A 57,379-nucleotide genomic window follows, 5' to 3' on the forward strand; every position below is an offset into this window, starting at 1 on the left:
CAGCGGCGTCAGCGGCGTCAGCGGCGTCAGCGGCGTCAGCGGCGTCAGCGGCGTCAGCGGCGTCAGCGGCGTCAGCGGCGTCAGCGGCGTCAGCGGCGTCAGCGGCGTCAGTAAAAAAAGCCATCCTCCGGCGGCCTCAGGGCAGCCGGAAAGATGGCTTTTTTTATGGTCCGGCAGGTGTCGCCGGCCGGCAGCGTGAGCCAGGTCAGCTTTAGTGACCGACACCACATTCCGACACATTTGTCAGATTTAACTTATGGAAAAGGTGCCTACCGGAACTCCGCGGTTCCAATATACGGCACCCCGGTTCATTTATTCGGGGAAATCCCTCCGCCGTTCCACCAGAGGCCAAAAAGCATGTCCGCCCATTCCTCGGTCGGCACATTCAGCCAATTCGGCGTATCGATCGCATGGAAAAAAACCGCCGTGATCACCGGAAGAGGAATATCCGCCCGCAGCGCGCCCGCTTCCTGAGCCTTTTGGAACAGTGCGGTCAGCTTTTTTTTCAAATCCGCATGGCCTTCATTTAAAAATTCGAGATCCCGTTTCGCTTTGTCCGAGGCACTTTCATCGATTTTGGGGGCCGCCAGCATCAGCGTATGGAAGTTCGACAGCTCCAGAAAAATAAGCAGCACTTTTTTTATGGCCGCTACCGGTTCGAGATGCTCGATCCCTTCGCAGGCCTCGATTGTCTGCTCCATCGTTCTGCGCATGCAGGCCGCGACTATCTCTTCCTTGTTGGCGTAATATTCGTAGATGGTGCTTCTTGCGCCCGACAGCGTTTCGGACAAGGCTTTCAGGTGAAAACCGTCGTACCCGCGCTCCATCAGTAAGCGCTCGGTCGCGTCCAGCAGCTCCGATTTAGTAAACGCCCGTTGTCTCGCCATAACCCTCTTCCCCTTCCTCCCCCTATCTTATCACCGTGCGGTTAGACAGACAAACCCCGCTGGAAAGCCCGGACGCAGCCATCGAAAAAATCAAAACTGATTTATCAGCAAACAAAAAGACGATCGGCCCCTATCTTAAAGAACCGATCGCCCCGCATGTAACGGCAGGCTGCTCGAAATTATTGTTCCGTTCCAAATACATTGATGCGCCTAAGCAATTTGTGTCCATTGTCATGAATAATAATATTGCCTTGACTGTCTATGGCAAAGTCTACAGGAATAGAATCATCGAAAAATTCCATTTCTAAAGTTCCCACAGCAACCTCCCCACCCGGTCCACGCGGGCCAAACGGAGTATAAGGCAAATCCTCAAAATTAAAGTTACTCGTCGCGAGACGATCGTAGGTTTTGGTTTTAGGCTCATACAAGCCACTATTGTATCGAAGCTCGCTTAATTTCACGTAATCCTCGACTTTACCGGTGACATCGATTTTATAGAATCCCTTTATATCAGCCGCATAAAAAAATTCGCCTTTGGAGGCGGCTGCACCGATCTTCTCCATCTTTATTTTGGCAACCTCGATAAGACGTCCGTCTTCCCGCAGCATATGAATGGTTTTATTTACGTAATCCATTAAATAAATCTTGTTGTCCTTAATGAGCGAAACAAGCTTGGGCTTCTTTTCAGCTGCTATAACCGCTTTTAGAGATCGTTCTTTTCCCGCTTCTACCGAATAAATACTTCCAAAGAATGTATTACTGAAGATTAAGTTTACGCCATCCAACGTTGTCATGATGTCATTTTCTTCGTCGAACAAGGTTTCATCGGCATTATAAGTAATCAATTTTACCTCGGGAAGAACTTCATAAATAACTATTTTAATATCTTTCTTATCTACACTGGCCAACATATACAGTTTGTCGCGCTTCTCATCGTAAAAAATTTTCTCGGGCGCCAGATCTCTATAGGACAGACTTTGAACCTGATTTTTTTTATCCAAATACTCGATATCAAACTTTTCGTTTAAATTCAACACTTGTTCCAACTTTCTGTTATCTCCCGTCTTTTGGTTATACTTGGAGATAACATACTCGTGCTTGATTTGGCGTTTCGCATCGTAGTCAATCATATAAATATCGTCGTTAGAATCGGTCACAAAGCTGGATACAAAGCGTGTTTTGGCACTCTTGCACTCTAAAAATTTAATACATATCTTTGTATAAGATTTCCCTATCTTAAGAGAGAGATTATCGACGGTCGGATGCTCCAGTTTTTTCTTTGGAGCTTCTTTTTCAGGGACTGGAGGAACCGGTTTAGTCTCTTCTTTAGGTACGATAGTGATCACCTTGGAAACATTGTCGTAAGCAACGTTGCGGTTCAAACTCTCGGCGATAAAGCGCAGAGGCACCAGAGTTGTCTCATTTACGATTGCAGCCGGCTGGTCCAGAACCGTCGGAACTCCGTTTACGTCGGCTTCGGGGTGTCCGACCGACAACGTGACGGTGCGATCGTTACCTTTAAGTGTAACCGTCTGTGTGGAATTTTCCCAAGTCACTTCGGCTCCCAGCAGTTCTCCGAGAAACCGAAACGGAACCATGCTGGTATCTTTAATCAATACAGGCGCTGCAGGCATAACAGTTTTCTGCCCGTCAACATCCGCTTGCGGATTCCCAATCGTCAGCGTAATAATCCGGTTCGTCTCCGCAGACTCCGCCGACGCATGACCCTGGTATTGAAAACATATAGTTACTCCAAATAATAATAGGGATAGCTTTAATAACTTTCTTATTAGCATATATTTCCTCCTGATTTGTATTATTATTAGTATAATATTTTTGTTCCTTCCTGTATCTACCTAATTTGAGCTTTATAAGTCTTATTTCACCACAAAAAAACAAGAAAGATCCCGAATCTTATCGGACCTTTCTTGTTTATATTCGCAGCAGCCAAGCTTACACATTCCCCACCGATTCGCCCTTCACCAGCGTAACGTAGATCCGTTCATGCTCGACCGTCTCTCCGGCAATCAGCTTCAAAAGCTGTTCCGCCGCCAGCGCGCCCCACTTGTGCTTGGAATAGTCGATCGTTGCCAGCCTCGGGCTTACGTAAGCCGACAACTCGATATTATCGAAGCCGATAATATGGATGTGCTCGCCGATGCGGTAGTCCGATTCCGCCACGGTGTTATAGATACCGACCGCCATCTCGTCATTGAGACAAAGAACGGCGGCCGGCTCCGTATACTCGTCCATAATGCGCCGTGCGGCTTTCTCCCCCGATTGTTTATCGAAGTTGCCCGACAGCTCGATACAATCCACATCCTTGTAGCGCCCTACGGTTTGCCGGACGGCATGTAAGCGCTTGTCGGAATCGTAAGAATCTTGCGGCCCCGATATTACATACAGCTTACGATGCCCTTTTTCCAGGACGTAATCGGCAGCTAGATTGGCCCCCGCCTTGTTGTCCAGAAGCACCTGATTGATGTTCGGGTGAATCAGCTCGCGGTCGAGCACGACGATTTTATGCCCCCGGTCCGCATGCTGTAGCAGTTCTTCGTTGGTAAAAGCGGCATCCAGAATTATGGCCCCGTCGATCATCCGTTCCGGCAGGAAGCGGTGGGATTGGGTCCCGCTGCAGACGATAAGCTCGTAATCGTGCCCGTTTAAATACTCCTTGATTCCCTGCAAAAGATGTCCGTAGAAAGGTCCGCTGAAATCGGTCAGAAAAACGCCGATAATTTTACTTTCCCGCTTTTTTAGCGTACGGGCTGCCGCATTCGGGGTGTAGTTCAGTTCCTTGGCGATCGCCAAAATCCGGGCGCACGTCTCATCGGTTACCTTGGGGCTGCCGTTCAGCGCGTAAGATACCGTCGAAATGGACACGCCGGCTTTTTTTGCGATATCTTTAATGCTTACCACTATTCTCGCTCCTAACCTTGTCGCATTCGCTGTCTTCTCTGGTCTCGTTTAGCCTGCTCACACTCCGTACTCACGCTTCTATTTATTTACTATACCATTAAATGAACCGGTAAAAGAGATGCAAAAGGGCGATCCGTGAAGATCGCCTTTCGCCCTGCCTCTAGCTATAAATCTCGATCACGTTCGGGTCTTCCGCCGTCAGGCTTTCCAACTGCTCCCCGCTCAGACGGAGTCCCCCCGTCCGGTAACGGTTGTGCAGTCTCTCGGCAGCCGCTTCCCGGCCGTTTATCGTGACGCGGGAAACTTCACGGCCGCTCAGATGGTACACGAAAGTAACCGGCCGTTCCAAAATGCGGAACCGGAAGCAGAGACCGTCCAGCTCCTCGCCCAGAACGGGGTCCACGACGAGACTTCCGGCGTCCATCCGGATGCCGAGACCGTTCGAGATGAGCTGGTTCATGTAAATTCCCGGGCCGCTGGAGTAAATTCTCCAGCCTCCTTTGACCGGCACGCTGCCGTCGCGCAGCTCATTAAAGCGCTCCTGCGCCTCGTAGCGGGTGTGGAACTTCCCGTCGGAGCTGCTGAAGTACGCGTTGCTCTGACGAAGCTCCGCATTCGGTACCACGTCCTGCAGACGGACGGGATTGATCATCTGGAGCCCGCGCCATACTTCGCCGGTCTTGCCCAGCTTCGCCATCGCTTCGACGAAGCGGATATGGGCATGCACGTACTGGAGGCCGACTTCACGGCCGAAGTTCGCGGCCTGTTCCGCACGCTTGAAGTTCGTGCTGACGCCCCCCGCGTAATTCGCGGGCCGGTTCATGAGCCGGACGCCGTCCGGACAGTACATTTCCGCTTTGATAAGGCGGTAATGGGCTTCCGCCTGCTCTGGCGTCAGCAGCTCGCTGATCATGCTGCGCGTCATCGGCAGCAGCCGGTAAGTGATCCCCGTCTTCGTATCTTCCGGATGGAGCATCTTCTCGGCTTTGCCGGGCTCCTCCATGTACAAGAAGCCGGGGATCACGGACGTTTCGGACGGCAGCATATAGCGCATGTAATCGGCCTGGATGCCGTCCGCCATGCCGCGCAGCTCCGCCGCCAGCGCATTGTGGCTGTCCGCCAGTACGGCAGACAGCTGGCGGAAGACCTGGTAGGTCAGCGATACGGTCCAGGAGCTGGCCATAAACTGCTTCAGCTGGGCGTTAGCCGGCTGAAGGGTGTCGTCCCAGTCTCCGTCCCCGTAGGAGGACAGATGGGTGTCGTGCAGGAAATGGCTGCGGATGTAGCCGATTTCCTTGACGGCATGCTCCAGCAGGGAAGCGGTCTCTTCCGTAAAGTTCCCTCCGTGGCGCCGCGTATACGGAAGCTGCTCGTCCAGGACGGAGTAATCCCCGGTGGCGCTCAAATAATCGGCGAGCACCTTCAGAGGCCAGACAATGACGTCCCCGTGACTTTCTTCCTGCTGAATGCGGGAATACCGGTCGAACATGAACCACTGCGGCCAGCTGCCGTCGTCTTCGAATTGATGCGAGAACACCGTCCGGAGAATGTCCCGGACTTCGCCGTATTTCCCCGTCGCCAGGAAATATTCGGACGGTCCCTGGCATACGTCACGCGTTCCCCAGGCGGCTCCGCCGTACTGTTCCAGGCCGTGCGGAACGGAGTAATGAACGAGCATATTGTGGGTGTACCACCAGGCCAGCACGTTCATTTTCGCGAGCTCCGGATCGTTCTCGCCGCCAGCCCGGTACAGTTGGAAGCCGTTCATGACAGAGCCAAGGAACGCACGGTAACGCTCCGCTTCCAGATCCGCTTCCCGATCCGTGAACGGCGTCTCTTCCCCGCGCAGCAGACCTTGAACGGCCATGCTCCAGGAGGAGCTTTCCCCCAGTTCCAGCACGGCCAGGGAAGCGGAACCCGCCTCTGCCTTCGGCGCAAGACGCGTTTCGTCCGTCAACCGGAGCGAAGCTCCCGTGACCTGCATGCGATAGGTAAGATCCGGCCACACCTGGGCACTGTCCGAGGCCCCATCCGCCGTGAACACGAGCGTTTGGCCGTCTTCTTGTACCGAGAGATGAAACGGAGTTTCATATTCATTGTTATTCATCGAAACCTGATGGGTCACCAGGTAACGGTAGGTTTTGCCCCGGACGGAACGGAGCTGGAGACGAATTTCCGGCGCATCCGCCGCCGTAAAGCCGGTTACGATGACCGTGTCATCGGCCAGTTTATAAAACCAGCGGGTATAGTTGAACCCGATTTCGAACAGCGACGGCATCGTCAGCAGACGGTATTTCCCTCCGGTTTCGATATAAATGCGCTGCCCCGATGTTTTGGAGACGTTGAGGGCGCTGCGGGCGTTCGTCAGCATTTTGTTAAACGACGTATTGCCCACGGTCAGCTGGGAATTGAACAAGCCGTACATGTAAGCGGTTGATGTCAAAACGGATTCCTGGAGACGGGCGTTATCCCCGCTCATCAGAATATGGCCGTGCGGACGCTCGACGCGGAGCTCCTTGGCTTTCAGCACGACATGCTCGTTTGTCTCCGTGAAAAAGGAAAGCAGCTCGCCCTCCAGCGATTCTTCCAGACGACGATCGGGAAAATACCCGGCCACTTCATCCGCAGTCATCGTCAATCCGGTGAGCGGCGCTCCGATATCGCCCGCCAAACGCACCGGCTCCAGAGCTTTGGAGTCGCTTACGCTGCCGCTATCGCCGCCGGTACCCGCGTTCAAAGTCTCGGCCTGCTCCCAGGCGGCGGAAACTTCCGCACCGAACTCAAGAGCGGCAACGGCTTCGGGATGGTTCTCTTTGAACAGTCCGTAAAAAACAAACCGGACCGGCTCCGCTCCCGGAATGACCCGGCCGGATTGCAGCGCCGTGTAGGCAAACTCGTACTGGTAAATCTCGTTAGCCAGATGAGGACGGGTTAAAGCTTCCGGCCGGTCCGTTTCTTTATAGGAAAGCCCGTAAAATTGGAAGCCGTCGGTGGAGTATCCTTCCGCTCCCGTCAGCGATCCCTGCTGCACATACGGAAAAGCGCCGCCCTGCGGCTGGTTCTGTCTGGAACAGACGACATACCCGCGTTTTTCGTCTTGGAAAACACTGTGGTCGATATATTGGGACATGTACGCTTCGTTGCTCCGTACCGCTCCTTTATCCGCGAGACCGAGATCCTGGCCGTACAGGATATCAACCGGGGTATCACCGGCGCCTCCCGTCAGTTTCACGTCCCAAAACCAGATATTTTGCGGAGTCAGCGTAAACGTTACTTCGTAGGAAATGCCTTCAACTTCTCCGTTCCAAACTATGCCGGAGCCCTTCCGGCTTATAAGGCTGGCAGAGCGGACTCCAAGCAGGGGAAATGCCTGAATGCCTTCTTCACGATGCAGACGCAGATACAGGTTGTTCATGGAGCCGTCCAGCGGATTTCCGATCCACTGGTTGATCAGGGTCGAACCGGAGACAACTTCCGCAATATCCCCGCTGTTCAAGAAGGAAAATTGCAGGCTGCCCGATTTCAGTTGTAACGACCGATCCTTCAACTGGGTCATGACGATGTTCACTCGCTTTCTTTACTTCGTTAGTCGGAACCGGAGCTCTGCGGTATCACGGCTGTTCGGGCCGACGAAGACGGCAAACTCTCCCGGATCGCTTGCAAAACTCAGGTCGGAATGATGGTAACGGAGCTGTTCTTCGGTCAAGTCGAACTGAACCTCGGCCGTTTCGCCCGGCTTCAGGAATAATTTCCGGTACGCCTTCAATTCCTTGACCGGACGGACAACCTCGCCTGCCATGTCACGTATATACAGCTGGACGACTTCTTCTCCTGCGGTTTCTCCCGTATTGGTCACGTTCACCCGTACCGTCAGCGGCTTCTCCGCCGTCATGATTGCCGAGTCCAGTGTAGGAGTTTCGTAAGCAAAGGTCGTGTAGCTTAAACCGAACCCGAAAGGAAGCAGAGGCTCATTGGGAATATCCAGATATTTGGAAACGTAATGTTCCTGGGCGTCCTGCGCATCCTTGGGCCGTCCCGTATTAAAGTGATTGTAATAAACCGGGATCTGCCCGACGCTGTGCGGGAAGCTCATGGACAGCCGTCCCGACGGGTTCGCCCGGCCGAAGAGCAGATCGGCGACCGCCGCACCGCCTTCGGTGCCCGGGAACCAGGCTTCCAGCACGGCGTCCGCTTGATCGAACAGGCCGTGCAGGTCGAGCGGCCGGCCGTTGAACAGCACGGCCGCCATCGGCTTGCCGAGCGTCCGCAGCTCGGCGACAAGCCTCAGCTGCGCTTCCGGCAGCCGGATATCTCCGCGGCTGCACGCCTCGCCGCTCATCCCGGAGTGCTCGCCCAGCGCCAGCACGATCACATCGGCGCCACGCGCCGCTTCCAGCGCGGCCGCGGTTTGCTCCGGCGTGCCGCTGTCGATGCCGCAGCCTCCCGCAACGGCGATCCGGGACGGATCGGTGTGCGCCGCAAGGCCTGCGGCCAGCGGCACCGCTTCGTCCTGCGAGCCGAGCCACGACCACGGCCCGAGGATGTCGCCGCTCTTGGCGAACGGGCCGATCAGGGCGATGCTGCGGTCCGGCTTCAGCGGCAGGACGCCTTCGTTCTTGAGCAGAACGCACGACTTCTGCGCCAGTTCTCTTGCCGCGCTGCGGTGTTCTTCGCAGAGCACCACTTCCCGCTCGCGCTCTTCATCCGCACCGCGGTACGGATCGTCGAACAAGCCGAGCTTCTGTTTAAGCCGCAGGATGCGGAGCACGCCTTCGTCGATGAGCGCTTCATCGACTTCGCCCGCAGCGACAAGCGCCGGGAGATGATGCACGTAGCACGCGGTCATCATCTCGATATCGACGCCCGCCTCGATCGCCCGGCGGGCGGCTTCGGCTTCATCCGCTGCGGTTCCGTGCGGAATGAGTTCCTTGACGGCTCCCCAGTCGGAGATCAGGACGCCTTCGAAGTTCCATTCCCCGCGCAGCAGGTCGCGCATGAGGCGTTTGTTGCCGCTGGCCGGAATGCCGTCCACGGTATTGAAGGACGTCATGACCATCTCGCAGCCTTCCTCCAGAGCGGCCTTGTAAGCCGGCAGGTACTGCTCCCGGAGCTGGCGTTCCGACATGTCCACCGTGTTGTAGTCGCGGCCGCCTTCTCCCGCGCCGTATGCGGCGAAATGCTTGACGCAGGCCGCCACACGCTCCTTGTCACCGGTCAGGTCCGCGCCCTGGAATCCGCGCACGAAAGCCCGCGCGTATTCCCCGTTCAGGTACGGATCTTCGCCCGTCGACTCCATCACACGTCCCCAGCGGGGATCGCGCACCAGGTCGGCCATCGGGGCGAAGGTCACGTGCACGCCGGATACGGCGGCTTCTCTTGCCGCGATTTCCGCGCTTTTCTCGGCCAGCTCCATATCCCACGAGCAGCCGGTCGCCAGCGGTACCGGGAAGATCGTCCGGTATCCGTGCACGACGTCCGCCATAAACAGCAGCGGAATCGCGGTCGGTCTGCCGTGCAGGTGAGCGCTCTGAACGGCCTTGACCTGCCCGGCACCGGCTACGCCCAGGACAGAGCCCGCATGGGCCGTCATCTCGCCGGTAATGCCCATGGATGCCATGGGACCGGTAATCTGCCCGTCCGCCCCCTCAAAAAAAGGACCCGCCAGCTGCAGCAGCTGAGCGATTTTTTCCTCCAGCGTCATTTCCTTTATCCTAGCCAGCAGCTCTTGTTCCGTCATTCCGCCGCCTCCTCGCGCAGGTTTTTGTCTTGCTTTTTCTTATAGAAATCTCGGTGGGCCCGAGTGCCGATGCACTCCGTAAAATACTTACATGGAATGGCAAGTGAAACGTTTCGATTTTGTTTGATTTGAATTATAACCCTCCTTTTCTAATGAAGTCAAACGGAATTTGTCAAAGAAATAGTGTTATGTAAGCGGTTTACGGTTTTTGAAAATAGAACTTGAATACGGTTCCAGGTTGTTTTATAATGATTTCGAAACGTTTCGATTGCTTTTCAACCAGCATTTAACCTTTTACGATTAAGGGTAAACTACCACAATAATAGGGATTCCTACGGGAGGCAAACAGTATGAAACGGAAAAATTGGGCGGCAGGAATTGCGGCTACGGTTCTTTTGACAAGCGTTCTTTCGGGTTGCGGAGGAAGCGGCAGCGATAAAGGCAGCGGAGAATCCGGAGGAAAGGTGACGCTGAATGTATGGGGAATGGGAGAAGAAGCGAAATCCCTGCCGAAGATCGCCGAGCAGTTCGAGAAGGATAATCCGAATATCAAGATCAACGTGCAGGCGCTGCCTTGGGCTTCGGCTCACGATAAACTGCTGACGGCGGTCGCTTCCAAGAAAGGTCCGGACGTTCTGCAAATGGGAACGACCTGGATTCCGGAATTCGCGGCGGCAGGCGCTTTGATGGACCTCAAACCGATGACGGACAAATATCCCGAAATCAAAGAAGACAACTTCTATCCGGGTTCGATCCAAACGACCCAATATGAAGATAAAACGGTAGGCGTACCGTGGTACATCGACACCCGTGTCCTCTACTACCGCACGGACCTTCTTAAAGAGGCGGGCTATAACGAGGCGCCGAAAACGTGGGAAGAGCTTCAGGACGCGGCCCAAAAGCTGGCCAAACGCGGCAGCGGCAAATACGGCATCTCGCTCGATCCGAAAGAGCAGTCCCTGACCTTCATGTTCGCCCGTCAGAACGGCTCCAAGCTGCTGGACGGCAAGCAGCCTTTGTTCGATCAGCCGCAGTTCGTTGAAGCCGTGGATTATCTCAACAGCTTCTTCAAGAACGGCTCGGCGCCGAAAGATCTAGGCATCGACGCTATACAGGGCTTGAGCGGCGACGGCATCGTGCCGATGTTCATCAGCGGCCCGTGGATGGTTAAGCTCATTAACGACAAGGCTCCCGAGCTGAAAGGCAAGTGGGCTACGGCGGTCCTTCCGAAGAAGGAGAACAACATTTCCGCGCTGGGCGGTTCCAACTTGTCGGTTTTCCAGCATACGGAGCATAAAGAAGAAGCGATGAAATTCCTTGCCTATATGAGCAAGCCGGAAACCCAGCTGAAATGGCTCGAAATGACACAGTCGATGCCTGCAGCCAAGAAAGCTTGGGAAGACCCTGTTCTGAAGGAAGATCCGAACTATAAAGTGATCGGCGAGCAGATGAAGGCTTCCGAGCCGATGCCGATGATCAAACCTTGGGAAGAAATCGCCCAGGCCTATCTGAAAAGCTTCGAACGCATCTACCGCGGTCAGGCGGAAGTAAAGCCGGAGCTGGATGCTTTCAACAAGCAGGCCCAGCAAATTTTGAACAAGTAACCGCACGGACGGAAAATAACCCGAAGCTGACCGGCCCGCAGGGGCCGGTCGGCTATTAACGGTCCATCCTTTTCCGGGCTGGACGACAGTGAAAGAAGGGACATGAGATGAAGGGCTTCAGCAACAGCAAAGCACCGTACTTTTTTATTGCGCCGACTCTGATCCTGCTTACGGTTTTCTCGCTGCTGCCGATCTTTATTGCGCTTATTATCAGTTTCACCGATATGGATCTCGCAGGTCTGGCCGATTACTCCAACATCAGTTTCATCGGCTTCAAAAACTATATCAGTGTCCTGCAGGACCCGATTTTTATTAAATCGATTACGAACACGCTTTTTTACGTGATCATCGGGGTTCCGTGCGTCGTTATTCTATCGCTTGGGATCGCGCTGCTGATCAATTACGGAGCCTCCCGTGTTTTCAAAGTATTCCGGGTCATTTACTACCTCCCTTCCGTTACCAACGTAGTCGCGGTAGCTGTCGTCTGGAGCTATTTGTACAACCCGGCGTTCGGTCTGTTCAACTACGTGCTGGAATCGGCCGGTTTCGATAAGGTTCCGTGGCTGACCGATCCTCTGATCGCGAAAATCTCTCTGATCCTCCTCGCCTTGTGGCGGGCCGTAGGTCTGAACATGATTATTTTCGTCGCCGCTCTCCAGGGCATTCCGAAAACGTACTACGAAGCCGCACAGCTCGACGGTGCCAGCACATGGAAGCAAATGACCCATATTACGGTTCCCATGCTGCGTTTCGCCATTTTCTTCGTGTCCATCACGACCATGATCGGCTGGCTGCAATTTTTCGAAGAGCCGTTCGTCATGACGCAAGGCGGACCGCTGGACGGCACTACGTCCGTGGCTCTGTTCATTTACAACAACGGCTTCAAGCTGAGCAACTTCGGTTACGCCGCGGCAGGTTCGTTTATCCTGTTCGTCGCCATCATTATTATTACGCTCATTCAATTCCGGCTTCAGAATAAAGATACGGACATGTAAAAAGAACGGAGGAAAAGCTTATGGCTGCAAAAGCTGCAAAATTACGTCCGGCTGGCGCAGGGACATCGGGATCAAGCCCCTTTTTCCAAGGTCTCGTGTTTGTCCTGCTGGCCTTGGGCGGCATCGTCTTCCTCATTCCGTTCGTTTGGATGATTCTGTCGGCGTTCAAACCGGAAAGTGAAGTGCTGCGTATCCCGCCCACCCTGTTTCCCGAGACGTTTACGATGGAAAATTTCAAAAACCTGTTCGAACGAATGAACTTCGGCGTCTACCTGAAAAACACCCTGATCGTCGTGCTGTTTTCCTTCGTCGGCCTGTTTCTGAACGCGATGGCGGGCTTCGGCTTCGCCAAATACCGCTTCAAGGGACGCGAGGGCCTTTTCTACCTCGTGCTCGCCACGATGATGATCCCCGGACAGGTCACGATGATTCCCGTGTACCTGATCCTGAACTCCATCGAGCTGACGAACACGCTGGTCGGCGTCGTGCTGCCCGGCCTCGTCGGAGCTTTCGGCGTCTTCCTGTTCCGCCAGTTCATGTCCACGATTCCGGACGAACTGCTGGAAGCGACCCGGCTCGACGGCGCCAGCGAGCTGCGCACCTTCGCTCAGATCGTGCTGCCGATCTCCAAGCCGATCCTGTCGGTGCAGGCGATCCTGACCTTTATCGCGGGCTGGAACAGCTTCCTCTGGCCGCTCATTATCGCCAACGACGAGAAGCTGTACACGCTGTCCGTCGGCTTGTCGCTGCTGAAAGGCCAGTATGACAGCAACTTCGCCTTGCAGATGGCCGGTTCGGCCTTTATGGTCGTGCCGATTCTGATCATCTTCGCGATCTTCCAGAAGTACATCATCGACAACTATTCGATTTCGGGGATGAAATAAGCGGTGCGATTGGAATTGTAAACACATAGGTTCGAGGATATAGCCGGTGCTGGGAACAGTACCGGCTTTTTGTTTTTCCATTTTCTGTATGGGTGATGTACAATTAGATGTGACTCTTTATCGGAAAGCGAGAGCACAAATGAAATTAATTAAATGGAGCATCTTATCCCTCTTTTTATTGGTCATATCCTGTTCAACTGAAGAGAAGCAACCTCTTAAAATTGAAAAGAGGATAGAAGAGAACGAACTCACTCTTCTTTTAAAACAGGAAGTGGAAAAAAGCGAAGGGATCACCCTTGCAGAATTGGAACCTCAAGAGATTCAGCACGAAGGCGAAGATACGTTTGTTTATTTCTTTTTTATAAAGAACAATGAACTTTACGAAGGGCTGTCCTATCTCACGTTTAAGGATCAAACATGGAGAATTATCCGTACGGAAACAGCCCGCTCAATTACAGACATGGAGATAACCAATTTTCAGATGGGCGGAGAAACGGCAGGAGAAGCAAAAAGACCCTACTTCGTCATGGCGGGTTATTGCACTAATGATCAAATAATTGAAATGAAACTGACCGATTTTAATAATCATTTGTTCCATCTTAAACTGGATAAGGACAAAAGAACTTTTTTACAGATCAACATGGACAGCACAGTCGGGATCAAAGAGGTTCAAGGCGTTGACGCTACCGGCAAAGTCATTTACCGCAGAGGATAGTGAATCGTTACGGACCGCTGCAGCTTCAGAGCAGTAGAAGACGGCTTCTGATGACATTAACCGACAAAAAAAGGCCGATACCAGGGAACTTATGCCCGCGATACTGGCCTTTTTTCTTTTTTAATTAAGACGGTTAACGGATCGGCTTTCTTACCCTTACTTGCCGGATCGGAAGGTCAACACTGCGTGTCCAAACTCCTTCGCCAGCTCTCTTACATGGAGCTTTTACGAACAGAGATGCCCGAACCACTTCTGCTGCGATTCTGTACTGTCTCCTGCTCTTCCTGCTTCTCATCTTTCTGCTTCATTTCCCGCTCCAGCAGCAGGAGGACGTACATCGCAAGCGTCATGAGCAGCCCGATCACCGCATGCCCTTGAAGAGGCAGTTGAACAGGAGCGTGAAACATCGCGCTCAACCAGGCCGTACCGGCCGCCGTCAACAGAGCGTTCAGCAGTCCGCAGCTTATCCGGAGAACGGCTTCCTCCCCATACACCGCCCTCTTGATCAGAGGGCTTAGAAGCACCGTGATTCCGATCGATACGGAACCGTACCAGGCGAGAGCTTCTTTGGATTCGGGCAAGCCCAGCACCGGAAACGATTTGGCCAAGATGGCCCCGACAAACAGGAACTTGCCCAGCAAGACCCCTACCGACAGAAGAGCGATCCCTGCCGCCTTTGCGGTCTCCGTAAGCGGATTCGGTTCTGCTCCCTGCAGCCTTCCTTTTTTCCAGCCTTCCGCCAGCTCGCACATCATGACCAACACAACGGCCGCCCCTATCCAAATCAAAGCACCGGCGGGTATCTCCCCGCGAATCAAACTCACAAAAAAAGCCCCTGCCGTTCCTAACGCTGCACTTAACATGCTTCATTCCCCCTCAAACTATAACCGGATCATATCGGATGAAATCAGTATACCAGGACAGGCAGGATGAGTTTTGACCGTTCTTGCTTTTTGGGGGTTCCCCTTGTCTAACGAAAGCCAAATCGGTATGACCGGCAGGCTGCCCCTTCACCTTGGCAGTCCTATTTCGTCACTTCCTCCACGTCCTTCGCGCTCACCTTTTCGCCGCCTTTATCGAAGCGCGCCACATATTTTACGTAGGTGTTCTTTTGTTTCTCCCCCTTGTCGTCCATCAGGTTCGCGTTAATCGTGACGCGTCCGTAATCGTACCCTCCGGCATCCAGAACGGCCGCGATCTCACCCGCCGCTTCGGCAACCTGCTCTTTGGAAGCGCCCGCCGCATCCGTCACCACGTGGATGTACAGCGGCTCATCCAGCTTCAGGGACGGGGTCCAGGCGGCATTCTCCGCCAGTTGTCCTTTGACGATCTCCAATTGGACGGTAACCTCCCTGACCGCAGGAACCCGCCGCACAAAAGCGGCCTGAAGCTCCGCCTCCGCTTCCCCGCTCAGCCGCATCATCAAAGCCATATCGAGGTTGGCGGACCGGATGCCGTCCACCTTCACCTGGGGAATCCAGCCTCCTACGGAAAATTCGTATTCCGGCGGCTCCCCTTTGTTCGCTTCCGCTCCGATTTCCTTCACCCGGTACTCGTAATTCTTGAATTTGAAGTTATAAAACCCTTTCTCAATTCTCAGCCGTTTCTCCGGATAACGCTCCGCCAGGAAGTGCTGCAACTCCCGTCCGGCCAGCCATTTGCTGAGCGGATTCCCGTTCAGCGAGTTATACAGCGAACCGACAAACAAGGCAAGCAGCACCAGCAGGGCGATGTATAGACTCTTTCTCTTCTTCCGTGTCTTCATTCGGATTCTTCCCCCGTTTTTCTGATCTTAACTACCAACAGTCCCATCAAGCTCCCGATAAAAGCAAACAAGCAGTGAATGGAGGCTGTCACAACAGCTGCCAATAAAGGCGAAAAGACAAACATGCCCATTCCCCCGTCCCCCGAACCGTTTACGATCTCATAAATACTGTCTCCTATGGACCATAGAAAAACAGGCGCAAACGATAGAAAGAACACGATTTTTATCTGCTTATAAAACAGGTACGTTACAAAACCGAGCACGGCGTACCACAAAACAAACTCGAAGCTTTCGTTAAGCAGCGACGTGCGGATCGCCAGCACGAACGAAATCGCCATAAACAACAGCTGATACAAAGACAGCTTCCGGTTGATCTTCGCCATCATCTTCGCATAATCCTCGGCCGGCTCCGGCAGCTCCGGCTTGGGCAGGCTTTGTGCCGACAGGCGGACGAGCTTTGCGTAATCGGCGTCACCCGCGGTCTCCGATTCCAGCCACCTGGCCGTTTCTTCGCTCAGCAGGCCTTCCTCATAAAGCGGAAGCAGATCTTCAATGATATGCCGCACCGTATTTTTATCGTTCATAATATCCCTCCAGCTCTTTGTGCAGTTGGAGCTTGATCCGGTGGAATCTTACCCGGACGCTGTTTTCCGTCGCGCCGATCATCTGTCCGATCTCCCGGAAAGACAACTCGGCAACCATGCGCAGCGTGACGATTTCCTGGGAAACCTCATCCAGCCGGAAAATCCGTTCCAGCAAAATATCGCGGTCCTCGCGGTCCAGCACCTGCTTCTCCGGCGTGACGGATTCGCGGCTTTCCGCCGCAAGCTTCGCCGTCAGCTCCTGCCCGTATTTTTTGGACCGGTAGTATTTGCTCAGCTTATGCTTTGCGATTCCGAAGAGCCAGGTCCGGACGGTCGAATCTCCCCGGAAGGAGCCGTGCCCTTTGACCGCCTCGTAGAACACTTCCTGGGTCAGGTCTTCGGCCGCCTCTCTGCTTTGCGTTTTTACATAGAAAAATGCGTACATGTTTGGTTGAATCTCTCTGTAAAGCTCTTCAAGCCCCATGCGCCCTCCCTTATCCGAAGCCTCATCCGACGGGCATGCTTATGTCGTTCTTCTTATTTGTACCAGACAGCGTCATTTCGTTACAGGATTCCGGAATTTATTTTCATTTTTGCGCAAAAAAAAGCCCCGGGGTCCGAATCCGATAATCCGATCCGGTTCCGGGGGCACAAGGCAAAATAAAAATCCCCCTGAGGTCCGATGAAGCGTGAAGCTTTCATCGTTCATCAAGAGGATTTTTGGCGGTCCGCCGGCGTTTTGCCGCGCTATGCGCTATGCGCAACGCGAGCGGAACCGGCTTCGGGGGATCGCACCGTGTGACGGGCAGTCAGCCGCCGACCGCTTGCAGCCGCCCTCCGCGAGATTCACTCCGCCGATGCCGCGGCCGCCGGCATTCAGCGGCCGGTCATGCGCCGGATAATATCGCGGCTTTTTTCCAGATAGCGCACGGAATCTTCGTACTCCTGGCTGGCTACGCCCAGATACAAAATATCAATGACATTCAGCTGCGTCATCCTTGAAGACATGGCTCCGCTGCGGATTTCGTTCTCCGTCGAAGAGGTGTAGAGCGGATAATCCGCATGCGAGCTGACCGAATTGTTGCCGTATTTCGTGATGGAAATCGTTTTTGCCCCGCATAGACGCGCTTCTTTCAAACATTCAATGACATGATCCGTTTCGCCGGAATAAGAAATGCCGACCGCCACATCGTCCTCGTTCAGCATCACGGCGGATGTCAAGTCAAGATGCGGATCGGTAAACGAGTAGCTCGTCTTGTTGATCCGCAAAAACTTGTGCTGGGCATCCTGAGCGATCAGATTCGAGGCGCCTAGGCCGTAGAAGTACGTCCGTTTCGCCCGGCTGAGAGCCTCGACCGCACTTTTGACCGTATCCGCATCGAGAATGGTCACGGTATCGCGGATGGACTGGATATTGTTGGCCGATACCGTATGGATAATCCGGTCGATGGAATCGTTCGGACGAATTTCCCGGTACTCGTATCTTTCCTCGCTCTGGTTCAAGTCACCGGCTACTTTGAGCTTCAGCTCCGGGTAGCCTTTCACGCCCATCGACTTGCACAAACGGATAATCGCCGCCTGGCTGCCGCCGCTTTCGGCCGCTAATTGCGCAACGGACATTTCCAGCATTCGATGCGGATGACTGAGCACAAATTCCGCCACCTTGCGTTCCGATGGCGTGATATCGTCCAGAATCTCGCGCAGCCTGACTAATCCTCCGTTCATAATTCCTCTCCTTTGCCTGCGTGCCGCGCTTTAGAAAAATTGTACGCGTTTCGAAAGCGCGCCCGTCGGTACCGCGAACGCCTGAGCCCGCTTGAAGTTAGCCGGTGCGCCGCGCACGATCGTCAACGCTTTATAGTATTCGATGAACGGAAATCCGTAAGTTTCACCGCGAGCGTAGGCATACACATTCATCGCTTTAACCCAAGTCTCGTATGCTTCATCGGGAATGTCAATAAAAATTTCAGGGTTGAAATCGTACGGATCTTCCCAGTTGTCGGCATAGTACAGATGGTTGGCGTAATGGGACGGAAGCTCGCGCTCAATCGTCTTCAATCCGGCGTAAAAACGCGCATCATTGACAATATAATGCGTATTCGCGTGGTCTTTATGAATGCTGCCTTTCCAGTGGGTGAGAATGATATCCGGTTTCACTTCGCGGATCACGTCCGCCACCTGGTATTTCACTTCTTCGTCGACGGGCAGCTCGGCGTCTTTATAGGCCAGAAACTTAACGTCGGCTCCGACGATGTCGGCGAATTTGTGGGCTTCCTCGATTTTCTGCTTCGCATACTCTTCCGGCGTCAGACGGGGATGCCCCTTCTCTCCGGGCGTCAGGTGCAGGAAGGTGGCTTTATGGCCGGCCTGCGTATATTTTGCGATAACGGCGCCCGCCGTCAAATCCAAGTCACCCGCGTGGCCGCCGATCGCCAAAATGTGATGCTTTTGCTCTGTCATGTCAAATCGCTCCTTTGGGTTGGATTACTCGGTTTACCGTCCAGTCAAAATCTCTCATTCGTCACGACAGCTCCCGTGATCGCGTTATGCACGCAAGCGCGAAGCGCCGCCACCGTTCCGCCGCGTCCGTAATAGACCCGGTTGGTCAGCAGCACGACGGCCAGATCCCGCTCGGGGTCCAGCCACAGGCTGGTGCCCGTGAAACCCGTGTGGCCGAAGCTGCGCGGGCCCATCCAGTCACCCGAGGCATCCAGCGGGTCGCCCTTGAGCGCCCAGCCGAGGCCGCGGCTCGCGCCGGGGATGTTCTCCGTGCGGCCGCGCACGGAGGCAAGGGCCGCCGCCCGCGAGAGGATGCGCCGCCGGGGAGCTTCCGCTCCCGCCGCGTCGTCCGGCGCCCCGGCCGGGGCGGGAACGAGCCCGCAACCCAGCCACATGCGGGCATAGCGGACCAGATCGCTGGCCGCTGCGAACAGCCCGGCGTGGCCGCTTACACCGCCGAGCGCACGGGCGTTCTCGTCGTGGACGACGCCGTGCAGGCGGACTCCGGCGGAGGCGTCGTACTCCGTCGCCGCGATGTCCGCCGCCCGCTCCGCAGGCGGACAGAACAAGGCGCTGTCCATGCCCAGCGGCCCGAAGATTTTGTCACGCGCCGCCTCGTTCAGCGGCATGCCCAGCATCTCCTCGGCTATGCGGCCGAGCGTCATGTAGCCGACATCGCTGTATACCATCCGCGTGCCGGGTTTGGCCTGCAGCGGTGTGCGGTACACCGTCTGCCACATCTCTTCCCGCGTCAGATGAGACGCGTGCAGATTGACGAGCGGCGGCAGCCCCGACGTATGCGTCAGAAGCTGGCCTACCGTGACTTCTTCTTTGCCGCCGCTTGCAAACTCCGGCAGCCGGGAAGCCACCGGTGTATTCAGGGTCAGCCTGCCCTCGTCAATGAGCCCGAGCACCAGAGGCAGCGTTACAGTCACCTTGGTGAGCGAGGCGCAGTCGTACAGTGTGCCGGCATGTACCGGCGCCGGATCAGGACCGTCCGGATAGGCAGCCCCCGCCGCGTATACGAGTTCCTCGTCTCCGCGTACGACGGCCAGCACCGCTCCAGGAGTAACCCCTGCCGCGATCTCGCGGTCAACAGCCCGGCAGGCGGCTATTACCCCTTCCGGCGACAGGCCCAGTGCCGAAGCCCCGGATGCGGCCGCCTCATACTCCATTGCCGCGGACCTCAGCGGCGGAAGCCGCCCCTTCTTCTCCATAGAGCAGATACTTGCTGCGGATGCCGGCCCACTCTTTCCCGTCGCGTTCCCAGGAAGCGATGATCGCTTCCGGAGCGCCGGGCTCGTGCAGAGTCAGGCGGATCCGGTCGCTGCCGCTCAGCAGATCGATGAAGGTGGACTGGCCTTCTTTGAAGGGAGCTAGCCATTCGAATTCACCCGGATGAAGCTTCTGGATCGTACTCAACAAGTGAAGGCCGGTAACGGCCGATTTGTACACGCCAGGGTCCGTAACGAACGTCATCACACCGTTGCACAGCTGACCGGCATGTTTCGAGAAGGTCGGCGTGAACGTGACCGGGTGGAACCGGACTCCGGGAAGATTCAGCGCATTCAGCTCGCGGCAGGTTTCCTCCGCCTTCAGCCAGGGCGCTCCCACCTGCTCGAAAGGTTTGGTCGTACCGCGTCCTTCCGACAGGTTCGTTCCTTCGAACAGACAATGTCCCGCGTAAATCCGGACCGTATCCATGGTCGGCATGTTCGGGGACGGCGGGAGCCACGGAAGCCCGGTATCGGAATATTCCATTTTCCGCTCCCAGCCTTCCAGCTTGACGACATACAGTTCGCAGGGCGTCTCCATCTGATCGGCCGCAAGCAGAGCGAATTCGCCGATGGTCATGCCGGTACGGGCGGGCATTCTCCACGCGCCTACCATCGACAGCAGGCTTTCGTCCAGCAGGCCGCCTTCCCACTCAAGCCCGCCCAGCGGATTGGGCCGGTCCAGCACAATCACGCGGACGCCGGCTTCTGCGCAGGCTTCGATGGTATAGATCAGCGTGCTGAGATACGTGTAGAATCGGACGCCGAGATCCTGGATGTCGAAAACCATCGCCTGAAGCCCCGATAGCATGCCGGCCGTCGGTTTTTTATGCTTGCCGTACAGGCTGTAAACCGGAATCCCGAGCTCCGGATCGGTTTCATCCTCGAACCGGACACCTGCCTGACGCTCCCCGCGGATACCGTGCTCGCAAGCGAACAGAGCGCCGAGCTCCGCTTCTTCCAATGAGGCGCAAACCTTAATGGTCGACTGAAAATCACGATTGATCCCCGTCGGATTCGTCAGCAAGCCGAATTTACGGCCTTTGAGCAGCGCGGGCGCCACTTCCGGAAACCGGTCGGCTCCCGTTTTCACCTTCCCTTGCATGAGGTTACCCTCCCTTGTCGATAATAAAATCGAATGATTTTTTTCAATTATCTGTAACCGCTTTCTATGTGCTATTATATCGTTTGCGAAATTTTATTTCAATTATTTTTTATGATATAAAATTTTGTTCCCTTTCATTTTTTAAGAATTTCCCCTTAATTACAGAGCGATTTACGGCGTTTGAAAGTTCCAAACCGATCTCTTTTTGATCAAAATTTTATTTCAGAAATTTTAAAAATATATAAACTTTTATTTTACAATCTTCTTGTGCTTCCGCTATACTATTGTCAGGGACTTCAACTTCATTCCCCCTTTTTTTCTCCTGTTTCCGCGTCTTCTTCAACGGCCGGAAACTTCTTTATCCTACTTTCGCATTTCAGTCGATTATCAAAATCGAAAATCCCGAACCCGCCCGGCTCCGGCCGCGGCAGGCAATCGGCCTACGTTCTATACATCATGCTGGCATTCTTTCACTTTCTACAAAAATAACGGAAGAAAAGGTGACTCCCATGGATTATGTCATCGGCCTTGACGGCGGCGGCACCAAAACCGAAGCCCTCGCAATCGACTTGAACGGCGCAGAGCTCGGCACCTGGACGGGCGGTCCGGGCAATCCCCACGCCGTTACTTTCGCAACCGCATCGGCGGAGCTCGGCCGGCTTCTCACCACGGTCAGGGAAGCTCTTCCGGGACACAGATGCCTGGCCGTTTGCGCCGGCCTTGCCGGAGTGGACACCGCCGAGGAGCGGAGCACGATGGAGCGGTATCTGACTCAAACGCTTACGGGAAGTGCTTACGAAGGTATTGCTCTTCTGATTAAAAACGACGCCGAAATCGCGCTGAAAGCCGCCCTCGGCTCCAGCACCGGCATCATCGCCATTGCGGGCACCGGCTCCATTATTTACGCCTTCGATTCCGAAGGGAACAAGTACCGAACCGGAGGCTGGGGACATCTGCTCGGCGATCAAGGCAGCGGCTACGACATCGGGCTCTCCGTTCTTCAAACCGTCATGAAAAGCTACGACGGCGTCCTTCCCGCGACTGCGCTTACAGAAGCCGTCCTGCAAAAACACGGCATCCGGGACGCTTCGGAGCTGCGCGGAATCGTTTATCAGCCAGGCGTTCAGAAGGCGCAAATCGCCGAACACGCGGAGCTCGCTGTCCGTGCTGCGGCAGCGGGAGATACCCTCGCCCGGCAAATCATCGTGCGCTCAGCAGAAGATCTCGCCGACCTCGTCGTTGCGCTCCGAAATCGCTATCCTGAGCTTAACGGCCTGAAAATCGGCGCGGCCGGGTCGATTTTCGCGCACTGCCCGCTCTTCTACGATACCTTCCGGGTGAACGTATCGCAGGAAGACGATTTATCGGACGTCGTCTTGTCCGGTCGCCGCTCCTCTGCAGGCGCCGCCGACTACGCCAGGGAGCTTGCGGTCTCCCGGGGGGCGAAGTAGGCAGCAGGCCATGCAGACGGGCGCGACTGCCTTATATCCCTTTTTAACTACCGGAGGTACCTTATGAAAGAAAATATACACAGTCTCACGACCGAGCAGCAAAATCCCCGGACCCGCCAGCTCGACCAGAGATCGGCCCTGGATATTGTCACGCTGATCAACCAGGAGGATTTAACCGTCGCGGAAACGGTCCGGCAGGTGCTTCCGGCCGTCGCCGAAGCCGTTGATTGGATCACGCAGCGGCTGTCCGCAAACGGCAGGCTCTTTTACTTCGGGGCGGGAACAAGCGGAAGGCTGGGAATTCTCGACGCGTCCGAATGTCCGCCCACTTACGGAACCGATCCCAAACTGATTCAGGGAATCATTGCAGGGGGACCCGCTGCGATTCTGAAAGCCGTCGAGGGAGCCGAGGACAGTGAACAACTCGGACGCGACGATGCAGATACCTGCGGCGTCAGCTCCAAAGATGTCGTTATCGGCATTGCGGCAAGCGGCAGAACGCCTTATGTGATCGGTGCCATGAAACGCGCACGCGAACATGGGGCGAAAGTCATCGCCTTATGCAACAACCACGACACCCCGATGGCGGCCATCGCCGATCTGGCCATAGAGCCCGTTGTCGGTCCGGAGGTTGTGCTCGGGTCTACCCGCATGAAGGCGGGCACCGCCCAGAAAATGGTGCTAAACATGCTCACGACCGCCTCGATGGTACGGCTCGGCAAAGTTTATGATAATCTGATGGTGGACGTTCAGCCTTCCAATTACAAGCTGGTCGAACGCGCGAAACGCCTGATTTCAATGGCAACGGGCGCGGACAGCGAAGAAATTTCCCGGGCTTACACGGAATCGCAAGGACACGTCAAAACCGCCATCGTCATGATTCTGGCCAAAATGTCCTATGAAGAAGCTTCACGCAGACTACAGGAAACCGGCGGCAAAGTCCGCATGGCGGTTGAATCGTCCGAAAGCGCCTCATAAGCGTTTATTTCTCAGCGAAAGGTTGCATGCACATGAATGTACGCTTAGTGAAACCTGATGAAATGACCGAAGCCGCGGCGCTTGCCGACTCGATTTTCCGGGACGGCGAGCAGGTATCCATGGCCGCCGGCTTCCCTTATTTGTTCTCTGCCGTCACTTCTTCCTCGTTCGGTGCTTATGGAGAAAACGGCCGCCTGACGGCTTTTATGGGACTGCTCCCATCCACCGTCCGGATCGGCGCTTCGCACCTGAACGTGTTCTCCGTCGGCGCGGTCTGCACGGCCCCGGAAGCACGGGGCCACGGGGTTGCCGGCAAGCTGCTCGATGCCGTGAAGGATCAGGTCGCCGCATCGGACGGCGACCTGATCCTCGTGTCCGGCACGAGAAGCCTGTACACGCGCGCAGGCTGCCGCACGTTCGGGACGATCCGGCGCTACACGCTTACGCCGGAAATGGCCCCGGCGCTGCGCGAAGCAGCCGCTGGCGCGGTTGCGGCGCAAGCCGTCGTAAGCGCGGCCGGCACGGCTTCGCAGACCGGCGCCGGCGCCTCCGGCGGTACGGACACGGCCGAGCCGTTCCTCTGCCGGGAATGGGCGCACAGCGATCTGCCCGCTCTGGCCAAGCTGGCCGCTTCCCGCGAAGTCGCCTTCGAGCAGAGCCAGTGGGATCTGGCTGTGCTCATTGACGCGCAGGCTTACGCGAGATGCGTGAAGCTGGGGCACCGCGTCTACGTTGCGGAACGCGGCGGCGTTCCCGCCGCGTTCCTGGTCGCCGCGCTTCCGGGAAGCCTCCGGCCGAAGATGGCGCCGTTCGCCATCGAGTGGGCGGGAGAGCCTTCGGCCGTAGCCGCTCTGCTCGCGTATGCGCTGGAAACCGCGGCACCGGAAAAGCTGGACGTGCTGGCTTCCCGGCACGATGCGGGACTGGCCGCTCTGCTGCAGAAGCATGCTCCGTTCGCGGACGAGCAGATTCTGGGCACCGTGTACGTGCCCGATGCGGCCCGCCTTTTCCAGCGGCTGAAACCGTACCTGGCTGCGCTACAGCCGGAAAAGGCGGCTCAGCTGGAAGCGAGCTCCGGCGCGGCCGAACGCGGCATCCGGTTGTCCTATCCGGGCCTGGATGACCTGGAGCTGGATGCGGACGCGTGGATCGCGCTTCTGTTCGACAGTCCGTTCATACTGCCGGAAGAGGCAGCGGGCGCGAATGCGACGCCGGTCCTTCCCGAAGGGACACCAGCACAGTGGCGCGAGACGCTGACAGGTCTGTTCCCTGTTCCGTTTCCGTCAACCTCCGGCCTCAATTACATCTGACGCGCACATATCGTGTTCCCGGCGATACCGGCTTTCAGCCGAACCGGGCGGGACCTACGATAGTGTGCAGCCTATAAAAAGAGCGTCAACCCTTAACGGGCTGGCGCTTTTTTTCCGTTCCCACTAGGATGTCGGCATAAACCGTACAAACATCTGACTCTTGTACAAAACTCTACATTACTTGCACTGCTCGCTCTGCTTATATTGCTTGCATTCCCTGCTTGCCGTAATGCTAACGTTCCCCTTATTTGCCCGCCAGTGCGAAAATACCGTCGCCCGGTCCGTTTACAACGGCCATCATCCGGCCTCTCCGGTTTATCCCACGTGTGGGCAGCAGCCGGACGGAACCTTTTCTGTCCAGCAAAAGCACGTTTATGGCCCTATCCAGTTCCAGACCGTCCGGCAGCGGCAGAGCCAGCTCTATATCCGTCAGGTCCTCCAGCTTCATTTTCTTATCCGCACAGGAAACCGTTACGGCAAAATCGACCGGCTCGGAAAGAAGCCGGTATCGGCCTGAACCCGCCTCTCCGGTCAGCAAATTTTCCCGTTCCCTTCCGCACATGGCTATCTCAAACGAAACAGTCATCTCCGACAGCCGGACTTCCGCATCGAAATGTCCCGCGGCTCTGCCAATACCGATTTGACAGGCAGGTATGCGAAAGCTTCCGGCCCAAGTATCCACTTCAATGAACGCTTCCCTTAATTCAAGCAGCCTGATCATATCCCCGGCTATGCTTACGGATGCGTTTTCCGCTTTTTGCGGCAGGTTCACATGTACATCCCATACAGCGTTAGAGAAGGAGGAAGGCTGTCCTCCGCTATATTGCCCGCCCGGCTTCGCCTGCACAATAGTTTGCTCTCCCTTCACTATGGCTTGGTGAGCCCAGTGCCTCCATTCCGGCACAAAAACTCGCGGCAAGTTTACTAAGAGCTAATGAAATTATCCATTAACTTAAGTTAACTTGGAGCTTGTTTTTTTATATAATGATACAAAACAGATGGAAACGACCGCGGCTTTCTGCTGCTTCCGGAGGACTTATGACTGATACGGCTCCCGATGCCCCCGTCATTTTAAAAACAAAAATAGCCACACCCCATCCAAAGACGAACCTGGTTACCCGTGAGCGGCTGACCGACTCTTTGTCCAGAGGAATAAACGGGCGGCTTACGCTGGTGTGCGCCCCCGCCGGATTCGGCAAAACGACGCTGCTTACCCAATGGGCCCACAGCAGCGGGCATACCTGCGCCTGGCTGTCCCTGGACGCCAGAGATAATGATTTTATCCGCTTCTGGCGCACGCTCATCCGCTCTCTGGCCGATAAGGTCGGAGACCCGGCCGGACAACGGCTTACGGCGCTCACATTATCGCTGCAGGATATTTCCTCCTCCACTTTTCTGGATGCGCTTTTAAACGAGCTTTATGAGCTTCCCGGAAAAACAGTGCTTGTTCTCGACGACTACCACCTGATCGAAGATACGCGGATTCACGACACTTTGGCTTATTTTATCGAATACCTGCCACCCGCCCTTCACGTGCTGATCGCAAGCCGCAGCGAGCTGCCTTTTTCGACTGTAAAATGGACCGCCAAGCAGGAGCAAAACGAACTGCATACGGCCACTCTCCAGTTTACGGCCGACGAAACTATGGCATTTTGCAGAGATGTCCACAATCAGCCTCTGACGGATGAACAGATCCGGCGCCTCGCCGCACACACGGAGGGCTGGATAACCGGTCTGCAGCTTGCGCTGTTGTCTCTTCAATCCGGGACGGACGCGGCCCGTTTCCTTGAGGAATTCCGCGGAGACCACCGGGTTATCTCGGATTATTTATTCCAGGAAGTTGCCTCGAAGCTGCCGCCGGATCTCTATTCCTTTGTGCTGAAAACGTCCGTTCTTCAAGAGATGGATGCCGATCTGTGCGATGCGGTCACGGAAAGGGCTGACTCCCGGGTGCTGCTCGAACGGGCTAAAAAATCAAATCTCTTCCTGGTGCCCCTGGACGAGCGCGATGTCTGGTTCCGGTACCATCACCTGTTTGCCGGGTTTCTGCAGGAACTGCTTAAACGCAAGCATCCGAAGGAATGGCTGCGGCTGAACCGGCTGGCAAGTGCGGGCTGCATTTCGCGCGGTTTTATGAACGAAGCGGTGGAATACGCCATAGCCGGCGAAGATTATCCTCTGCTGGAAAACTGCCTGAGGATCCACATCCCGGCCGTATTGGAAAGCGGAGAACTGGGCAACCTCCTGCGCTGGTTCCGCAGCTTTCCTTCGGAGTATGCCGTACCGCCCGCGTTGTCTTTGCACCATGCTTTCGTCCTGCTGATGACGGGTCAGGCGGAGCAGGCCGAACAACTGCTGGACCGTGTAGAGTCGTCACTGGACTCTTCCATGGAGCAAGAGGAGCGGAAAGAACTCCAGAGCGGGCTGCTCTTCGTGCGTTCGAATCTCATGTTTATTACAGGCATCTTCGATAAATGGTTCACTCATATCGGCACTCTGCTGCATGAAATTTTACCGGCAGAACCGGCTTTTTATACGTTTAACTATAACCGGACCGAACCGCTGGTCAGACGGACCCCGCTCGGCCTCAAAGGCGTCCTCTCGCCCGATACGGAAAGGATCGGAGTCCTGTTCACCGGTCTGCTGGAAGCCAGGGGATGGCAGGGTTCCTACATCTATTTGTATGTCATGCAGTCGCTTAGCGAGGGCTACTATGAATGGAACCGGCTCGAGGACAGCCGCAGATTGGCGATCCTCGTCTCCCGTTCCGCCGCAGCCAAGGAACTGCCCGGCTTGTATGTTCCGATGCATCTGACGCAGGCCCTGCTGTATGCGGCGGAAGGGCGCTTCGAGCCGGCCCATGCCGCTGTTGACGAAGCTCTCGAGGCGTCTGCCGGGCTTAAGGACAGCCGCTGGCGGCAGCTTTTGCAGGCGGCCAGAATCCGCCTGTATCTTAAAGAAGGCCGCTCCGCAGATGTGAAAAAAGCACTGTCGCAGCTCGGTTTGTCCGGGAAGGACAAGCCCGGTTTCCGGCAGGAGTTCGAATACGTCACGCTGGCGCGCGCGCTCGGCAGCCAGCGCAAGGAGAAAGAGGCGCTGCGTCTGCTGGAGCTGCTTAAACCCCAGTGTGAGCGGGAGCAGCTTCTGTCCGGCATCATCGAAATCAGCATTTTGCAGGCGCTTCTGGAAAATCAGCGGGGTCAGTGTACGGCGGCTCTGCGCCATCTTCACGAAGCATTGGAACTGGGAGCCCAAAACGGCTACATCCGGAGCTTCCTCGATGAAGGCAAAGCCATGGAAACCCTGCTGCGGGCTTACGCCAGACAATACCGGCTGACCAGAGAAACGGCCGGACAGGGAAGCGGGCTGCAGGATTACGTATTGAAGCTGCTCAGCCTGTTCCTGCCCGCCTCTCCCCAGCGGAAACCTACAGCCCCGGCGCTCGTGGAAGAACTGAGCCGCAGCGAGATCAGCCTGCTCCGCCTTATCCGCCGGGGCGCTTCCAACAAGCAGATGGCGGAGCAGTTGACGCTTTCCGAGGGCACGGTCAAGGTGTACCTCTCCCGCTTGTACGAGAAGCTGGGCGTTTCCTCCCGCACCCAAGCGCTCGTAACCGCCCAAGAGCTTAAGCTGTTGGATGCGGAATAGCCTGCCGGCTTGGCTGAAGCGGTACTTGTTTCAGCTTTTCCTGGCCCGCTGTGCGCCAAAGCCGTTTCGCCGCATGCAACATGCAACCCCTCCGGGTATTTACCTGGAGGGGTTTTTGCTCTTGCTCTTGCTCTTGCTCTTGCTCTTGCTCTTGCTCTTGCTCTTGCTCTTGCTCTTGCTCTTGCTCTTGCTCTTGCTCTTGCTCTTGCTCTTGCTCTTGCTCTTGCTCTTCCGTCCGACTTCAAGCTGCTCCCGAATTTGCTCTTTCGCATGGCTCTATGCGGCTCTTTATTATTTCAGTCTCCTCTTCAGACTTCAGAGCAGATTCAGGTTGATTTAATCCCGTTTTAAGAAGTGCCCTGTACAATGGATTCAGGACAGCGGATCAAACGTTTGCCCGAGACCGTTTTAGAAGGGAAGCTGCCGGGTAATAATTCCGGCCGCGCAACGGAAACATGTCTGCTACGTATAAGACTAAGAAGACTGTCCTTTCAACTTACATACGAATTACTCCATTCGCTTATTTGCCTACTTACGCTTATAGATACTACCGGTCGTTTGATCCCACCTATTCGTTTACAGAAAAGAGGAAATACACATGAGACCCAAACATATTTTAATCGCAGGCACGGTTGCCTTTGCCATCACGATCGGTGCGGGGTTCTGGAATGAAGAAGGCACCGCGGAAGTCCACATTATGATCCCGGATAACCCGGCCGCATTCGAGAAAGCGAAAGCTGCCGCAGCGCAAACCGCGGCCGTACCCGTACAAGACGAACTGCACCTGGCGCTGGGCGTCGCTTCCGACGAAGAGATTTACGACGCTTTATATAACGGACAGTCTCTGGCGGAGCTGGCGGCCAGCCGTTCGCGCGATGTGCAGGACGTCATTACCCTGCAAACGGCCCAATTGTCCGCGCAGTTGGATGACCGTCTCGCCAGTGGAAGCTTGTCTCCGGAAGCTTATGAAGCTCACAAGGCAGAGCTGGCTGAGGTCATCACCCGAAGCGTCACGAACGTAACCTGACCGGTCTTGGCCGGTCCGCTGCCAGAGCTGCTGTCTTACGCTGTTAAAAAGAGAAAAGGCGCTCCCGATTTTACGGGTGCGCCTTTTTTGATTGGATCTGCCGCATGCCTCATCGGCACTTTCGGTTAATAGTTCTCGCTGGTACGCGATCGAAATTATCAACGGCAAAACGAACCGACAAGACCGAGCCTGCCGCAGCTGGTTGATCACGAGACTTACGTCTGCTGGAAATGGGTTGCGGCGACTTGGCATTCCTTGCATACGAACGCATAGGTAATCCCCTCGCCGTAATCATCCGCATCCTCCCAGGAGAATTGGGCCAGGAAGGTCATTTTCGCCGAGCACCCGGGACAATCCGGGTACTCCGCGTCCTGGATCCACGTGGGATGGCCTCCCACCTGGGAAGCCACTGCCGGCTCATGGGTCCAGACGGCAGCATAATAGGGTCCCCGCTCCTTGCCCGAGAACCGCAGGGCGGGCTGCCCTCCGGCCTCCAGCGGCCCATCCTCTTCCGGCACCGGGGAAACGGCGGGGGCGGCATTGTACCGGCTCCACCGACTCCCTCCCTTACCGTCTATATCGGTAAAAAGATAGCCATAGCAGGTACAGCTCAAGCAGGTCGCGATCTTCAACCTCTCGCCTTCCATGTCCAGGAAGCGAAGCGAGGAATGCCCGAGGTCCAGATCGAACAAAACGGTCGTTTTACTCCCGCAGCCTCTGCAATTCTCTTCGCCTTCCCCGAGAAGAGAAACAGGCTCGCCGCCGGAAGGCGTCCCTTTTTCAAAAGTCCGGCACTCCTCGTAAAACAAGTCGCTTCTCAAACCTTCCTCGTTCAGCATCCACCCGGCCTCAAGCGAGTACTGATGGGGAGGCACATACAGCTCCCCGGCCCAGACAGGCGGTGTCTCCCGCCATTGGTTAAAGCGGGCCGCCACCGCCTCATCACCGATCCAGGCCAGCGCGAGCAGAAGGAAATTGCGGTTTTCCGCATCTTTTTCCACTTGGTCCAACAGAAAGTCCCGGATAGCGCTCGGAGCCTCCCTGAAGAGAATTCCCGGGTAGTAACGCTCCTTCCGGATAAGCGCAGGCAGGCAATCGTTCACCGGTATTTCCGTGAAACATGCCAGCGATAACAGAATGTCTTCCGCGATATCCGGCTCATCTTCCGATAGCAGCGCAGCCGCGTAAGCTTTCATCCTTTCGGCATCCGGCGCGGACAAAGAGGCATACAGCTCTTCGGCCGTTTTCTCGTATGCCGTATAGCGGATGAGAGGGTCCGGAACCCTCGGCTCGAACATGATTTTCAAAATCTCCACGGGATCAGTTATCCCCTCGTAGAGATTCACGTCCCTGCGGTTCCGGCGGATGAACTCCTCCCGCTCCAGCCGCTGCCGGTTCTGTACGCAGGGCATACAGTAACCGCCTGTCTTCTCGGCTGTCCGGGGAAGAATCGTCGCCCGGCAATCCGCGCTTTTGCACGGAATACGTTCTGTCATCGCCCTTCATCCCTTTCACCGTCCGGCGAGTTCGTATGGAACGCCCACCCGGATTTTTCGCTTGAAGTCCTTCCCGAGAACAGGAAGTCTGCCTTACGCGCTCCTATTCTTTCTTCCGAGCTCCTAAGCTTTACTGCGGATTTCTTCGAGAATCCGCCCGCAAATATCCTCAATCGACTGCGGGCCCAGGTCCCCTTCTCCGCGCTTGCGGACGGCTGCCGTGCCCGTATTTTTTTCGTTTTCGCCGAGGACGAACATGTACGGCACTTTTTCCAGCTGCGCTTCGCGAATTTTGTAGCCCAACTTCTCGTTTCTCAGATCGGCTTCCGCACGGATGCCCGCTTCGTCCAGCGATTTCTTAACAAGCAAGGCGTAATCGGCGTAATGGTCGGACACCGGCAGAAGCTTCACCTGCACCGGCGCCAGCCAGAGCGGGAAAGCGCCGCTGTAGTGCTCGGTGATGATCCCGATGAAGCGGTCGACTGAACCATACACGGCGCGGTGGATAACGACCGGCCGGTGTTTCAGGCTGTCCTCGCCGATGTACGTAAGATCGAATTTCTCCGGCATTTGAAAATCGAGCTGGATCGTGCCGCACTGCCAGCTGCGCTTGAGCGCATCGAGAATGTGGAAATCGATTTTCGGCCCGTAAAACGCGCCGTCGCCTTCGTTCACTCGGTATTCGATGCCGCGGTTATCGAGCACGCTTTTCAGGGAGCCTTCCGCCTGATCCCACAATTCCTGGGAGCCCATGGAGTCTTCCGGGCGCGTGGACAGCTCGATTTTGTACTCGAAGCCGAAGACGCCGTAAATATGGTCGATCAGTTCGATCACCCGGCCGATTTCTTCTTCGATCTGATCGGGGCGGACGAACAGATGCGCATCATCCTGGCAGAACGTGCGCACCCGCATCATTCCGTTGAGCGCCCCGGACATCTCGTGCCGGTGCACCTGCCCGTACTCGGCAAGGCGGATCGGAAGCTCCCGGTACGAATGCAGGCTGTTTTTATAAATCAGCATATGGCCCGGACAGTTCATGGGCTTCAGCGCGAAACTCGTATCGTCCACATCGGTAAAATACATGTTGTCCTTGTAATGGTCCCAGTGGCCCGACTGCTCCCAGAGGCGCCTGTTCATCATGAACGGCGTGCGCACTTCGTCATATTCCCGCTGCCGCTGCAGTTCCCGGGCGAAGCTTTCCAGCTCCGTGCGGATCGTCATCCCTTTGGGCAGGTAGAACGGCATGCCGGGAGCTTCCTCGGAGAACATGAACAGGCCGAGTTCCTTGCCCAGCTTGCGGTGGTCGCGTTTCTTGGCTTCCTCCAGCAGATGCAGATGCTCGTCAAGCTGCGCTTTCTTCGGGAAAGCCGTGCCGTAGATACGCTGGAGCATCTTGTTGGCGGAATCCCCGCGCCAGTATGCGCCTGCCACGTTTAGCAGCTTGAACGCCTTAATCCGCCCTGTCGAGGGCAGGTGCGGTCCCCGGCACAGGTCGAGAAATTCTCCCTGTTCATAAATGGAAATTTCCGCATCCTCCGGCAGGTCGCGGATCAGTTCCAGCTTTAAAGGATCCTCCATTTCGCCGAAAATGTGGAGAGCCTCCTCCCGGCTTACGACCCGGCGGACGATCGGCAGGTTTTCGCCCACGATCTTCTCCATCTCCTTCTCGATGGCGGCCAGATCTTCGGTCGACAATGGCTTTTCGAGATCCAGGTCGTAGTAGAAACCGTCCTCGATAACCGGGCCGATGCCCAGCTTCACGGCTTTGCCGCCGTAAATCCGCTTGATGGCCTGTGCCATGAGGTGCGCCGTGCTGTGCCGGTAAACGTTCAGCCCGTCGGCGCTATCCGGCGTGATAATCTCAACCGCGCTGTCCTGATCGACAGACGTGTTCAGATCGACCGGTTTGCCGTTTAGTTTGCCGGCGAATGCGTTTTTCCGGAGTCCCGGGCTTATCGACTGGGCCACCTCTTCGATCGTCGTCCCTCTGGAGTACTCCCGGACCGATCCGTCTGGCAATTTCACTTGAATGTTCATCGCTTATCCCTCCACGAGTGTTTTGTTGAACGCAAAAAAACGCAGCTCATCCACAAAGGGACGAGTGCGTTCAGCTCGTGGTTCCACCCTCATTTGATCTGCCGTGAAGCGCGCAGAATCCTCATTTGGCATCCGGTAACGGAGATGATCCGGTGTCATCTACTGCCGCTCGGATCTTTGCGGGTTCGATGCCACGGCTGCAAAGGGGTAATTCCGCATCCGTCGGCAGGAGAAGCTTTCAGCTGGCGCTTCTCTCTCTGGGCAGCCCGTAAAGGGAATCGTGTCTTTGGTCAATGCCTGTATGGGTAGAAATTATAGATTCGCCCCCGAAGAAAGTCAAGCCGCGAATTTCTAATTTTCCCCGCTTGGGGTCATCTCGTGCCGCCTGCCGTGCTGATTTCGACCGGTTCGGAATTATTTCTTCCCCCGACGGCTTTAACGACAAACTCATAGGTTTGAGCGGAGTCGATATTGTTCAGCGTATAGCTGTATGCGGTTTGCCCGCTGACGGCCGGAACGTAAGCGCTCCAGTTGGTGCCCGCCCTGCCGTTCTTTTCGTAAATGCGGTAGCCTCTGACAGGCTCGGATGAATTTACAGGAGCTTTCCAGGAAATAACCGCCTTGCCCGACTGTTTGACGGCGCCCGCATTTTCCACCTTGCCGGGTTTGCCGTCTGTCCGCTTGATGCTGTAGGACTCATAGACAGCGACGGGTTTATCTTTTACAGCCGTATAGGACGTGAATTTGAGCACGTCGCCGGTGATCGACACGTCCACGAACATCTTCTTGTTCGGCTGCTCGTTTTTGGCGGCGAAGAACGTATCCGCATCCGGATTCCGATCGTAGAACTTCGAAGCGGCGGAGTTGCCCATCAGGTACACGGTGCCTTTCGGATTCACCACGTTGCCCTGCTCGTCGATAATGACGTTTTTGATGGGAACGTTATTCAGCATCTGGTAGGATCTCATGTACATATGGTCATGCCCTTCGAACACCATGTCCACGCCCAGCTCGTCGAATACCGGAATGAGATACTTGCGGTAAAATTTCACCCGATCATCTTCCGCCGACGCGTTGTCTCCCGAGGAATAAGGGCCTTTATGCATGGAAACGAATTTCCATTTCTTATCCGACTTGGCCACCTGATTCCTCATCCATTCCAACTGCTTCGTAAATTGGGGATCGGCTTTATACGGGGAGACATCTCCCTCGTACTGGGAATTGATCTGCATAAAGAGCGCATCCCCGTATTCGAACGCGTAAACCGATCCGTCATGGGCGCCTGTCCCGACATCTTTTGGGAGATTGAAGTGGTTATAAAAATTGTTGTTGGGATAGTCCTCCACCTCATGATTGCCGATAATCGGGGCGAACGGCACGTTGGCGAATTCCTTTTTCGGAACGCCCAGGAACCACTGCCACAGCTGCTCCAGATCGCCGTCATCCGTCAAATCCCCCGTCAGCAGGACGAATTTGGGATCTACGGTCTTTTCGATGGCTCTCTTGAACGTATCCTGCCACAGCTCGAAGTTGGATTTGCTGGAGCCCTGCGTGTCGGTCACATACAGGAAGTGAAAATCCTGGTTGTCGGCCCGGTCCGTTGTAAAAGATCCGGTCTCGCTCCAGCCGTCCGCATCCCCGTTGCCGACCCTGTACACGTACTTCGTACCCGGTTTAAGCCCGTTTGCGGTCGCTTTATGGCTGGCGAATTTCTTGTATTTCTTCGAGCTTCTGTCGCTCGCGGTCATTAACGTGTCGATGACGGTGGCGCTGCCTGTATAGCTCTGCGCCAAGTCAGCCGGGAACGTGCCTCCCGGAGCTTTGGAAGCCTCGACCACCTGGACAACGGTGCCCTTCACCGTCTCGGCCGTATACCAGTCGAACGAGATGCTCGTTTTCGGATCGCCGTTGAACGTCATGTTCAGCAGCGAAGGCGCTTTGTTGCCGGATTCCGGCAGTCTTGTAGTGAAGCTCCACGTAATGTCGGCGGACGGGTTCACACCATCTTGGGCACCTTTTACGATTCCCTTGGGAACGGTGACCTTGTAAGTTTTTCCGGCCGCCAGATCGGGATGGCTGATTTTGAGGGTGCTGCCGCTCACCGCCGACGAGACGCCCGAAAGCGAAGCGCCGCCGCTGTCCGTGACCGCCACTTTATATGCGCTGTCCTGCACTACGGCTTTGTTGAAGGTCACGCTAATTTCGGTGTTCACAGCCGCATCGGCCGCTCCCGGAGCAGGAGTTCTGCTTACAGCCGTCGTCGGATTTTCTCCCGGTTCGCCGCTGCCGCGTTCGCCGGTTACGAGCACATCCTTAATCCGGCTGGAACCGGAATTGGATACCGTGCCGCCGCTTACACTGGTGGTCGAGTTTACGACCCAGCGGATATACAGGACACCCTGATCATTGGCCCCCTGCGGCAGAGGAAGATTAGTTAATTTGCAGGCATTGTTCGGACAGCTGAAATTATTTTGGGCGAGGACCAGCTTCCCGTTCGGAATGTCCGTCCACGTCTGCTGATCGGTGCTGAATTGAACTTTGAAGTCACGCGGGCCCGTACTTGAGGAAGTCTGCTGCGAAGACAGGGTGATGTTCTCGTACCCTTGGGTGGAAAGTGCCGCCAGCCAGTATTTCTTGCCGCTGCCGTCGTGCCAGCCCTGGTTGCGGATGCTATTCTCGCCGGATTCGTATGTGTACTGGTCGGTATCGGTGCCTATGTCGCGGATCGAAGAAGCCGATTGGAACACGCCGCCCGTGGCGGGGAAAACACCGTTACTGCCTTTGTCCTTGAAAATCCACTGCGCCAGCGTTTCTTTAACCGCCGCCGCTTCCGTCCGTGCGCCGCTGCCCGCTCCCGCCGTCCCGTTTGCCGAAACGGCTCCGGCCAAGTCTAGCGCCAGCAGCAGGAACACGACGAACAGACTGATGGAACGCTTCATGTTTTTGCCCGGAAAAACTCGATCCTTCCGCATTTCGCTTCCTCTCCTCATGTGATCAGATTGGTAAAGCGGTGCCTTGCAATCACAAAATTAAAGCGCTTTAATTTTGCTTCATTTATCTTATCACGGATTCCAAATTTTTGTAAATTATCAAAGATAAGCGAGTATACAAACACAAGCACTCCGGCGAGCCTGTTTTTGCAGGCAGCGCAAAAAGCACGGGTCCTCACGGACTCGCGCTTTTCTCATCCACGCCTCGGCTGCCGGTCTTGTCAGCCTTTCAAAATACTGTCGGAACTGTACGTATCCGAGTATTGAGTCTCGCCTTCCTTCAGCCACACATCCGCAAATTCGTCCGGATTTTGCTTAAATTGCTCCAATACGTACGAGCAGGCGGGAATAATTTTTCGGCCGTTCTCGCGGGCTTCTGCTACGACACAATCCAGCAGCATTCGACCCAGGTTGCGGCCCCGGTACTTGGGATCGATAAACGTATGGTTGACGATCCATGTGTCTACGTCGACCATGTGGTATGTCATTTCCCCGACAGTGCCGCCTATACCCGTCAAGATATAGCTGGTTCCCTGCTTTTGAACCACAATATCCACATATCCCTCTTCACCCGTTTCACGAGGGGTCGAATCCTTTTCTTCCGGCAAGTTCCGGTTCAATTCACTCATTATATCGCACCTCCTGAAAAGAGTTATCGTTGCTGTATACGCAAACAGATGAAATCACGTTATAGAACCTCTTTACCCTAAGCTTGGGGTTGTGAAGCTGATTTTACCAGGCCGCGGCTTGCGAAATCCTTTCTTCGGCTCTCCGAAAACAAGAGCGATTTTTAGCGAAAAAACGACTCTATCGCGCTCTGATACCGCGTTCTGTGTCGAATGGAGCTAATTTCTACAAATAAGGACAAAAACTGAACAAAAATTGTCGATTACTTTTTTAATTGGATGTGATACTATAATTTGTAAAAATACTTTATCCAGATAAAGCTTTGAAATCGACTTTTTTTGCAAGCGCTTCGATTGTTTGAAAGCCGTATCTCACCCCATTACCTATGAAAATGGATGAATGACAAATTTTACTTTAGCAAGGAGGTGAAAACAGAATATGTACCTTCCAAAATGGAGCGGTTTGTACGTCCACGTCAAATGGTTTACCGAGGACCACGTCTGGAACCCGCAGCCTATGGCGAAAGTCATCACGCCTGCTTTCCTGCTGTGGCTCGGGGTTACGCTGGCCGCCCTTCTCGTCTGCGTCCTTTTCAGTGAATCGCTGGAGCGGGTCCATCTGGCGCGCCGGGTTCATCAGTTTTTGAACGGATTAAAGCGCTACCATTTGCTTATTCTGCGCGTCGGTGTTGGCCTGGGCCTGCTGATGCAGCTTTTTACGGGCACGTTTCTCGCGCCGTCTTTCGTATCGGAACATATCTGGGTATACGCGGTGCTGATTGTGGCCATCGCAGGGCTGCTCCACCGCAGGCTGCTCGTCGTGAGCGGGGCCGCCCTGGCTGTCCTGTACGGGTATGCCCTCGTTAAGTACGGCCTTTTCCACGGGCTTGATTATTTTTTCTACGCCGGCGTAATTTATTACCTGCTCGTTTCCGAGAGCCGCTGGAAGCAATCGGCTACCCCCATTCTCTACCTGTGCACGGGGCTCTCCCTCGCCTGGCTCTCCATGGAAAAAATGACGCTGGCCAAGCTCGCCTGCTCGCTTATGCACGAGTACGGGCTTCCTACGCTCGGCTTCACGGTTGAAGATTTCGTGCTGATCAGCGCGTTTATCGAAATGGGGCTCGCCTGGGCTTTTATCATGGGGATCATGAACCGCTTCACCGCTCTTCTGCTGACCGGCGTTTTTCTCATGACGACCACCTTTTTCGGGTTCAAAGAAATCGTGGGCCACACCATTATGCATACGATTCTTATTTTGTTCATTATCGAAGGGAGCGGTGCCGTCAAAACGTTATACCAGTTCCACCGTACACCCGTCATGCGCTGCTTGTTCGTTGCCGTTAACTTCTGCATCGTCGTGTTTGGTTTGATGGGTATTTATATCTGGCTGGGACAGTTTAACCCACTCTAATTTCCGGAAAGAAGGAAACTAATACATACTTTTCTCTGCACGCAAAAAGGACGCAGGCTGATCGTTTGGAACAGCCCCGTCCTCTTTTACATGTCCGCTATTGGCCCCGGTTTGCCCGCAGCCCCAGACTCTCCAGCTCCGCCAGGGCGTCTTCCGCGCTCCGCTGCGGATTTAGTGCCGCTATAAGCTCTTCCGTAACGGTCGCACCCGCGAATAACCCGCGTACCGCTTCAAGATCGACCGGTTTCTCGTAATAGGACCGGGCCCACTCCGCATGTTCTTCCGGCGTATTCTCCAGATAGCCGAGCAGAAAATCGGACCCGTCGTCCAGCCCTTCGGCTTCTTGGAGCTCCCCGGTTTTCCATACCGAATCTCCGGCCTGCCGCCAGACGCAGAACGTGACGTCCTCCCGTTCGAACAGATCGTTGTCCAGATAGGCCACCAATCCGGCGGGTGTCGTCTCATACATGCCCGGCCACACTCCATACTCGTCCCGGGCATGCGGGCTGAGAGGTGACATGTGGTCAAATCCCTTGATGATGACTCCCTCGGCCGCAAAAACCACGTACACGTCATCGCCTGCCCCGTTCTCGACGATTCCCAGTGCGGCGCCTGCTTTCCATTCCGGTACGTACCGGTAGACCCTCAGCCATTCTTCCCCGCCCATAATCACATCCAAAGCGGCCATATGCAGCAGCTGCCTTTTCAGTTCAGCCGGTTCCGGCAGCGGACGTTCCCAGTTCTTCATTCGTTCTCCCCCTTGGCGGCAAAATGTTCTCCGGCTCCTCGCGGGAGCCTTTTGTATCCTTCCGTATCCTATTCCTCGTTCCGTAGAGATCAACCTTATCGTACAAAAGTCTTCCTGTCTGTACAAGTCGCTGGGGGCTTCGATTAGGGATTGTCCCGTCCTATCGCATTTAGACGCCGCACTCAGACATCACACTTAACGCGTGAAAAACTTATTCGGCTGCGGTTCACAGTTCCGCCGAAATCGCCCGTGAACGGTAAAAGTTCATTTTAATCAGGATCAATAAGAACGCCAGGCCCGCAAACAAAACCCCGCTCCAGACAAGCTGATGCACACCCAACTGGGAAATAAACCAGCCGCCGGCCGCGCTTCCTACCGTAATCCCCAGATTCGAGAACGATACGAAAAGACTGTTGCCGAATTCGGGAGCTTCACCCGCTTCATCCATCAGCCATGTCTGACTGATAATAAGGCCGCCTGAGTGAACAATCCCCCACAATACGATCATTCCGATCATCGGAAGCAGATAGAACCCGAGCCAGTAATTCATCAAATAAATGACGACGTACAGAAGCGGAAACAGCAGTACCGTCTTCTTTACGCTCTTTTGCAGCAAAACACCAAACAGAAAATTTCCCATAATCATAACGATACCGAACACCATGAGCATCGCGCTGATTAACGAGCCTTTCATCCGGGTCACTTGGCCCAAATATTCCGCAAAGTAGCTGTACACCGAGAACATAGCCGCAAACAGGCACATAATGGCCGCAATATTCAGCCATAAGCCCGGTTTACGTAAAATGCCGAGCTGTTTGCCGTAAGACATCCTTTCCCCGACCGGCATGGACGGCAGCCAGAAGAGGATGCCCAGAAAAGCGGCCGCGTTCACAAGGGCCCCGAACAGAAACGCCGTTTCCAGCGAAAGCTGCTCCGCCAGATACGAAGTAAGGGGAACGCCGAAAGCGAACCCGACCGTAATACCGGCAAACACTTTGGTTACCGCTTGGCCGCTTTTCTCGGGGGGAACGAGCTTGGCTGCAGTCACCAGTGCTACCGAGAAAAACACCGGGTGGAAGAACGCGGGGAGGATACGGAAGAGCAGCATTACGTTGTAGCTGTTCGTCATCATATATACAACATTGGAAACCGTGAAGACCAAGGCGGAAAGCAGCAAAATCCGTTTACGGTTAACTCCCGAAGCAAGCAGCGTCAGGAAAGGCCCCGACACAGCCACCACAAGGGCAAACAAACTGACCAGCAGGCCGGATTGAGCAGGTGTTATCCCGAATTTCTCCGTAATCCGGGGCAGAACCCCGACTACACCTATTTCTGTCGTAATAATGCCGAAAACACCCAAGGCCAGAATGACAATGAGCAGCGGGTTTCTCTGTTTCATGCAGCAAGCACTCCTGTCTGACTCGTATTTTGTATCTATGTGGAATGAGAAGTGAATTCTCATGAATAAGATTGATTCATACTTTTATTCATATATCTGAATATATAGATATTTAAAAGCAAAAAAAATGCCCTCCTTTCTACAGTTCATTCCGGATGTAATCGGCAAACTCCCGGATTGTTTTTTCATTGCGTCTGTAAAACGTCCACTTGCCTATCCGTTCCGATTCGACTAAACCTGCCTTTTGCATGGTGGCTAAATAGCTGGAGATTACCGATTGCGCAAGACCCGTCTTTCCCTGCATATCCGCAACGCAGACGCCTGTTTTAAATTCGATGCCGTGCTGGATGTAGGGCGCCGGGTCGAAATGTTCGGCCGGATTTTTCAGCCAGTCGAGAATTTGCCGCCTTGTTTCGTTGGCCAATGCTTTATAGATCAATAAAGGTTCCATGCTCCCTATTATATCTAGATTTATAGATTTGTAAACCGCAAGTCCGCCAATCGCCGCCATTACCCGTGGAATATTGTCGGGACTGCCCGATAATGGTCCATCATTCCTCGCCCTTCCATTCTCCGCACTCTTTTACGTAACGGCCGGCTGGGATAAGGGAACTACTTTCCCTAGCTCTGTCATATTATTCCGCTCCCGCCTGCATTCACACCACTATCCTTAACCAGAAGTAAAGGCCCAGCAGAGTAATAAACAGCGTAGGAACGGTAAGCAGAATGCCTGTTTTAAAATAAGTGCCCCAGGAGATCTTCACCCCTTTGGAATTCAGGACATGAAGCCAGAGCAGCGTGGCCAGCGAACCGATAGGGGTAATTTTGGGCCCCAGGTCCGAGCCGATGACATTCGCGTAGATCAAAGCTTCTTTCGTGGCACCTGCCGCACGGGTGGCGTCAATGGCGAGAGCGTCAATCATGACGGTAGGCAGATTGTTCATAACCGAGGAAATCAGCGCGGCAAGAAAGCCCATTCCCAACGTCGCCGCGAACATCCCCCGGTCAGCCGCCGCCTGAATAACACCGGCCAGCAGGTCCGTTAAGCCTGCATTGCGCAGCCCGTATACAACGACGTACATCCCGATGGAGAAAAAAACAATCGCCCACGGAGCGCCTTTCACCACTTCCCGAACCGGAACCGCAGCGCTTTTGCGTGCCATCAGCAGGAAGAAGACGGCAATAATTCCGGCGATGACCGACACGGGGATGTTCAGGGACTCACTGACGAAATACCCGACCAGCAGAATTCCCAGCACCACCCACGACAGCCGGAACATGGCGGGATCTTTAAGCGCATCCGCCGGTTTTTTCACCTGCTCCTCGTCAAAATGCCGGGGGATACTTTTCCGGAAGAACAGATATAAGACCAGAATACTGGCAGCCAGCGAAAATAAATTCGGCACCATCATCCGCCCGGCATATTCCATGAAAGTGATTCCGAAATAGTCTGCCGAAACGATATTCACCAGATTGCTGACGACCAGCGGCAGCGACGTCGTATCCGCAATAAATCCGCCCGCCATAATGAACGGGAACACTTTCTTCTCGTCAAAGCGAAGCGCCCGCACCATCGCCAGCACAATCGGAGTCAAAATCAACGCGGCTCCGTCATTGGCAAAGAAAGCCGAGACAAAGGCTCCCAGCACCGACACGTAAATAAACATGCGAAGACCGCTGCCTTTGGCCGCTTTGGCCATGTGGAGCGCCGCCCATTCAAAAAAACCGATCCGGTCCAAAATCAGCGAGATCAGAATAATCGCCACGAATGTCAGCGTTGCGTTCCAGACAATGTTCGTGACATCCCACACATCCTGAAACGTGACCACTCCCACAAGAAGGGCCGCCGCCGCTCCGCCGCACGCCGACCAGCCGATAGACAAGTTTCGGGGCTGCCAAATAATCAGCGTCAACGTAATCAAAAAAATAAGACACGCCCACACTACAATACTCACTGCTTCAACCTCCAATTTAACGCTGCGATCATGGCAATAATTAATCTTTTGCTATAAGCGCCCTGTAATCCGGAATATATTAAAACAAAAATAAGCCGACATCATTATATAACCATATACTTATATGTACAACCTCTTTCTTCTCAATTGATGATATACTTGCAACTTGCAAACATTTATTGTATAACAGATTCAGGAGGTGATTCCTTTGCAAGATGAACGGGAGCTTTTTCAAGTGATGACCCGGCGTTTCGGGCTGCTGAACAAAAACTGCTGCACAGTCGGCGGATGCGATATTTCCCTCGTCCAAAGCCACATTCTTTATGAAATCGACCGTCAGCACAAGCCTTCCATGCAGCAGGTAGCCGAAATACTCGGAACCGACATCACAACATTCAGCCGGCAGGTGCAGTCTCTGATCAAAATGAAACTCGTTCAGAAAACACCCGATCCTGTGGACCGGCGTATCCACACGCTCTCTTTGACCACGGAAGGGAAATTCGTCGCGACCGCGATCGATACCCAGATGAACGATTACCTCGAAGAAGTTTTTTCATATATGAGTGAATTTGAAAAGGAAACACTGATTCGCTCCATTAAGCTGTTTAACGACGCGATGGGGAAATCAAGCCGCTGCTGCGCCCCGGTTTCGGGGTAAGCTTTTCCAACATATAGTTGCACTTTACAAGTATATAAACAAACTATTCATTCATTAAGGAGTGATCATGATGACAAAAGAAAACCGCGACCACGATCTGATTCGTCACCATGTACGCAGCAAATACAAAGAAGTAGCCGTCAAATCCATCCCGTTGACCTCCTGCTGCTCCCCCGGTGCGCCCGTGGAAAGCCAGGCAGAATACCAGACGGAAAGCTGCTGCGATACACCCGCCGATTTCGATGCCATCTCGGCCAAGCTGGGCTATTCCGGAGAGGAACTGACCGCCGTGCCGGGGGGTGCCAATCTGGGCCTGGGATGCGGCAATCCTCAAGCCATAGCGGCTCTGAAGCCCGGCGAAACCGTCCTGGATTTGGGCAGCGGCGGCGGATTCGACTGCTTCCTGGCCTCCCGGCAGGTAGGTGCAGCCGGCGGGGTCATCGGAGTCGACATGACTCCCGAGATGGTCACCCGTGCGCGCCGCAACGCGGAGAAGGGCAATTTCTCCAACACCGGCTTCCGGCTCGGAGAAATTGAGCACTTGCCTGTCCGCGATAGCGCTGTCGATGTAATTATCTCCAATTGTGTCATCAACCTCTCGCCGGATAAACAGCAGGTGTTCCACGAAGCTTTCCGCGTCCTTAAGCCGGGAGGCAGACTCGCCATTTCCGATATCGTCACCACGTCTGAGCTTCCGGAGGAGATCCGAAACGACATAAACGATCTCTACTCCGGCTGTATTTCCGGCGCTTCTTCTATCGCGGATTTGGAGCGTCTGCTGCAAAACAGCGGCTTTACCGACATTTCTATCGAGCCGAAAGACCAGTCCAAAGCTTTTATTAAAGACTGGGTTCCAGGGGCGGCGATTGACCGGTACATTGTCTCGGCGGTCATCCAGGCCGTTAAGCCTTCAGGCGCTGACAGTTGACAACAGGAATGCTTCAGCGTCTCTCCACACGGCGGATGCTGCAAAAATCAGATGTTCCCGTAAACCAATGGCATCGTACTCAGATACCCCTGTTGAGCCCGGAACTTTGCGACCTGGGTATTCGCCCCGGCGGCTGACTGCCTACCACCGGATCTGCCGGATCAGATCAAGAATCTTTTGGCGGGCTTCAGGCTCCATCGGCCACTCCTTGATCTCTCCGGCAACCCGCTCCAGGCTCGTGTAGCCCTTAGCCAGTCCGTTCAGCCGCGCCGCCAAAGTCGAATTCGCCAGTTCGCGGTGAGAAGGATACAATGTGCCCAGCTTGTCGACGGCATCGGGAAATCTTTTCAAATAATATTTCTGATGCCGCTCTTCAGCCGGATAAAAGACCGAGTAGGGAGCCACTTCTGTCTCCGTCTCCGTACTTCCCTGCTTCTTGCGCCTGGATATCACCGCTTGTACGGCCTTCTGCTGCCCCGTGTTATGATACAAGATCAAGGACAAATACTGCCGGCCTTTATATCCGTTAATATTTACCGGATTATGACGGTCCCAGAACACGTCCAGAATATCTTCAAACGTAATCACCGCCGGGTCATACTCCAGCTCTACCGTCTCCGAATGGTCTCCCATTTCGCGGTAAACCGGCTGTTCCGTGGTCCCTCCCGCATAACCCGCCTTGGTGCGGATGACACCGGGCAGATGGCCGAACAAAGCATCCGGGCTCCAAAAACACCCCATACCGAGTGTTGCCGTTTGCAGATTTTTTTCCGGAAGCGTAAGCTCCGTCGTCTCACTTCCCGTATGACGGTCGTTCATTCATTCCGGCCTCCTTCATAGCAATAATCTATTGTTACCCGCGAGCAGGTGCAGCTAATAAAAAAACACCTATCCAGGTGTTTTTATCGCTCTAGCAGTTCGTCTATTTCCTTTTTCAATAAAAGATACCTGTGAACGCTTCTCATGATCGGCACCTTGGTCAGCCCGCTTTTATCTACATAGGTTTTCATTTGATCTTTAGACAGCCCCAGTAAATTTCCCGCTTCCGTAACCGTCAAAACAACTTCGTTACTCGTCGCATTGAACGTCTTTTTCACCTTTTGATTCCAATCCTGGAATGCTTGCATAGAATGGCAACCTTCCTAATCTTAGCCATAACATTTCTTGACTGATTCTTTAAGTATACCACAAGAAGGGAGGTTTACCTAAGCTCATCCGAATTTGGCAGAGCCTATTTTACCTCTAGTTAGGCACCGTTTATGACAGAAGCCCATACATTACCAAGGTCAACTACTTACACCATTAGATTGGAGGCGGCACATATGAGTTTTCACGGAGGCTTCGGAGGTTTTGGACACGGTGGTTTTGGGCATGGAGGGTTCGGACACGGAGGGTTTGGGCATGGAGGGTTTGGAAGTCCGTTCGGATTTGGAGGCTTTGGAACCCCGTTTGGGTTCGGGGGCTTTGGCAGCCCGTTTGGGTTTGGCGGCTTTGGAGGATTTGGAACCCCCTTCTTTAATCCCTTCTTTAATCCTTTCTTTTTCCGCGAAAATCATCAAGGAACAGCTAACCCGTATTTCCCTGGACAATCCACCCTATCTTACACAGGAGCTTCTCACTACACATACCCCGGGCAGCAAGCGGCACCTCAATTTCACAACGATCAACTATGATCGGTTTGAGGAGAAAACAAAAAAGGAGCTGCCGCCGCAGCTCCTCTAATCATTTAACCGGCCAATTTCAACCCGACGACAGAAAATATAATGCCGAGAATACAGCCGATCCGCATCCAACCTCCCGGTTCCTTGAAAAATAACATCCCCACAACCGCAGCCCCGACCGTTCCGATTCCCGTCCATACCGCGTAAGCCGTCGCCAAAGGGATCGTTTCCATCGCCCGGACAAGCAGTTGGAAGCTGATGAGAAATCCCCCGATAAGGATAATGTTGTTGGTGACATTGTTATTTTGGGCGACCCGTTTGATCCCGATCACCCCGATCACTTCCAGCAGTCCCGCCGAAATGAGCAGCAGCCAATCCATCACGTTTCACTCCCTTTGCCCGTGAGTTTCAAACCGATGATACACGCCAGCAGCAGGAGAATGAAAACAATCCGTAACATGCTGACGTCCCCTCCGGACATGACGACTTCTACAATCGTAGTCCCCAGCGTCCCCATTCCCGCAAAAACGGCATACACCGTTCCCACCGGTAAAACCTTGGTTGCTTTAATGATTAAATCGAAGCTCGTCAACAAGGCGATGAGAACGACAATGCCCGGGATAGCCTCGTATTTGAATCCGCTTGCCCACACGATCTCCAGCAGCCCTCCCAGGCCTACATAGGCCCATGCTCTCGCCTCACTCATCCGCACTTCCGCTTTGGCTCCCATTTACGCCTCACCCTCCTCCAAGTGCTGTAAATACCAGTCGACAATCCGGTCGATATAATCCATCACATCGGCTTCCATACCGTACACCTTCGCTTCTTTTCCTTCCTCGGGGCGGATTAGCGACCAATATTTCTCGATGAGCTTTTCATCCTGCTGAAACCAGTCCATCGAAATTTCTACGATCCGAGCCGCGAGCTTTTGAGAAACGGCCGAAGACGGAGGCTCAAGCAGATGCTCCTTGATCTCCCGGATCAATTTTGCCCACGCCATATTCCGTGGATCGTCTGCGCTCAGGTCCGGCAAATTTTTAATGATCCCGATTTCCTTATCCGTAAAATGTTGAGTCAGGAACGTCTCCCTTCCCTCGGATGGAGCATTCAAAGACCGGATGAAAAGAAAAATGTCCTCCGACTCGACATCTCCCTTCATCTCGAACGCATGCCGTGTGATCTGGAGCAGCTTTTCCATCTCGTCCAGCCGTCTTCTCTCTTCCGCAACCGCGGCCAGTTCAAAATCCAGATAAGCTCTCCAGTCGATTTCGCCGGATTCTTTCTCGGGAGAAAGCATCTTTTTGATTGCGGCCAGCGTAAAGCCCAATTCCTTCAACGCCGCTATATGCTGGAGCAGCTTAATTTCCCTGCCGGAGTAGTACCGGTAACCCGAATCCGCTACCTTGGCCGGCTTAAGCAGCCCGATCTCGTCGTAATATCTCAGCGTTCTTATGGATATGTTCGTCTTCTTGGACAATTGCCCGATACTGTACATCTAAGCCCCTCCTTACCCCATAATTATACAGTCTCCAGTATAGGAGAGAGTCAAGAGAGCTATATATTAAAAATTGAACATACGAAAAAACCAGCAGAGTTTCTCACTGGTCTTTTAGATATTTCATTGCTGCTTCATCATGAGGTTGGAGAAAAATCAGGGCCGAACAATCCGCCTTTACTTTATCTGTGAACAATTTAAGGCTTCTCCTGATCTTTAACGTCTTCCCTTACATAAGTCACTCTGTACTTCCTGACATGGCCAAGCTCTTCAAACACCAGCTTATTTCCCTTTAAAACATACTTATCTTTATCACCGTAAAAATCCGTCGTTAGTGTATTTCCTGAGATTGAAAAATCAAAATTTAAAGTAGCAATATCGGAAAAGTTCACCATTTTATTGTTATAAAAATCGATGTCAATATAATCATAAAATGGTTCTTTGCCGAAAGGACCAAAGGTTTTATCAAATTCTGCCGTTCCTCCAACCCATTGGTCATAACGGATTTTATACCATCTTCCATGCCATTTAAGTGCGGTTGACATGTTTTCCGCTTTTGCGGCCGAATCCTTATAATTGCCCAATTCTTTGAATATTTCTCGTGCTTGCTCAAGCTCTTTACGGCTACCTTTCATATTCGCGGCAATCTGATATTTACTTTCAATCAGTTGGTTCTTACTATCTCTATAGTCTCCAAGTTTTGCAAAATTGGCAGCCGCTTCGTTAAATTTCTCTTTTTTAAGATGAACAAGCGAGAGCTGATATAAACTTTCCGTGTATTTTTCGGTAGCTTCTTTGTAATTTTTGATCGGGTCGAACTGTGCTACCGCCTTATCATATTCCTTATTTTTGAAGAAAGAGTTGCCTAATTTCAGCCGACTCTCTTTCTCTTGTTCCAAACTATCACGATAATCGCCTAGTTGATAGAACGCTGTAATGGATTCGGTGAATTTGCCCGTTTCTCTAAAGTTCAGTGCTTGGCGGTAATCCGACTCCTTAACCATATTTTTCGCTTCCTTGTAATCCCCTAGGTTTTTAAAAAGCTCTTTAGCCTCTTCATAATTTCCTTCTTCAAGCTTTTGATTGGCCATAGCAAATTGGATTCTAGGCTCGGCTATTTTATAACCTATACATACTATTGTACCAATCACGACAATTAGAGAGGCTATCCAAACAATTCTTCGTTGTTTTTTTGCTTTTGCTAATTTATTCTGTTTTTCTTTGTCAGCCTTTAACTTTTCATTTTCTATCCGTAAGCGTTCTTGCTCATTCTTCTCTTCACGTAACTTTTCTTTATACTCGTTAAGGGAGTTTTGCAAAAATTCATGATTTACTTTTTTTAATTGCCAATCTATTGCCCTACCACATCGTACGCAATTTGTCCTTTGATACTCATTAATCCTTCCACATAAACATGACCAGGTACCATCGGCATATAATTGTGGTATGACTTTTTTCTCAAAAGAATTCGTTTCGGGAACTATTCTTTCCAATTCTGTAACGAGCTCGCTTCCTAAATCCTCCAGTAGTATTTGGCTGGGACACGCTTTAGCATTAGACTCGTCAATGATTCTAATTTCTCCATCCCTAAACATGACCTTACTAAAAAAAATATTTACCTTGCGTACCCTCGGATCTCCCAAAAAAATAGGATTCTGTTCACCAAAGGTAGTTCCAGAGCCTATATTCAGATCTTGAAAAGCAAACTCTACTATATTATTTTCCGAAATTGCTTCACCAGTTTCATCAAAACACATCACTTTAACATGAACAGATGAGATATTTTTATCGGAAATGTTGCATAACCTTAGCTGCAGTAGGACCTTCCCTTCTATTTGGTCAATCAAAATGGCTCCTTTGATCACTTCTACAAGAGACTTAGGGCTCCACGTTAGAGGGTGGTAATCCGCGAGTTTTCTATACCTGGATTCAGTCATGTTGTTCACCTACGCCTTTATAAAGGAGGTAATTCTTGCGAGATTATTTTTTCTTGATCTATAACGTTGCTTCTGATTTCGGATAATACTGCCCTTTCTTGATCCTTGGATCTTAGATAAAGAGCCGTACAAAAAAACATGGTCGCGCAAATAAAAGCCGAACAACCCAAAACGCCATATCCCGTAAAATAATTGGAATTTATGATGTAATTGTAAGCATCGCCGCCAACATAGGCATTGCGGTTTAAATCCGTAAATTTTTCGCTGCTGTAGTAATTAAACTTCTTATCGAACCCTAAATAAATCAGCAAACATCCGGCTGTTAAAAGTATTGCCGCAAAAGTAAAACAAAGGCGATACGCTTTTAGCATTTCTTTCTGCTCCCCTTTTACTAGTATCACTCGCTGTACAATCATGATTCCCTTAAGTCAGGTTAATACTGCATCCTTTTCCTTGATAATACGCCTGACGCCCCTCCTCAGCCTATTGATTTAACTATTATCGTCTATTTAGTTTTAAGTTTTAATAGTTATGCCCTTATTTAGTTCTTTATTTAAAAATTTCCTCATTATCACTATTATGCTCCTATAGTCCCAGCCATTGCATTAGTTTTAACACTAACTCTAGTTGCCATAAAAAACACCTCCAAGTTGTCTACCACTCTTAAGACATGGGAGCATTCTTCTTGAAGGTGTTTTGATTGGTCTCACATTAAGGGTCAGTTCGTATTCATCGGTTTTATACACAGGATATTTATTTAAATTGTCCACTATAAGGGGTGCACTTCGGTTTCCCTCCAGCCCTTCATCTGAGACACTCTGCTGGGTCGGAAGGCGAAGCGGCACGGGATTCGACACCCATCATAGTCACATGACTAAACCCGCACTCCCCGTTTCATTGAAATTCAAACGTTCCAACCGATCAATCAGCTCACGCAGACTTGTTGGGTCCTTGCCATAAGACCTGACATCCTCTCCCAGCATTTTATCGGCCTGTTCTCTTGTGAGCGTAAAGCTGTACGCCGAGTCATCATTCGGACCCGTAGGGTCCGCAATCGAATAGGTGATCCAATCGACGTTATCAATCAGGCTCAACAGCAGGACGGAATTGCGGTAAAAAACTTCGCCGCTGATTGCCCCGTCTTTTAACACAACCGTATCATCGTTTACGACATAATAGACCGTAACTCCGTAAGGCTGTGCCTTCGTTTGAAGCTCAATCCCTTTGCCTTCCAATCCGCTCGGCCTGGGCATTCCCCCGATGAGCCCGCCTACCTTTATGTGGTTGCCGACATAGAGCGTCTTGTTCCCCATAAGCATGTCCATATCATACCCGGAATAGAGCGGCTGCGAGGATAGCTGGGACGAATGCGATAAAGGCTTGGGATTGGCCGAACAGCCCAGTACCAAGGCTGCAATAACAAGCATGGAGCTTGCGGCCATCCAAGAGGAGGGCTGACGGTAGGCGAGAATATTTTTAATCCTTGCCTTAATATTCCCCTCTCCAAAGGCAAGCGGACTACCGGTCCGTAACCCGCTCCCCCTTACCGCAAGCGATAGCAGGGTTGTGGAGTAGCTTCCTTTAATCTGGTCGCCCATCTTGTGCACCACACTCTCGTCACAGGACATCTCCATATCCTTGCTCATGAGCGCATAAGACAGCCACATAAGAGGATTAAACCAATGGACAGTCAGAATCACGAACGCCACAGGTTTTATCCAATAATCCCGTCTCCGGATATGGGTCTCTTCATGCAGTAAAACGTACGACAGCTCTTGCTCGCTAAGGCCGGTCGGAATGTATATTCTCGGCTTCAAAAAACCGCAAACAAACGGTGTCGTGATCCGGTCCGTTTCGAAAATATGATCCTTTACGAGAGTCGCCGTTTGGATTCTGCTCCTTAATTTCAAATAAGACAGGGCACTATAAAAGAGGAGTACGGAGGCGCCCGTTAGCCAGATTATACTTCCGATCCACAGGATGATTTGCATGGAATTTACGCTTGACGTAGGCGCGGCAGCCGGAAGAGCCGAGTTAATGAAATGACTTATTCCGCTTATTCCGGCATCCACCACAGGATTTTTTTGTATCCCCATATCCTGCGGAATAAATTGCATGAGTTCTGAACCCGTTTTGCCTTGGGGCTGTACCAGCCTTAACAGGCTAAAGCTTGAAGTGAAACTAACCGGAATGAGCAGTCTTACGGCTACGGCTGACCAAAGGATGTAAGAGAATATTTTGGGAGCCCGTTTTAAAAACTGCCTCGTGATAATAACCGCAAGTGTGACATAGCTGGCCGTGATGCTCATATTAAGGATCGTAAGAAACAGGCTCGTCATCGGGTCGCCTCCTCAATAATCCGCTTCAGCTCCTCAGCCTCCTTCTCCGACAATTTCTTTTCACCCAGAAAAGCGGTTAAAAACTGCGGCAGAGATCCGTCGAAGGTTTTATCGACAACCGTCCGGCTTTCGTATTTCTGCGCGTCGGTTTTCTTAACGATTGCGGTAACTGTCGCTCCTTCGTTCTTGAGAATTCCCCGCTCACAAAGCTTTCTTAATACGGTATAGGTCGTGGACTTCTTCCAGCCAAGCTTTGTCTGGCTTAGCTTTACAAGATCGGTAGAATTGACCGGTTCATGATCCCACACCAGGCACGCAAATTTGTACTCGGCATCGAACAATTTGTACGGTTCCATATAGGATCGCCTCCTCATAGGTTTATTTAGGTAAACCTCATTGCAATAAGTCTATTGCAGTAAACCTCTGTTGTCAATAGTCCAAACAGCAAAAAGACCCAGCCTCTGGACCGGGACTTTTGTATGTATAGCTGCTCCTGCCTCTCCTTACAATGAAAAATCGGTCACGCCCTTCTTGTAAGCATACTTCAGGGTGTATGTTTCTCCGTTCTCATAAGGCATGGCAGCAATTTTAATCCGGGTATAATCCAGCCTGTGTTCTTTTAAAACCTTTTTGATCAAGGCAACACCCCGTGCTTCATCATTAACAACGCAAAATATGTTAAGCGCATACACAGTCGGGTCGGAAACGCATTTCCCCATATCGAACCCATCCACATGGCCAAGCCCGGCATCAGATAAAAAAATCTCCAGATACTCCATCACTTTGTCTTTTAACCAATGGTCCCGCTGGCTCCCTTTTACGCTTTTGAGGGGAAACTGCACGACCAGCCAACTTTTTTCATTCATCTAAGTCACCGCCTAAACGCTAAGTTATTTACTCTGGCTTGCGGGGAACGAGGAGGCTTTCCCCTTCGAAGATATTTCTATATATTAACAACTAGTATAGTTAATTTTACACTCAAGCTATATCCAATGCGACCTATTTTTGAGTTTAAAAGATTTTGAACCCCCGGGCTCCCCCCTCCCCGCTCGGAACAGCAAAAAGGCCCCGTTTTCCGCCGAGACCTTCTGCGTGATATAAAAACGAGCCGCAGTTCGGTAAATCCATAAACTCGCCCCAGCCATGGCGAATGTCCAACTGCCTCCATTCCCTAATCGTGCACTTGACGGAACTTATCCGCTCCTGTGACATAGCGATATTTTTTCGTCCCCCCCTTACCGGTGATCTGAAAAACTTGATTATCCGGATTATAAGTTACCACATCTTCATATCCAGCCTTCAACGCCGATTGAACATCGACCGATTGAATCTGGCCTTTTATATTTTTGTAAATATAAATTTCTTTTGCATAGGTGGATGCGACAACCTCGGTTACTCCATCCTTATCCAAGTCTTGCTCGTAAATGGTCCATGCATCCGTTTGTTCGTAGGCCACAACCTTATCTTGGTTTAAGGCAATCCAATACACACATCTTCTTTTGGGGCCGCATTTGCCATCCAGCCGAAGATCCATCAAACCAAAGGCATCACTTTTTTGAAGTTTCGCTTCACTCATTTTGCCATAACCAATTTCGTAAAATTCATCCTCGGTAGAGCCAGGATGATTGGTAAGCTGAAACCCGAAATAAGATACCGGATCTTCGTCCGATTTAGTATAATCCATATACTTACCGATTCCTTCTATGGACACCGTTTCTTTTAAATGCACAGACGCTAACGGCAGACGTGACAAAGTATATCCCCTAATTCCCTTATCTGTATCCGGGATGGCAGACAGTTCCTTTGCAGGCTCATAATGCAGGGTGATATCTTCGCTGGAAGTTCCGTTGGTTCCCATTATCGCCTTCTCCATTGTTTGAAAGGCTGCCGGCAAATTATCAAAGACTGGAAAGAGCAGGAGGCAGATCAGAACACCTGTCAGCGGAGCAGCCATATAGACGAATGGTTTTTTCAGTTTCTTTCTTTGGTTCTGTTCAATCCGGGTAAGTACCGTTTGTTTCATCTGTTCAGTGAATACGCCTCTCCCGACGGAGCTTACCTTAACCATCGCTGCCCAATTCGGTTTCTCACGATTCATGGTTCAGATTCCCCCATCTCTTTTCGACTTCCTTACGTGCTCTGCTCATTCTCGACTTTACCGTTCCTTCAGATATGTGAAGTAATTCCGCTATTTCTTGAATAGTCAACTCATGTTCCAAACTTAGAATAAGAACCTCTCTTAGCTTTCGGGATAAACCCATAATAATTTCCCGGAGATCCGCAGCCGCCTGATTCGCCATATAGGAAACCTCGGCTGACTGTACTGTCCGAGTGCTTTTCACATTCCCAAACAACAGAATCCTTCGGAAGTAACTTGACTTCATTTCATTAATCGCAATATTTCTCGTAATGGAAAATAGCCAGGTTTTGAAAGAGGATTGCCCTCGAAAGGTAGACATCTTCAAATGAACCTTAAGAAAAACTTCCTGTGCAATATCATTTGATTGTTCGTAATTCCCGGTTAGTGCATAGGCATATCTCCACACATCGTCCCCATATTGAGTCATAAGATTGTACAATTCCGTATTATCAACCTCTTGAAAATATTTCAAGTACTCCGTTTCCATCTATCTCCCCCCCTTCCCAACCTATTAGACAAGATAGCATGCTCAAAGTTCCCTAAATTCCTCTCGAACGATAAAAATATTTTTTAGGACTACATACCCGAAGGTTTATTGTCAGAATATATTGACATATTTAATATAATTACATAAGACGTAATTGTAATTTATTTTTATGAAAAGGATGTAATTAAGAGAAAATTTTCTGTTCTTGCTCTTATGGTGATGATTTTGTTATCGCTCACATCCATCGCATCGGCTAAGACGTCGGAGTCGACTTCACAGCCCTACCATCTCTCCGGCAACATTTCGTACAAGGCCACCTACTACAACCAGAATTTTAATGCATGGGGATCTGTCACGCTTACTTTGCTCAAAGTCACTCCAAGTGGCGACGTTCCGGTAGGTTCAACCTTCGTTTCCGTTCGCCCCGGTGAGACGAAAACCGAAAAAGTGCTGCTAGCTTCCAATCAACCGGCAGATTACTACAAATTGAAAATCACTTACGCCAGCGGCAGCAGTGTTATCGTATACGCAGACCTCCTTTCCGGGGAGTAACAGTAAACTTCCGGCAATAGCATAACCACTTGAAGACGATAGCCCTAGCCGCTGTCGTCTTTTTGTATGTTTGAACTGCCACTGAATGAGTTACTGACCTGCCAATGAAAAAATCCCATCCGGCCAATAACGGCTCCAGGTGGGATTTTCGCTTCAGACGAATGTAAGTTTGTCCTAAGAAAATAAAACATTAAACCGGATTGACCTTCGCTCAATCGCTTAACACTGCCAGATCAAGCCGGCTTATTCGTTCCGGATCGGAGACCAGGTCGACCTCGGCAATTTTTTCTTGATTCACTGTAAATTTGAGCACATAGAGCAACTTGCCCCGTGGAGCCACTATGATTCCCACTTGTCCTTTCACAAGGGCCAGTTGTGCCGCTTTCTGTGCACGTCCCGAAACTTGTTTCGCTAGGGCGAGCGCTCCTCGCGTTACTCTGGAAGATCCTGTTTGACGATCGTCACGAAGGATAACGTCCGGATCAAGCATAGTCACAAGAGTATCGAAATCGCCTGAGTGAGCCGCAGCTAGAAAAGCTTTAACAACGTCGCGTTGGTAAGCAAAATCGACTTCCGGCATTGTTTTCGCTCCGCGAATTCGTTGGCGTGCCCGGCTCGCGAGCTGCCTGGTTGCGATCTCCGACTTCCCTACAATAGGAGCAATCTCATTAAAGGGCATGGCGAAGACATCGTGCAGTACGAACGCGATGCGTTCCGCAGGTTTCAAATTACCGAGCACAACTAGCATGGCAATACCGACGGAATCAGCCAATTCGGCTTCTTGTTCGGGGTCAACTATATTCTCTTGGCTCGTGAAAGAATGGGGCAAATGAGTTTCCAACGAATCTTCGCGCCTGGATTTTCGCGATCGTAACATATCCAGACATATACGCGAAACAACGGTAGTCAGCCATCCTCCCATGTTCTCAATGCCTCTTCCATCCTCACGGCTAAGACGCAGCCAAGCTTCCTGTAAGGCGTCCTCCGCTTCACTCAATGACCCCAGCATTCGATAAGCCACTGCCTGAAGGTGCTTCCGGTGTGCTTCGAACGTATTTGCCAACCCAACTTGTTTACTCATCCTTCTAACTCCTCGCGCAAAATAGAAGCCTCTATAAGTATTGACGAATGCAGCCCTAACAACGTGACAAGCTGCCGTACATTTGCTGATTTTTTTCAACAAAATAATGTTGTCACATATCCCGTGGGTTGATCCGTCAGCTTATTAAAGGGCCAAAACAGGTTCTAATCAAAATCAAAGGAGATCTCCACATGAAATCGAGAATGGAAAGTCCCGCTAAACTCGTACCCGATGTGTCCCCAGCCCTACAAGCCCTAGGCAAAGCCCTGTTTGCATCCGCAGAGAAAACAGGTATTCCGAGCCGAACGCTTTTCCTTTCGTATCTTCGGGCAAGCCAGATTAATGGGGACAGCGTATGTGTCGAGCTTCATTCAAGCAATGCCTTAGCGGCCGGCGAAACTACAGAGCGTCTACTAGCCGTGTCGGCATGGCGTGAGACGGAACACTTCAATGATGCTGAACGCGCTGCTCTTGCGCTTAGTGAATCTGTTACCCGACTCAGTGACCGAGAAGATCCAGTGCCGGATAAAGTCTTTAATGAGGCCACCCGACATTTTGACGAAGCCGCTTTGGCCACCCTTATCGCCGGGATTGCCACGGCCAACCTCTGGAATCGATTTAGCGTCTCTACAGGGCAGATCGTCGAAGTTTCTACGGGTAAATAATTTAAGTATTTAATTAGTTGTACAGTCGGTAATGGAGGAGGTGACTGGCAGCTTTCTTCCTCCTATACGATTACTTTTTAAAAAAAAGAGGAAGCAGGTACTTTCAATATGGCAACAGTATTATATATTACGGCAAATCCGCAGGATGAAGAAAAGTCATACAGCATGGCAGTAGGTAAAGAGTTTGTACAGGCGTATCGATCCGCAAATCCATCCGACAAAGTTATCCATCTTGATCTGTATAATATGGAAATACCGCAGCTTGATAAAGATGTTTTTAGCGGTTGGGAAAAGCGGAAAGCGGGGGTTGCATTTGAAAAATTGACCCAACCAGAGAAAATGAAACTAGGCCGTATCGGGGAATTAGTTGACCAATTCGCTGCCGCAGACAAATACGTATTTGTTACTCCCATATGGAACTATTCGTATCCGCCTGTTATGAAGTCTTATATCGACTCCATTTGTATAGCAGGCAAGACCTTCAACTATTTACCCGATATCGGGAGGGTTGGCTTGATGAATGATAAAAAAGCGTTGCATATTCAAGCCAGCGGAAGCTTCTTGTCACCAGGCTCTGACGATGCAGACTTAGAAATGGGTCACCGACACCTGAAAGTCATTATGGAATTTTTGGGGATTCCTAGCTTTGAGGGGATATTTGTTGAGGGAATGGCTGCTACACCCGAGCAAGAACCTGCGATAAAAGAAAAGGCGATTCGGCAGGCGCGTGAGATTGCATTAGGATTTTAAGGTTTGATTATATAAAAGGAATACTTCCACCTCCCCGAAGAGCAAAAAGGCCCCAGCCTCTCGGCTGGGACCTTCTGCTGTGTATGGAGGCGAGGGGAGTCGAACCCCTGTCCGAAGATAACGACACATAAGCTTCTACGGGTGTAGTCACGGGTTTGATGTCACCCAAGCAAGCGCCCCGTAACCGGCTCTCGCTAAGGTCAGCCTGATTGTCTTCTTCAGCACACCCCAGGCGGAGATGTGACAGCGTATCCCACTAAAGGTTAGCCCCTACATCCGGCACATGGGCGATACAGGAGAGGAGCACGCTCACAGGTTATTAAGCTGCGAAAGCGTAGTTTTGTTGTTGTTTGCCGTTTAATAGGCTTTAGCGTTGATGAAGCGGACGCGTCCCCACTACCCGCTACCCATGCTCGAACTACCCCCGTCGAATCCAAAAACGCCCCCGTAATAGAAAAGGAACTCGGATGCAACGGCTCATCGAGCCGGATGCTGTGTTCTTCTTACTCTTTTATTATACCACATTTCCCGCCAAAAGCAGGTGCTGATCCATGGAAGTCCAGGTTCAGTTTCCCACCCGCTCCGCAAGGAGCAGTTAATAAACTAAAATCGTTACCTGGCGACCTTCTGCTTCTCACG

General features: G+C 52.7%; 54 protein-coding genes and 1 other RNA gene (1 of these 55 cut by a window edge). 18 read left to right on the top strand and 37 right to left on the bottom strand.

Annotation, left to right across the window (positions count from 1 at the left end):
- On the top strand, positions 1-199 hold a 199-nt coding region (locus AC58P5_RS26090; protein WP_497391827.1), incomplete at its 5' end, for a hypothetical protein.
- 109 nt (positions 200-308) lie between these two features.
- Here AC58P5_RS26090 and AC58P5_RS26095 read toward each other — a convergent pair.
- From AC58P5_RS26095 to bglX, 5 genes are all read right to left on the bottom strand, one after another.
- The gene (locus AC58P5_RS26095; protein ID WP_497391829.1) at positions 309-887 is read right to left on the bottom strand and encodes a TetR/AcrR family transcriptional regulator; all 579 of its coding nucleotides are present in this window, start codon (positions 885-887) and stop codon (positions 309-311) included.
- Positions 888-1,066: 179 nt separating this feature from the next.
- The gene (locus AC58P5_RS26100) at positions 1,067-2,683 is read right to left on the bottom strand and encodes a copper amine oxidase N-terminal domain-containing protein (RefSeq protein WP_497391831.1); all 1,617 of its coding nucleotides are present in this window, start codon (positions 2,681-2,683) and stop codon (positions 1,067-1,069) included.
- Positions 2,684-2,840: 157 nt separating this feature from the next.
- Complete coding sequence (locus tag AC58P5_RS26105) at positions 2,841-3,806, bottom strand: LacI family DNA-binding transcriptional regulator (protein ID WP_497391833.1); 966 nt, start codon at positions 3,804-3,806, stop codon at positions 2,841-2,843.
- Positions 3,807-3,966: 160 nt separating this feature from the next.
- Positions 3,967-7,362, bottom strand: coding sequence for a GH36-type glycosyl hydrolase domain-containing protein (locus AC58P5_RS26110; RefSeq protein ID WP_497391988.1), 3,396 nt, complete (start codon positions 7,360-7,362; stop codon positions 3,967-3,969).
- Positions 7,363-7,383: 21 nt separating this feature from the next.
- Positions 7,384-9,543 (bottom strand): beta-glucosidase BglX, encoded by a 2,160-nt coding sequence (gene bglX / locus AC58P5_RS26115; RefSeq protein WP_497391835.1) that lies wholly within the window; start codon positions 9,541-9,543, stop codon positions 7,384-7,386.
- A 350-nt stretch (positions 9,544-9,893) separates the two neighbouring features.
- Here bglX and AC58P5_RS26120 point away from each other — a divergent pair, with 350 nt between their 5' ends.
- The 4 genes from AC58P5_RS26120 to AC58P5_RS26135 all read left to right on the top strand — a co-directional run bounded on the left by AC58P5_RS26120 (position 9,894) and on the right by AC58P5_RS26135 (position 13,741).
- Complete coding sequence (locus AC58P5_RS26120) at positions 9,894-11,147, top strand: sugar ABC transporter substrate-binding protein (RefSeq protein ID WP_497391837.1); 1,254 nt, start codon at positions 9,894-9,896, stop codon at positions 11,145-11,147.
- Between the two features lie 107 nt (positions 11,148-11,254).
- On the top strand, positions 11,255-12,142 hold the full coding sequence (locus AC58P5_RS26125) for a carbohydrate ABC transporter permease (RefSeq protein WP_497391839.1): 888 nt from the start codon (positions 11,255-11,257) through the stop codon (positions 12,140-12,142).
- 20 nt (positions 12,143-12,162) lie between these two features.
- Entirely contained in the window at positions 12,163-13,026 is an 864-nt protein-coding gene (locus AC58P5_RS26130) for a carbohydrate ABC transporter permease (protein ID WP_009675348.1), read from the top strand.
- A 46-nt stretch (positions 13,027-13,072) separates the two neighbouring features.
- Positions 13,073-13,741 carry a hypothetical protein gene (locus tag AC58P5_RS26135; protein WP_497391841.1) on the top strand — a complete coding sequence of 223 codons (669 nt, stop codon included), beginning with the start codon at positions 13,073-13,075 and terminating at the stop codon, positions 13,739-13,741.
- Positions 13,742-13,953: 212 nt separating this feature from the next.
- Here the strand turns inward: AC58P5_RS26135 and AC58P5_RS26140 are convergent, their stop codons facing one another.
- The 8 genes from AC58P5_RS26140 to AC58P5_RS26175 form a co-directional block, all read right to left on the bottom strand.
- Positions 13,954-14,565, bottom strand: coding sequence for a hypothetical protein (locus AC58P5_RS26140; RefSeq protein WP_497391843.1), 612 nt, complete (start codon positions 14,563-14,565; stop codon positions 13,954-13,956).
- Positions 14,566-14,765: 200 nt separating this feature from the next.
- Positions 14,766-15,506, bottom strand: coding sequence for a YfjL-like protein (locus tag AC58P5_RS26145; protein ID WP_497391845.1), 741 nt, complete (start codon positions 15,504-15,506; stop codon positions 14,766-14,768).
- Complete coding sequence (locus AC58P5_RS26150; RefSeq protein WP_497391847.1) at positions 15,503-16,090, bottom strand: anti-sigma factor; 588 nt, start codon at positions 16,088-16,090, stop codon at positions 15,503-15,505. Before AC58P5_RS26150 ends, AC58P5_RS26145 begins: the two co-directional genes overlap by 4 nt.
- The gene (locus tag AC58P5_RS26155; protein ID WP_497391849.1) at positions 16,080-16,574 is read right to left on the bottom strand and encodes an RNA polymerase sigma factor; all 495 of its coding nucleotides are present in this window, start codon (positions 16,572-16,574) and stop codon (positions 16,080-16,082) included. Before AC58P5_RS26155 ends, AC58P5_RS26150 begins: the two co-directional genes overlap by 11 nt.
- A 392-nt stretch (positions 16,575-16,966) precedes the next feature.
- Positions 16,967-17,815 (bottom strand): MurR/RpiR family transcriptional regulator, encoded by an 849-nt coding sequence (locus AC58P5_RS26160; protein ID WP_497391851.1) that lies wholly within the window; start codon positions 17,813-17,815, stop codon positions 16,967-16,969.
- Positions 17,816-17,845: 30 nt separating this feature from the next.
- The gene (locus tag AC58P5_RS26165; protein ID WP_009675323.1) at positions 17,846-18,550 is read right to left on the bottom strand and encodes a PIG-L deacetylase family protein; all 705 of its coding nucleotides are present in this window, start codon (positions 18,548-18,550) and stop codon (positions 17,846-17,848) included.
- Between the two features lie 44 nt (positions 18,551-18,594).
- The gene (locus tag AC58P5_RS26170; protein WP_497391853.1) at positions 18,595-19,764 is read right to left on the bottom strand and encodes a serine hydrolase domain-containing protein; all 1,170 of its coding nucleotides are present in this window, start codon (positions 19,762-19,764) and stop codon (positions 18,595-18,597) included.
- Positions 19,754-20,968 (bottom strand): exo-beta-N-acetylmuramidase NamZ family protein, encoded by a 1,215-nt coding sequence (locus AC58P5_RS26175; RefSeq protein WP_497391855.1) that lies wholly within the window; start codon positions 20,966-20,968, stop codon positions 19,754-19,756. The genes AC58P5_RS26170 and AC58P5_RS26175 overlap by 11 nt, the downstream gene beginning before the upstream one ends.
- A 509-nt stretch (positions 20,969-21,477) precedes the next feature.
- Between AC58P5_RS26175 and AC58P5_RS26180 the strand changes: the two genes are divergently transcribed.
- From AC58P5_RS26180 to AC58P5_RS26190, 3 genes are all read left to right on the top strand, one after another.
- Positions 21,478-22,419: an N-acetylglucosamine kinase gene (locus AC58P5_RS26180; protein ID WP_497391857.1), complete on the top strand. Its 942-nt coding sequence runs from the start codon at positions 21,478-21,480 to the stop codon at positions 22,417-22,419.
- Between the two features lie 63 nt (positions 22,420-22,482).
- Positions 22,483-23,397: an N-acetylmuramic acid 6-phosphate etherase gene (murQ, locus tag AC58P5_RS26185; protein ID WP_497391859.1), complete on the top strand. Its 915-nt coding sequence runs from the start codon at positions 22,483-22,485 to the stop codon at positions 23,395-23,397.
- Positions 23,398-23,429: 32 nt separating this feature from the next.
- Positions 23,430-24,707 carry a GNAT family N-acetyltransferase gene (locus tag AC58P5_RS26190; RefSeq protein WP_497391861.1) on the top strand — a complete coding sequence of 426 codons (1,278 nt, stop codon included), beginning with the start codon at positions 23,430-23,432 and terminating at the stop codon, positions 24,705-24,707.
- A gap of 244 nt (positions 24,708-24,951) precedes the next feature.
- On the opposite strand, the gene AC58P5_RS26195 is transcribed toward AC58P5_RS26190, so the two are convergent.
- Positions 24,952-25,554 carry a hypothetical protein gene (locus AC58P5_RS26195; protein ID WP_497391863.1) on the bottom strand — a complete coding sequence of 201 codons (603 nt, stop codon included), beginning with the start codon at positions 25,552-25,554 and terminating at the stop codon, positions 24,952-24,954.
- A 191-nt stretch (positions 25,555-25,745) separates the two neighbouring features.
- On the opposite strand from AC58P5_RS26195, the gene AC58P5_RS26200 reads away from it, so the two are divergent.
- From AC58P5_RS26200 to AC58P5_RS26210, 3 genes are all read left to right on the top strand, one after another.
- Positions 25,746-28,355, top strand: a complete 2,610-nt coding sequence (locus AC58P5_RS26200) for a winged helix-turn-helix domain-containing protein (RefSeq protein WP_497391865.1) — start codon at positions 25,746-25,748, stop codon at positions 28,353-28,355.
- Between the two features lie 9 nt (positions 28,356-28,364).
- Positions 28,365-28,706, top strand: coding sequence for a hypothetical protein (locus AC58P5_RS26205; RefSeq protein ID WP_497391867.1), 342 nt, complete (start codon positions 28,365-28,367; stop codon positions 28,704-28,706).
- Between the two features lie 247 nt (positions 28,707-28,953).
- On the top strand, positions 28,954-29,382 hold the full coding sequence (locus tag AC58P5_RS26210; RefSeq protein WP_497391869.1) for a hypothetical protein: 429 nt from the start codon (positions 28,954-28,956) through the stop codon (positions 29,380-29,382).
- 215 nt (positions 29,383-29,597) lie between these two features.
- Here the strand turns inward: AC58P5_RS26210 and AC58P5_RS26215 are convergent, their stop codons facing one another.
- From AC58P5_RS26215 to AC58P5_RS26230, 4 genes are all read right to left on the bottom strand, one after another.
- Positions 29,598-30,878 (bottom strand): DUF1963 domain-containing protein, encoded by a 1,281-nt coding sequence (locus AC58P5_RS26215; RefSeq protein WP_497391871.1) that lies wholly within the window; start codon positions 30,876-30,878, stop codon positions 29,598-29,600.
- A gap of 123 nt (positions 30,879-31,001) precedes the next feature.
- On the bottom strand, positions 31,002-32,915 hold the full coding sequence (thrS, locus tag AC58P5_RS26220) for a threonine--tRNA ligase (RefSeq protein WP_497391873.1): 1,914 nt from the start codon (positions 32,913-32,915) through the stop codon (positions 31,002-31,004).
- 371 nt (positions 32,916-33,286) lie between these two features.
- Complete coding sequence (locus tag AC58P5_RS26225) at positions 33,287-35,887, bottom strand: metallophosphoesterase (RefSeq protein WP_497391875.1); 2,601 nt, start codon at positions 35,885-35,887, stop codon at positions 33,287-33,289.
- A gap of 239 nt (positions 35,888-36,126) precedes the next feature.
- A complete protein-coding gene (locus AC58P5_RS26230; protein WP_497391877.1) occupies positions 36,127-36,534 on the bottom strand; it encodes a GNAT family N-acetyltransferase in 408 nt (135 codons plus the stop codon).
- Positions 36,535-36,970: 436 nt separating this feature from the next.
- Between AC58P5_RS26230 and AC58P5_RS26235 the strand changes: the two genes are divergently transcribed.
- Complete coding sequence (locus AC58P5_RS26235; protein WP_497391879.1) at positions 36,971-37,945, top strand: hypothetical protein; 975 nt, start codon at positions 36,971-36,973, stop codon at positions 37,943-37,945.
- Positions 37,946-38,042: 97 nt separating this feature from the next.
- Here the strand turns inward: AC58P5_RS26235 and AC58P5_RS26240 are convergent, their stop codons facing one another.
- The 4 genes from AC58P5_RS26240 to AC58P5_RS26255 form a co-directional block, all read right to left on the bottom strand.
- Positions 38,043-38,693, bottom strand: coding sequence for a hypothetical protein (locus AC58P5_RS26240; RefSeq protein WP_497391881.1), 651 nt, complete (start codon positions 38,691-38,693; stop codon positions 38,043-38,045).
- Between the two features lie 226 nt (positions 38,694-38,919).
- Positions 38,920-40,092, bottom strand: a complete 1,173-nt coding sequence (locus AC58P5_RS26245; protein ID WP_497391883.1) for an MFS transporter — start codon at positions 40,090-40,092, stop codon at positions 38,920-38,922.
- A gap of 139 nt (positions 40,093-40,231) precedes the next feature.
- Positions 40,232-40,543 carry an ArsR/SmtB family transcription factor gene (locus AC58P5_RS26250; RefSeq protein ID WP_009675357.1) on the bottom strand — a complete coding sequence of 104 codons (312 nt, stop codon included), beginning with the start codon at positions 40,541-40,543 and terminating at the stop codon, positions 40,232-40,234.
- Positions 40,544-40,748: 205 nt separating this feature from the next.
- Positions 40,749-42,047 (bottom strand): arsenic transporter, encoded by a 1,299-nt coding sequence (locus AC58P5_RS26255; RefSeq protein WP_497391885.1) that lies wholly within the window; start codon positions 42,045-42,047, stop codon positions 40,749-40,751.
- Positions 42,048-42,255: 208 nt separating this feature from the next.
- Between AC58P5_RS26255 and AC58P5_RS26260 the strand changes: the two genes are divergently transcribed.
- Both AC58P5_RS26260 and AC58P5_RS26265 read left to right on the top strand, forming a co-directional pair.
- Positions 42,256-42,705, top strand: a complete 450-nt coding sequence (locus AC58P5_RS26260) for a MarR family winged helix-turn-helix transcriptional regulator (RefSeq protein WP_497391887.1) — start codon at positions 42,256-42,258, stop codon at positions 42,703-42,705.
- A gap of 70 nt (positions 42,706-42,775) precedes the next feature.
- Complete coding sequence (locus AC58P5_RS26265) at positions 42,776-43,633, top strand: arsenite methyltransferase (RefSeq protein WP_497391989.1); 858 nt, start codon at positions 42,776-42,778, stop codon at positions 43,631-43,633.
- Between the two features lie 141 nt (positions 43,634-43,774).
- Here the strand turns inward: AC58P5_RS26265 and msrA are convergent, their stop codons facing one another.
- Positions 43,775-44,452, bottom strand: coding sequence for a peptide-methionine (S)-S-oxide reductase MsrA (msrA, locus tag AC58P5_RS26270; protein ID WP_497391889.1), 678 nt, complete (start codon positions 44,450-44,452; stop codon positions 43,775-43,777).
- An 83-nt stretch (positions 44,453-44,535) separates the two neighbouring features.
- Positions 44,536-44,760: a helix-turn-helix domain-containing protein gene (locus AC58P5_RS26275; protein WP_497391891.1), complete on the bottom strand. Its 225-nt coding sequence runs from the start codon at positions 44,758-44,760 to the stop codon at positions 44,536-44,538.
- 274 nt (positions 44,761-45,034) lie between these two features.
- On the opposite strand from AC58P5_RS26275, the gene AC58P5_RS26280 reads away from it, so the two are divergent.
- The gene (locus tag AC58P5_RS26280; RefSeq protein WP_497391893.1) at positions 45,035-45,355 is read left to right on the top strand and encodes a hypothetical protein; all 321 of its coding nucleotides are present in this window, start codon (positions 45,035-45,037) and stop codon (positions 45,353-45,355) included.
- Between the two features lie 4 nt (positions 45,356-45,359).
- On the opposite strand, the gene AC58P5_RS26285 is transcribed toward AC58P5_RS26280, so the two are convergent.
- The 10 genes from AC58P5_RS26285 to AC58P5_RS26330 form a co-directional block, all read right to left on the bottom strand.
- Positions 45,360-45,674, bottom strand: coding sequence for a DMT family transporter (locus tag AC58P5_RS26285; RefSeq protein WP_497391895.1), 315 nt, complete (start codon positions 45,672-45,674; stop codon positions 45,360-45,362).
- Positions 45,674-46,024 carry a DMT family transporter gene (locus AC58P5_RS26290; RefSeq protein ID WP_497391897.1) on the bottom strand — a complete coding sequence of 117 codons (351 nt, stop codon included), beginning with the start codon at positions 46,022-46,024 and terminating at the stop codon, positions 45,674-45,676. The genes AC58P5_RS26285 and AC58P5_RS26290 overlap by 1 nt, the downstream gene beginning before the upstream one ends.
- Positions 46,025-46,789 carry a MerR family transcriptional regulator gene (locus tag AC58P5_RS26295; RefSeq protein WP_497391899.1) on the bottom strand — a complete coding sequence of 255 codons (765 nt, stop codon included), beginning with the start codon at positions 46,787-46,789 and terminating at the stop codon, positions 46,025-46,027.
- A gap of 197 nt (positions 46,790-46,986) precedes the next feature.
- Complete coding sequence (locus AC58P5_RS26300; protein ID WP_497391901.1) at positions 46,987-48,726, bottom strand: tetratricopeptide repeat protein; 1,740 nt, start codon at positions 48,724-48,726, stop codon at positions 46,987-46,989.
- 17 nt (positions 48,727-48,743) lie between these two features.
- Positions 48,744-49,097: a hypothetical protein gene (locus AC58P5_RS26305; RefSeq protein WP_497391903.1), complete on the bottom strand. Its 354-nt coding sequence runs from the start codon at positions 49,095-49,097 to the stop codon at positions 48,744-48,746.
- A 495-nt stretch (positions 49,098-49,592) separates the two neighbouring features.
- Positions 49,593-51,065, bottom strand: a complete 1,473-nt coding sequence (locus AC58P5_RS26310; RefSeq protein WP_497391905.1) for a M56 family metallopeptidase — start codon at positions 51,063-51,065, stop codon at positions 49,593-49,595.
- Positions 51,062-51,421 (bottom strand): BlaI/MecI/CopY family transcriptional regulator, encoded by a 360-nt coding sequence (locus tag AC58P5_RS26315; RefSeq protein ID WP_497391907.1) that lies wholly within the window; start codon positions 51,419-51,421, stop codon positions 51,062-51,064. Before AC58P5_RS26315 ends, AC58P5_RS26310 begins: the two co-directional genes overlap by 4 nt.
- 147 nt (positions 51,422-51,568) lie before the next feature.
- The gene (locus AC58P5_RS26320; protein ID WP_497391909.1) at positions 51,569-51,931 is read right to left on the bottom strand and encodes a hypothetical protein; all 363 of its coding nucleotides are present in this window, start codon (positions 51,929-51,931) and stop codon (positions 51,569-51,571) included.
- A 305-nt stretch (positions 51,932-52,236) separates the two neighbouring features.
- Positions 52,237-53,163 (bottom strand): hypothetical protein, encoded by a 927-nt coding sequence (locus AC58P5_RS26325; protein WP_497391911.1) that lies wholly within the window; start codon positions 53,161-53,163, stop codon positions 52,237-52,239.
- Positions 53,153-53,692: an RNA polymerase sigma factor gene (locus AC58P5_RS26330; protein WP_009676356.1), complete on the bottom strand. Its 540-nt coding sequence runs from the start codon at positions 53,690-53,692 to the stop codon at positions 53,153-53,155. Before AC58P5_RS26330 ends, AC58P5_RS26325 begins: the two co-directional genes overlap by 11 nt.
- 225 nt (positions 53,693-53,917) lie before the next feature.
- On the opposite strand from AC58P5_RS26330, the gene AC58P5_RS26335 reads away from it, so the two are divergent.
- On the top strand, positions 53,918-54,244 hold the full coding sequence (locus AC58P5_RS26335) for a hypothetical protein (protein ID WP_497391913.1): 327 nt from the start codon (positions 53,918-53,920) through the stop codon (positions 54,242-54,244).
- A 211-nt stretch (positions 54,245-54,455) separates the two neighbouring features.
- Here the strand turns inward: AC58P5_RS26335 and AC58P5_RS26340 are convergent, their stop codons facing one another.
- Positions 54,456-55,325, bottom strand: coding sequence for a sigma-70 family RNA polymerase sigma factor (locus tag AC58P5_RS26340; RefSeq protein ID WP_497391915.1), 870 nt, complete (start codon positions 55,323-55,325; stop codon positions 54,456-54,458).
- A 191-nt stretch (positions 55,326-55,516) separates the two neighbouring features.
- Between AC58P5_RS26340 and AC58P5_RS26345 the strand changes: the two genes are divergently transcribed.
- Entirely contained in the window at positions 55,517-55,990 is a 474-nt protein-coding gene (locus AC58P5_RS26345; protein WP_497391917.1) for a carboxymuconolactone decarboxylase family protein, read from the top strand.
- A gap of 108 nt (positions 55,991-56,098) precedes the next feature.
- Positions 56,099-56,740: an NAD(P)H-dependent oxidoreductase gene (locus AC58P5_RS26350; RefSeq protein ID WP_497391919.1), complete on the top strand. Its 642-nt coding sequence runs from the start codon at positions 56,099-56,101 to the stop codon at positions 56,738-56,740.
- Positions 56,741-56,821: 81 nt separating this feature from the next.
- Here AC58P5_RS26350 and ssrA read toward each other — a convergent pair.
- Positions 56,822-57,187: a transfer-messenger RNA gene (ssrA, locus tag AC58P5_RS26355) on the bottom strand.
- A 165-nt stretch (positions 57,188-57,352) separates the two neighbouring features.
- Positions 57,353-57,379: the 3' end of an SsrA-binding protein SmpB gene (gene smpB, locus AC58P5_RS26360; RefSeq protein WP_103998179.1), read on the bottom strand. The gene runs 453 nt beyond the window's last position; only the last 27 of its 480 coding nucleotides appear in the window; the start codon falls outside the window, past its right edge; the stop codon is at positions 57,353-57,355.

The organism is Paenibacillus sp. JT31N7, from assembly GCF_059692095.1.

Excerpts from the sequence above, each read along its gene's own strand:
- AC58P5_RS26095 (WP_497391829.1), bottom strand. The coding sequence starts at position 887 with ATGGCGAGACAACGGGCGTTTACTAAATCGGAGCTGCTGGACGCGACC.
- AC58P5_RS26100 (WP_497391831.1), bottom strand. The coding sequence starts at position 2,683 with ATGCTAATAAGAAAGTTATTAAAGCTATCCCTATTATTATTTGGAGTA.
- AC58P5_RS26110 (WP_497391988.1), bottom strand. The coding sequence starts at position 7,362 with ATGACCCAGTTGAAGGATCGGTCGTTACAACTGAAATCGGGCAGCCTG.
- bglX (WP_497391835.1), bottom strand. The coding sequence starts at position 9,543 with ATGACGGAACAAGAGCTGCTGGCTAGGATAAAGGAAATGACGCTGGAG.
- AC58P5_RS26120 (WP_497391837.1), top strand. The coding sequence starts at position 9,894 with ATGAAACGGAAAAATTGGGCGGCAGGAATTGCGGCTACGGTTCTTTTG.
- AC58P5_RS26125 (WP_497391839.1), top strand. The coding sequence starts at position 11,255 with ATGAAGGGCTTCAGCAACAGCAAAGCACCGTACTTTTTTATTGCGCCG.
- AC58P5_RS26130 (WP_009675348.1), top strand. The coding sequence starts at position 12,163 with ATGGCTGCAAAAGCTGCAAAATTACGTCCGGCTGGCGCAGGGACATCG.
- AC58P5_RS26145 (WP_497391845.1), bottom strand. The coding sequence starts at position 15,506 with ATGAAGACACGGAAGAAGAGAAAGAGTCTATACATCGCCCTGCTGGTG.
- AC58P5_RS26150 (WP_497391847.1), bottom strand. The coding sequence starts at position 16,090 with ATGAACGATAAAAATACGGTGCGGCATATCATTGAAGATCTGCTTCCG.
- AC58P5_RS26155 (WP_497391849.1), bottom strand. The coding sequence starts at position 16,574 with ATGGGGCTTGAAGAGCTTTACAGAGAGATTCAACCAAACATGTACGCA.
- AC58P5_RS26160 (WP_497391851.1), bottom strand. The coding sequence starts at position 17,815 with ATGAACGGAGGATTAGTCAGGCTGCGCGAGATTCTGGACGATATCACG.
- AC58P5_RS26165 (WP_009675323.1), bottom strand. The coding sequence starts at position 18,550 with ATGACAGAGCAAAAGCATCACATTTTGGCGATCGGCGGCCACGCGGGT.
- AC58P5_RS26170 (WP_497391853.1), bottom strand. The coding sequence starts at position 19,764 with ATGGAGTATGAGGCGGCCGCATCCGGGGCTTCGGCACTGGGCCTGTCG.
- AC58P5_RS26175 (WP_497391855.1), bottom strand. The coding sequence starts at position 20,968 with ATGCAAGGGAAGGTGAAAACGGGAGCCGACCGGTTTCCGGAAGTGGCG.
- AC58P5_RS26180 (WP_497391857.1), top strand. The coding sequence starts at position 21,478 with ATGGATTATGTCATCGGCCTTGACGGCGGCGGCACCAAAACCGAAGCC.
- murQ (WP_497391859.1), top strand. The coding sequence starts at position 22,483 with ATGAAAGAAAATATACACAGTCTCACGACCGAGCAGCAAAATCCCCGG.
- AC58P5_RS26190 (WP_497391861.1), top strand. The coding sequence starts at position 23,430 with ATGAATGTACGCTTAGTGAAACCTGATGAAATGACCGAAGCCGCGGCG.
- AC58P5_RS26200 (WP_497391865.1), top strand. The coding sequence starts at position 25,746 with ATGACTGATACGGCTCCCGATGCCCCCGTCATTTTAAAAACAAAAATA.
- AC58P5_RS26210 (WP_497391869.1), top strand. The coding sequence starts at position 28,954 with ATGAGACCCAAACATATTTTAATCGCAGGCACGGTTGCCTTTGCCATC.
- AC58P5_RS26215 (WP_497391871.1), bottom strand. The coding sequence starts at position 30,878 with ATGACAGAACGTATTCCGTGCAAAAGCGCGGATTGCCGGGCGACGATT.
- thrS (WP_497391873.1), bottom strand. The coding sequence starts at position 32,915 with ATGAACATTCAAGTGAAATTGCCAGACGGATCGGTCCGGGAGTACTCC.
- AC58P5_RS26225 (WP_497391875.1), bottom strand. The coding sequence starts at position 35,887 with ATGCGGAAGGATCGAGTTTTTCCGGGCAAAAACATGAAGCGTTCCATC.
- AC58P5_RS26230 (WP_497391877.1), bottom strand. The coding sequence starts at position 36,534 with ATGAGTGAATTGAACCGGAACTTGCCGGAAGAAAAGGATTCGACCCCT.
- AC58P5_RS26235 (WP_497391879.1), top strand. The coding sequence starts at position 36,971 with ATGTACCTTCCAAAATGGAGCGGTTTGTACGTCCACGTCAAATGGTTT.
- AC58P5_RS26240 (WP_497391881.1), bottom strand. The coding sequence starts at position 38,693 with ATGAAGAACTGGGAACGTCCGCTGCCGGAACCGGCTGAACTGAAAAGG.
- AC58P5_RS26245 (WP_497391883.1), bottom strand. The coding sequence starts at position 40,092 with ATGAAACAGAGAAACCCGCTGCTCATTGTCATTCTGGCCTTGGGTGTT.
- AC58P5_RS26250 (WP_009675357.1), bottom strand. The coding sequence starts at position 40,543 with ATGGAACCTTTATTGATCTATAAAGCATTGGCCAACGAAACAAGGCGG.
- AC58P5_RS26265 (WP_497391989.1), top strand. The coding sequence starts at position 42,776 with ATGACAAAAGAAAACCGCGACCACGATCTGATTCGTCACCATGTACGC.
- msrA (WP_497391889.1), bottom strand. The coding sequence starts at position 44,452 with ATGAACGACCGTCATACGGGAAGTGAGACGACGGAGCTTACGCTTCCG.
- AC58P5_RS26275 (WP_497391891.1), bottom strand. The coding sequence starts at position 44,760 with ATGCAAGCATTCCAGGATTGGAATCAAAAGGTGAAAAAGACGTTCAAT.
- AC58P5_RS26280 (WP_497391893.1), top strand. The coding sequence starts at position 45,035 with ATGGAGGGTTTGGAAGTCCGTTCGGATTTGGAGGCTTTGGAACCCCGT.
- AC58P5_RS26285 (WP_497391895.1), bottom strand. The coding sequence starts at position 45,674 with ATGGATTGGCTGCTGCTCATTTCGGCGGGACTGCTGGAAGTGATCGGG.
- AC58P5_RS26290 (WP_497391897.1), bottom strand. The coding sequence starts at position 46,024 with ATGGGAGCCAAAGCGGAAGTGCGGATGAGTGAGGCGAGAGCATGGGCC.
- AC58P5_RS26295 (WP_497391899.1), bottom strand. The coding sequence starts at position 46,789 with ATGTACAGTATCGGGCAATTGTCCAAGAAGACGAACATATCCATAAGA.
- AC58P5_RS26300 (WP_497391901.1), bottom strand. The coding sequence starts at position 48,726 with ATGACTGAATCCAGGTATAGAAAACTCGCGGATTACCACCCTCTAACG.
- AC58P5_RS26305 (WP_497391903.1), bottom strand. The coding sequence starts at position 49,097 with ATGCTAAAAGCGTATCGCCTTTGTTTTACTTTTGCGGCAATACTTTTA.
- AC58P5_RS26310 (WP_497391905.1), bottom strand. The coding sequence starts at position 51,065 with ATGACGAGCCTGTTTCTTACGATCCTTAATATGAGCATCACGGCCAGC.
- AC58P5_RS26315 (WP_497391907.1), bottom strand. The coding sequence starts at position 51,421 with ATGGAACCGTACAAATTGTTCGATGCCGAGTACAAATTTGCGTGCCTG.
- AC58P5_RS26320 (WP_497391909.1), bottom strand. The coding sequence starts at position 51,931 with ATGAATGAAAAAAGTTGGCTGGTCGTGCAGTTTCCCCTCAAAAGCGTA.
- AC58P5_RS26325 (WP_497391911.1), bottom strand. The coding sequence starts at position 53,163 with ATGAATCGTGAGAAACCGAATTGGGCAGCGATGGTTAAGGTAAGCTCC.
- AC58P5_RS26330 (WP_009676356.1), bottom strand. The coding sequence starts at position 53,692 with ATGGAAACGGAGTACTTGAAATATTTTCAAGAGGTTGATAATACGGAA.
- AC58P5_RS26340 (WP_497391915.1), bottom strand. The coding sequence starts at position 55,325 with ATGAGTAAACAAGTTGGGTTGGCAAATACGTTCGAAGCACACCGGAAG.
- AC58P5_RS26345 (WP_497391917.1), top strand. The coding sequence starts at position 55,517 with ATGAAATCGAGAATGGAAAGTCCCGCTAAACTCGTACCCGATGTGTCC.
- AC58P5_RS26350 (WP_497391919.1), top strand. The coding sequence starts at position 56,099 with ATGGCAACAGTATTATATATTACGGCAAATCCGCAGGATGAAGAAAAG.